The 46,696-nt window shown below is 71.8% G+C and carries 43 protein-coding genes (1 of these 43 cut by a window edge); 21 read left to right on the top strand and 22 right to left on the bottom strand.

The window, feature by feature from the left end:
- Positions 1 to 723: 723 nt before the first annotated feature.
- The 4 genes from ACYQ77_RS18650 to ACYQ77_RS18635 are packed head-to-tail and all read right to left on the bottom strand — an operon-like array spanning position 724 to position 4,134.
- Positions 724 to 1,173, bottom strand: a complete 450-nt coding sequence (locus ACYQ77_RS18650) for an SRPBCC family protein (protein ID WP_459712950.1) — start codon at positions 1,171 to 1,173, stop codon at positions 724 to 726.
- On the bottom strand, positions 1,170 to 1,946 hold the full coding sequence (locus tag ACYQ77_RS18645) for an SDR family oxidoreductase (RefSeq protein ID WP_459712949.1): 777 nt from the start codon (positions 1,944 to 1,946) through the stop codon (positions 1,170 to 1,172). Before ACYQ77_RS18645 ends, ACYQ77_RS18650 begins: the two co-directional genes overlap by 4 nt.
- The gene (locus ACYQ77_RS18640; protein WP_459712947.1) at positions 1,943 to 3,070 is read right to left on the bottom strand and encodes a sulfotransferase family protein; all 1,128 of its coding nucleotides are present in this window, start codon (positions 3,068 to 3,070) and stop codon (positions 1,943 to 1,945) included. The genes ACYQ77_RS18645 and ACYQ77_RS18640 overlap by 4 nt, the downstream gene beginning before the upstream one ends.
- Positions 3,067 to 4,134: a DUF1214 domain-containing protein gene (locus ACYQ77_RS18635; RefSeq protein ID WP_459712946.1), complete on the bottom strand. Its 1,068-nt coding sequence runs from the start codon at positions 4,132 to 4,134 to the stop codon at positions 3,067 to 3,069. The genes ACYQ77_RS18640 and ACYQ77_RS18635 overlap by 4 nt, the downstream gene beginning before the upstream one ends.
- Positions 4,135 to 4,221: 87 nt before the next feature.
- Between ACYQ77_RS18635 and ACYQ77_RS18630 the strand changes: the two genes are divergently transcribed.
- Positions 4,222 to 5,343: an acyltransferase family protein gene (locus ACYQ77_RS18630; RefSeq protein WP_459712944.1), complete on the top strand. Its 1,122-nt coding sequence runs from the start codon at positions 4,222 to 4,224 to the stop codon at positions 5,341 to 5,343.
- Here ACYQ77_RS18630 and ACYQ77_RS18625 read toward each other — a convergent pair whose 3' ends face one another.
- Positions 5,344 to 6,105: a phosphotransferase gene (locus ACYQ77_RS18625; protein WP_459712942.1), complete on the bottom strand. Its 762-nt coding sequence runs from the start codon at positions 6,103 to 6,105 to the stop codon at positions 5,344 to 5,346. It lies immediately after the preceding gene.
- Between the two features lie 87 nt (positions 6,106 to 6,192).
- Here ACYQ77_RS18625 and ACYQ77_RS18620 point away from each other — a divergent pair, with 87 nt between their 5' ends.
- Positions 6,193 to 7,185, top strand: a complete 993-nt coding sequence (locus ACYQ77_RS18620; protein ID WP_459712940.1) for a hypothetical protein — start codon at positions 6,193 to 6,195, stop codon at positions 7,183 to 7,185.
- A gap of 2 nt (positions 7,186 to 7,187) precedes the next feature.
- Here the strand turns inward: ACYQ77_RS18620 and ACYQ77_RS18615 are convergent, their stop codons facing one another.
- The 3 genes from ACYQ77_RS18615 to ACYQ77_RS18605 form a co-directional block, all read right to left on the bottom strand.
- Positions 7,188 to 8,225, bottom strand: coding sequence for an SPFH domain-containing protein (locus tag ACYQ77_RS18615; protein WP_459712938.1), 1,038 nt, complete (start codon positions 8,223 to 8,225; stop codon positions 7,188 to 7,190).
- Between the two features lie 2 nt (positions 8,226 to 8,227).
- Positions 8,228 to 8,659: an NfeD family protein gene (locus tag ACYQ77_RS18610; protein ID WP_459712936.1), complete on the bottom strand. Its 432-nt coding sequence runs from the start codon at positions 8,657 to 8,659 to the stop codon at positions 8,228 to 8,230.
- 76 nt (positions 8,660 to 8,735) lie between these two features.
- Complete coding sequence (locus tag ACYQ77_RS18605; RefSeq protein WP_459712935.1) at positions 8,736 to 9,554, bottom strand: hypothetical protein; 819 nt, start codon at positions 9,552 to 9,554, stop codon at positions 8,736 to 8,738.
- A 106-nt stretch (positions 9,555 to 9,660) separates the two neighbouring features.
- Here ACYQ77_RS18605 and ACYQ77_RS18600 point away from each other — a divergent pair, with 106 nt between their 5' ends.
- A complete protein-coding gene (locus ACYQ77_RS18600) occupies positions 9,661 to 10,914 on the top strand; it encodes a cation:proton antiporter (protein ID WP_459712933.1) in 1,254 nt (417 codons plus the stop codon).
- A gap of 90 nt (positions 10,915 to 11,004) precedes the next feature.
- Here the strand turns inward: ACYQ77_RS18600 and ACYQ77_RS18595 are convergent, their stop codons facing one another.
- A complete protein-coding gene (locus ACYQ77_RS18595) occupies positions 11,005 to 12,216 on the bottom strand; it encodes an ROK family transcriptional regulator (RefSeq protein ID WP_459712931.1) in 1,212 nt (403 codons plus the stop codon).
- 108 nt (positions 12,217 to 12,324) lie between these two features.
- Here ACYQ77_RS18595 and ACYQ77_RS18590 point away from each other — a divergent pair, with 108 nt between their 5' ends.
- The 6 genes from ACYQ77_RS18590 to ACYQ77_RS18565 all read left to right on the top strand — a co-directional run bounded on the left by ACYQ77_RS18590 (position 12,325) and on the right by ACYQ77_RS18565 (position 24,053).
- Positions 12,325 to 13,824, top strand: coding sequence for a sugar ABC transporter ATP-binding protein (locus ACYQ77_RS18590; protein ID WP_459712929.1), 1,500 nt, complete (start codon positions 12,325 to 12,327; stop codon positions 13,822 to 13,824).
- Complete coding sequence (locus ACYQ77_RS18585) at positions 13,821 to 14,885, top strand: ABC transporter permease (RefSeq protein WP_459712926.1); 1,065 nt, start codon at positions 13,821 to 13,823, stop codon at positions 14,883 to 14,885. The genes ACYQ77_RS18590 and ACYQ77_RS18585 overlap by 4 nt, the downstream gene beginning before the upstream one ends.
- On the top strand, positions 14,882 to 15,886 hold the full coding sequence (locus ACYQ77_RS18580) for an ABC transporter permease (protein WP_459712924.1): 1,005 nt from the start codon (positions 14,882 to 14,884) through the stop codon (positions 15,884 to 15,886). The genes ACYQ77_RS18585 and ACYQ77_RS18580 overlap by 4 nt, the downstream gene beginning before the upstream one ends.
- A 12-nt stretch (positions 15,887 to 15,898) precedes the next feature.
- A complete protein-coding gene (locus ACYQ77_RS18575; protein WP_459712923.1) occupies positions 15,899 to 17,101 on the top strand; it encodes a substrate-binding domain-containing protein in 1,203 nt (400 codons plus the stop codon).
- 11 nt (positions 17,102 to 17,112) lie between these two features.
- Positions 17,113 to 17,967 carry a sugar phosphate isomerase/epimerase family protein gene (locus ACYQ77_RS18570; protein WP_459712921.1) on the top strand — a complete coding sequence of 285 codons (855 nt, stop codon included), beginning with the start codon at positions 17,113 to 17,115 and terminating at the stop codon, positions 17,965 to 17,967.
- A gap of 83 nt (positions 17,968 to 18,050) precedes the next feature.
- On the top strand, positions 18,051 to 24,053 hold the full coding sequence (locus ACYQ77_RS18565; protein WP_459712919.1) for a ThuA domain-containing protein: 6,003 nt from the start codon (positions 18,051 to 18,053) through the stop codon (positions 24,051 to 24,053).
- 1,231 nt (positions 24,054 to 25,284) lie between these two features.
- Here ACYQ77_RS18565 and ACYQ77_RS18560 read toward each other — a convergent pair.
- The 5 genes from ACYQ77_RS18560 to ACYQ77_RS18540 all read right to left on the bottom strand — a co-directional run bounded on the left by ACYQ77_RS18560 (position 25,285) and on the right by ACYQ77_RS18540 (position 28,969).
- Positions 25,285 to 25,653, bottom strand: coding sequence for a hypothetical protein (locus ACYQ77_RS18560; protein WP_459712917.1), 369 nt, complete (start codon positions 25,651 to 25,653; stop codon positions 25,285 to 25,287).
- Positions 25,654 to 25,751: 98 nt separating this feature from the next.
- On the bottom strand, positions 25,752 to 26,861 hold the full coding sequence (locus tag ACYQ77_RS18555; protein WP_459712915.1) for an epoxide hydrolase family protein: 1,110 nt from the start codon (positions 26,859 to 26,861) through the stop codon (positions 25,752 to 25,754).
- A 60-nt stretch (positions 26,862 to 26,921) separates the two neighbouring features.
- Complete coding sequence (locus ACYQ77_RS18550) at positions 26,922 to 27,734, bottom strand: class I SAM-dependent methyltransferase (protein WP_459712913.1); 813 nt, start codon at positions 27,732 to 27,734, stop codon at positions 26,922 to 26,924.
- A 9-nt stretch (positions 27,735 to 27,743) separates the two neighbouring features.
- Positions 27,744 to 28,199, bottom strand: a complete 456-nt coding sequence (locus tag ACYQ77_RS18545) for a GbsR/MarR family transcriptional regulator (protein ID WP_459712911.1) — start codon at positions 28,197 to 28,199, stop codon at positions 27,744 to 27,746.
- Positions 28,200 to 28,288: 89 nt separating this feature from the next.
- Positions 28,289 to 28,969: a GntR family transcriptional regulator gene (locus ACYQ77_RS18540; RefSeq protein ID WP_459712909.1), complete on the bottom strand. Its 681-nt coding sequence runs from the start codon at positions 28,967 to 28,969 to the stop codon at positions 28,289 to 28,291.
- A 94-nt stretch (positions 28,970 to 29,063) separates the two neighbouring features.
- Here ACYQ77_RS18540 and ACYQ77_RS18535 point away from each other — a divergent pair, with 94 nt between their 5' ends.
- The 9 genes from ACYQ77_RS18535 (at position 29,064) to ACYQ77_RS18495 (ending at position 36,696) form a co-directional block, all read left to right on the top strand.
- Entirely contained in the window at positions 29,064 to 29,840 is a 777-nt protein-coding gene (locus tag ACYQ77_RS18535) for an FAD binding domain-containing protein (protein WP_459712908.1), read from the top strand.
- Complete coding sequence (locus ACYQ77_RS18530; protein ID WP_459712906.1) at positions 29,840 to 30,316, top strand: (2Fe-2S)-binding protein; 477 nt, start codon at positions 29,840 to 29,842, stop codon at positions 30,314 to 30,316. Before ACYQ77_RS18535 ends, ACYQ77_RS18530 begins: the two co-directional genes overlap by 1 nt.
- Positions 30,313 to 31,695: a xanthine dehydrogenase family protein molybdopterin-binding subunit gene (locus tag ACYQ77_RS18525; RefSeq protein WP_459712904.1), complete on the top strand. Its 1,383-nt coding sequence runs from the start codon at positions 30,313 to 30,315 to the stop codon at positions 31,693 to 31,695. The genes ACYQ77_RS18530 and ACYQ77_RS18525 overlap by 4 nt, the downstream gene beginning before the upstream one ends.
- The gene (locus ACYQ77_RS18520; RefSeq protein ID WP_459712902.1) at positions 31,692 to 32,699 is read left to right on the top strand and encodes a xanthine dehydrogenase family protein molybdopterin-binding subunit; all 1,008 of its coding nucleotides are present in this window, start codon (positions 31,692 to 31,694) and stop codon (positions 32,697 to 32,699) included. Before ACYQ77_RS18525 ends, ACYQ77_RS18520 begins: the two co-directional genes overlap by 4 nt.
- A complete protein-coding gene (locus tag ACYQ77_RS18515; protein WP_459712972.1) occupies positions 32,692 to 33,531 on the top strand; it encodes an AAA family ATPase in 840 nt (279 codons plus the stop codon). The genes ACYQ77_RS18520 and ACYQ77_RS18515 overlap by 8 nt, the downstream gene beginning before the upstream one ends.
- Complete coding sequence (locus ACYQ77_RS18510; protein ID WP_459712900.1) at positions 33,528 to 34,589, top strand: vWA domain-containing protein; 1,062 nt, start codon at positions 33,528 to 33,530, stop codon at positions 34,587 to 34,589. Before ACYQ77_RS18515 ends, ACYQ77_RS18510 begins: the two co-directional genes overlap by 4 nt.
- On the top strand, positions 34,580 to 35,461 hold the full coding sequence (locus ACYQ77_RS18505; protein ID WP_459712898.1) for an amidohydrolase family protein: 882 nt from the start codon (positions 34,580 to 34,582) through the stop codon (positions 35,459 to 35,461). Before ACYQ77_RS18510 ends, ACYQ77_RS18505 begins: the two co-directional genes overlap by 10 nt.
- A 13-nt stretch (positions 35,462 to 35,474) precedes the next feature.
- A complete protein-coding gene (locus ACYQ77_RS18500; RefSeq protein ID WP_459712896.1) occupies positions 35,475 to 35,747 on the top strand; it encodes a YciI family protein in 273 nt (90 codons plus the stop codon).
- Positions 35,748 to 35,823: 76 nt separating this feature from the next.
- Entirely contained in the window at positions 35,824 to 36,696 is an 873-nt protein-coding gene (locus tag ACYQ77_RS18495) for a cellulose-binding protein (RefSeq protein WP_459712894.1), read from the top strand.
- A gap of 907 nt (positions 36,697 to 37,603) precedes the next feature.
- On the opposite strand, the gene ACYQ77_RS18490 is transcribed toward ACYQ77_RS18495, so the two are convergent.
- Positions 37,604 to 37,996, bottom strand: coding sequence for a DUF5709 domain-containing protein (locus ACYQ77_RS18490; RefSeq protein ID WP_459712891.1), 393 nt, complete (start codon positions 37,994 to 37,996; stop codon positions 37,604 to 37,606).
- Positions 37,997 to 38,014: 18 nt separating this feature from the next.
- Positions 38,015 to 39,892 carry a Na+/H+ antiporter gene (locus tag ACYQ77_RS18485; RefSeq protein WP_459712889.1) on the bottom strand — a complete coding sequence of 626 codons (1,878 nt, stop codon included), beginning with the start codon at positions 39,890 to 39,892 and terminating at the stop codon, positions 38,015 to 38,017.
- A 109-nt stretch (positions 39,893 to 40,001) separates the two neighbouring features.
- On the opposite strand from ACYQ77_RS18485, the gene ACYQ77_RS18480 reads away from it, so the two are divergent.
- The gene (locus ACYQ77_RS18480; protein ID WP_459712886.1) at positions 40,002 to 40,478 is read left to right on the top strand and encodes a DUF4383 domain-containing protein; all 477 of its coding nucleotides are present in this window, start codon (positions 40,002 to 40,004) and stop codon (positions 40,476 to 40,478) included.
- A gap of 3 nt (positions 40,479 to 40,481) precedes the next feature.
- On the opposite strand, the gene ACYQ77_RS18475 is transcribed toward ACYQ77_RS18480, so the two are convergent.
- Positions 40,482 to 41,075, bottom strand: a complete 594-nt coding sequence (locus ACYQ77_RS18475; RefSeq protein ID WP_459712885.1) for a C39 family peptidase — start codon at positions 41,073 to 41,075, stop codon at positions 40,482 to 40,484.
- A 164-nt stretch (positions 41,076 to 41,239) separates the two neighbouring features.
- Between ACYQ77_RS18475 and ACYQ77_RS18470 the strand changes: the two genes are divergently transcribed.
- Positions 41,240 to 42,196 (top strand): helix-turn-helix transcriptional regulator, encoded by a 957-nt coding sequence (locus ACYQ77_RS18470; protein WP_459712883.1) that lies wholly within the window; start codon positions 41,240 to 41,242, stop codon positions 42,194 to 42,196.
- Positions 42,197 to 42,302: 106 nt separating this feature from the next.
- Here the strand turns inward: ACYQ77_RS18470 and ACYQ77_RS18465 are convergent, their stop codons facing one another.
- From ACYQ77_RS18465 to ACYQ77_RS18450, 4 genes are all read right to left on the bottom strand, one after another.
- A complete protein-coding gene (locus tag ACYQ77_RS18465; protein ID WP_459712882.1) occupies positions 42,303 to 43,862 on the bottom strand; it encodes an MFS transporter in 1,560 nt (519 codons plus the stop codon).
- Between the two features lie 630 nt (positions 43,863 to 44,492).
- Complete coding sequence (locus tag ACYQ77_RS18460) at positions 44,493 to 44,672, bottom strand: hypothetical protein (RefSeq protein ID WP_459712880.1); 180 nt, start codon at positions 44,670 to 44,672, stop codon at positions 44,493 to 44,495.
- Between the two features lie 103 nt (positions 44,673 to 44,775).
- Positions 44,776 to 45,345 (bottom strand): hypothetical protein, encoded by a 570-nt coding sequence (locus ACYQ77_RS18455; protein WP_459712879.1) that lies wholly within the window; start codon positions 45,343 to 45,345, stop codon positions 44,776 to 44,778.
- A 24-nt stretch (positions 45,346 to 45,369) separates the two neighbouring features.
- Positions 45,370 to 45,492, bottom strand: coding sequence for a hypothetical protein (locus tag ACYQ77_RS18450; RefSeq protein WP_459712877.1), 123 nt, complete (start codon positions 45,490 to 45,492; stop codon positions 45,370 to 45,372).
- Between the two features lie 358 nt (positions 45,493 to 45,850).
- Between ACYQ77_RS18450 and ACYQ77_RS18445 the strand changes: the two genes are divergently transcribed.
- Positions 45,851 to 46,615, top strand: coding sequence for a class I SAM-dependent methyltransferase (locus ACYQ77_RS18445; protein WP_459712875.1), 765 nt, complete (start codon positions 45,851 to 45,853; stop codon positions 46,613 to 46,615).
- Between the two features lie 38 nt (positions 46,616 to 46,653).
- Here ACYQ77_RS18445 and ACYQ77_RS18440 read toward each other — a convergent pair whose 3' ends face one another.
- A protein-coding gene (locus ACYQ77_RS18440) for a DUF4097 family beta strand repeat-containing protein (protein WP_459712873.1) crosses the window boundary here: on the bottom strand, positions 46,654 to 46,696 show its 3' portion. The gene runs 785 nt beyond the window's last position; 43 of the gene's 828 nt are visible here — the last part of the coding sequence; the start codon falls outside the window, past its right edge; it ends in the stop codon at positions 46,654 to 46,656.

Here is a 46,696-nt window from a genome sequence, read left to right as displayed (position 1 = left end):
CGCTATCCGCGCCCTCAAACGCCACCTCTCCGACGTCATCTACCGGGCATTGAAAGCCGACCACCAGCACCAACACCACCATGCTGCCGCGGCTTGACATAGAAGCTTCTTCGGCGTCCGGCTTCGCCGGATTGCTGCGCAACCCTTGACCCGCGAGCCTCCGCCACCCTAAGCCAGGCCCTCACGGGCAGGCTGACGCCTGCCCGCCTCTCTGCCCGCCGCCACCACCGAACCAATACCGGGGGTATCCCGTTCGTTCGGCTTCTCCACGGGATAGGTGTTGGCGCCTACGGCTTCGCCGCCCTCCACTCGGCCGGGCTTCGGCGCCTTCGGCGCAGGGCGGCTTTGCCGCCGTTCGCTCGGGTGGGGTTTGGCGCCTTTCGGCGCCGGGTGGCTTTGCCGCCGTTCGCTCGGGTGGGTGTTGGCGCCTTCGGTGCCGGGCGGCTTTGCCGCCGTTCGCTCGGGTGGGTGTTGGCGCCTTCGGCGCCGGGCGGCTTTGCCGCCGTTCGCTCGGGTGGGGTTTGGCGCCTTTCGGCGCCGGGTGGCTTTGCCGCCGTTCGCTCGGGTGGGGTTTGGCGCCTTCGGTGCCGGGTGGCTTTGCCGCCGTTCGCTCGGGTGGGTGTTGGCGCCTTCGGCGCCGGGCGGCTTCGCCGCCCTCCGATCGGCCGGACGGCTTCGCCGCCGTTGTCACGGGGTGGCTTCCCCAAGTGAGGAACGGGTCCTTCAGTGCGGTAGCGCTTCCACCCGGGCCTTGAGGGCTTCGGCTACCGCGTCGAAGCCTGCCTTCACCCAGTCGCCCGTCAGCTCCATGACCTTGTCCGCGTACGTGCCGCTGATCGTGTCCGTGGTGTGGTAGGTGCAGCGGTCCGCGGTGACCGGGGTGATCCACTGGTCGCGCACCGCGAAGATGCCCGGCATCTCCGCGGCCGTGTCGTAGCGCAGGTGGTGTGGTGGGTCCACCACGCGCACCCACTCGCGGTTGACGAACGTTCCTGCCGAGCCGTCCGGGTTCGGCAGTGTCAGGTCGATCGGGCCGCCGATCTCCAGTGTGCTCTCCACCGCGATCGTGTACGGGTTCCACTGTGGATAGTGTGCGAAGTCGGTCAGTACGGCCCACACGGCCGTCGCTGGTGCGGCGATCTCCACCGTCACCGAGGTGATGACGTGGCTCACGACGGCATGTGCTCCCCGCCGTTCACGTCCAGCACCGCGCCCGTCACCTCGGATGCCAGGCTGGACAACAGGAACAGGACCGCTCCCGCGCACGCCTCGTCCGGCGGGATCCGGCCCAGGGGGTTGCGTGCCGCGATCTCGTCGTACACGTCCTGTTCCGTCACGCCGCGTTGTCGCGCTGTCATCGTCAGGTAGAAGCGGACGCCCGGACCGTCCAGCCAGCCCAGCACCGCCTGGTTGACGCGGATCCCCCTGTCACCCAGTTCCAGGGCCAGGTACTGCGACGCGCACCCCATGGCCGCCTTCGCCACCGCGTAGCCGCCTTCGCCGCGCATGGGTTTGCGGGTGGACATCGTGCCCACGTTGACGATCGAGCCGCCGTCCCTCATGTGGGGGACCGCCGCGCGGGTCATGGCCAGTGCGCCGTGCAGGATGATGTCCACCGACCGGCGCAGCTGCTTGTCCGGGGTGGCCAGCAGGTCGTGGAAACCCGGGTGCGAGTACGCCGAGTTCACCAGGCCCGTCACCCGGCCGAACCGCTCCACCGCGGTGCCGACCACCCGCGCCACGTCCTCGGGCTTCCGCACGTCGCACGGCACCGCAACGGCCTCGCCGCCCGCCTCCGCGACCTCCTTCGACACCTGGTCCATCACCTGCGCCGACCGGGCCGCCATCACGACCTTCGCGCCCTCCGCCGCCGCGCGGGCCGCGAGTTTCGCGCCCAGCCCCGCGCCCACGCCCGACACGATGACGACCTCGCCGTCGAGGATCATGTTCCCACCTCCTCGTAGAACGCGAAGTCCCGTGCCAGCCCGTCCTCGGTCAGCCCGAAGTCCACCGGCGTGTACGTGTGCTTCCCGTGCCGCTGCGCGCGGTTGCGCGCCACGTACGCCGCGAACGCCCCGGGGTCGACCGGCAACCCCAACTCCGCCGTCACCCGCACCGCCTCCGCGACCGGGTCGGCCACCACGTCCGCGAACCGCACGTCCACGAACCGGTCCGGGGTCTCCCGCCGCACCTCGGTGAACTCCCGCAGCGTCCGCGCGAACCTCGCCGACCAGTACCGGCCGATCTCCACCGGGTCCACCTCGTCGCTGTACTGGCCGGTCATCGACACGACCATCGACGCGTACGACGGCACCGCCGACACCGGCGAGCGGTGTGTCATGACGATCCGGCAGCCGGGGAACTCCGCGAGCACCGTGCGCACGGCGGTGAGGTGGTGCGGCGACTTCAGCACCCACGGCAGACCCCTGCGTGCCGGGTTCTGCCACTGCAGCACCTGCAGCCACTCGCGCAACTCCCGGTACGCGGGCGCCTGGTCGAACCCGCGCAACCACGTCCCGTACGACGGCACCCGGTAGAACGAATCGAAGCTCATCGACGTGAACGTGCGGTCGAGCAGGATCACGTCCTCCTCCGGCCCGTCCCACTCGATCGTGTGGATGTCGCCGAAATCGGGTGACATCCGCAGGAACAGCTCCGCGCGTTCCCGTGCTCGCTGCTTCCGCTGCGCGGCGTCCCGGCCCTCGCCGGGGAACGGCAGCGGGTACGACGTCTCCCACGACAGCGTCGACGTCACGTGCCGCGACGCGGCGAGGAGCCGGTGCAGCAGCGTCGACCCCGTGCGCGGCAGCCCGCAGATCTCGGCGGCGACCGTCACCTGCTCGTCGCGCACCTCGGGGTGGTCCCGCTGCAACTGCCGCAGCCGCAGCCGGTCCGCCAGCAGCGCGACGAGGCGGCGGTGGGTGAGGGTGTGCCCCAGCTCCGACAGGCGGGCTTCCTCGTTCAGCGCGCTGACCAGCACCGACAGCGGTTCGGTGAACCACTCGTCGCCGAAGTCGGTGAGGCCGGTCTTGTCCCGCGCCGAGGCGAGCAGGTCGTCGACAGCGATCATGCTTCCTCCAGGTCGACCACCCGGCACTCGGGGATCGGGTGGTGGTCGGCGCCCAGCCAGCGCAGCAGCGCGGTGCCGCTCGAGTGGCCGCACGTGTCGATCCAGTTGCCCCAGCCGGGATCGCGCGGCGCGACGACGATCGTGAGGCGGCCGTCGTCGAGGGTGGCGGTGTGCTTGTTGACGGTGATCCGCCGGTCGTGGTCCAGCGACTCCATCCACCAGTTGCCCAGCTGGAAGTTCCAGTACGGGCAGTCGGGGACGGCCGTCTCGATCACCCACGCCTGGCCGGGTTCGAGCGTCCAGTAGCCGTGCAGGTAGAAGATCTCCGGGTCGCCGCCCGCCCGCTGGAACATCTCCTGGCCGAAGTCCGGCAGCTCGTTCGGGCGCGTCATGAACAGCTCGGTCCAGCCCGCGAACGTGGCCGCCGTGCCGTGCACGGAGAGTGCCGCCCGGCGGAGTGCCTTCGCCAGGAAATCGGGTGACAGGTCACCCGGCCGGGCGGGGCCGCCGACGCGTTCGATCCGCCACCGGCCCGGCTCCTCGGTCGTGCGGTCCAGGTAGGTCTGGCGGACCACGAGCCCGGTCGAGTCGGGCGCCAGCGGTAACCAGTTCTTGTCGTGCGGGGTGGCGCTCGCGATGATCTCCACGGTGCCGTCGGGCTCGACGACGAGGTCGGCGCCGGACAGCTCGCCGGTGGAGGCCATCGTGCCGTCCTTGGCGTACCGGTTGGCTTTCGAGCCGATCGAGAAGTAGGCGATCGTGCCGCGGGTGCCGGTGATCCGGTACGTCCGGTCGCCGCGGATGTTCGCCGACAGGTACACGTTGTCCGGGTTGTCGGCGCCGATCTTCACGCGGTCGAGCTCGTGCAGGCGCGGGAAGTCCGGGTCCGCGTTCTCGACGGTGGCGTACAGCATCTCGCGCACCAGGCGGGTCAGGTACCGGTAGCCCTCCGCGCGGTCGAGCGGGGTGGCGGGTGCCTTCTCGCGCAGCACGACCTCGCCCGCCCGTGCCAGCGCGCGGCAGAAGTCGGTCCACGCCTGCCCGGAGAGGACCTCGTCGGCCATGCGCACCTCCGTGGATATAGAACACGTTCTACCAGAGGTGGCTGTTTCGGACAATGTTCAGAATGACGGCTGTCCTAGGCTGGCACCATGACCGGGCACCGGGTGTCGCAGGTGGACAACCTGCGCACGTTGATGGTGGCGTGGGTGATCGGCGCGCACGCCCTGATGGGCTACGCGGCCGTGGGTGGCTGGGCGTACGACGAGGTCAACGAGACCACGTTCACCCCGGGGTTCGAGCTCGTGCTGACGGTGCTGATCGGCCCGTCCGGCCTGTTCGTGATCGGCGCGTTCTTCTTCGTGTCCGGCCTGTTCACGCCGCCGTCGGCGGAACGGAAGGGCCGCCGCGCGTTCGCGGTGGACCGCCTCGTGCGGCTCGGCCTGCCGTGGGCGGTGTCGGCGCTGGTGGTGTGGCCGCTGTCGGTGTGGCTCGCGTACCGGGCGGCGGGCCGCGACGGCACGCCGTGGGGGCTGATCTTCCAGCGCTCGCCGGTGTTCGACTCCGGCGCGCTGTGGTTCGCGCTGGTGCTGCTCGTCTACTCGCTCGGGTACGCGCTGGTACCGCTGCGCCTCGGCGCCCCGAACGGCTACCACCTGGTGCTGGCGGCGGCCGGTATCGCCGCGGGCAGCTTCGTGACCAGGCTGGTGTTCCCGGCACGCAGCGGGCAGCCGGGCGACCTGCACCTGTGGCAGTGGCCGCAGTGCCTCGGCATGTTCCTGCTCGGCATCGCGGCCGCGCGCTCGTCGTGGGCGCGGGCGCTGCCCGAGCGCGTCCACCGCCGCAGCGGCGTGGTCGCCGGCCTGACGCTCGTCCTGGTGCCGGTCGCCGGGCTGGCGCTGGGCGTCACGGAGGTGGCGTCGGGCGTCGACGAGTTCCTCGGCGGCTGGCACTGGCAGGCGGCCGTGACTGCGGCGGTCGAGGGCGTGCTCGTGGTCTTCGGGTCGGTGTGGCTGCTGGGTCTCGCGCAGCGGCGGTTCACGTGGTCCGGGTCGCTGGCCACCGCGTGCGCGCGCGGCGCGTTCCCGGCGTTCGTGCTGCAGGGCCCGGTGCTGCTCCTGCTCGCGATCGCGTTGCGCCCGCTGGCACTCCCGGCCGAGGCCAAGGCGCCGCTGCTGGTGGTCCTCGCCCTGGCGACGTGCTTCTGGCTCGGGACCCTGCTGACCGCACGCAGCGCCCGTCCCGCGCCGGTGGCCCGTCCCGCCGAGTCCTGATCAGAGCAGGGACGCGCGTTCGGCGCGCAGCCAGGCCTGCTCGGCCCTCATCTCGGTCGCGTCGCCGCGGGTGAGGAACGTTGCCCACGGCTCGTCGCCATGGGGGCCGAGCCGTTCGATGCGTGCGGCCTCGCGTGACTGCAGGACGTCCAGCGCGGTCAGGACCGCTGCCGGGGCCGTCCCGTACGCCGCGCACAGGGCCGTGAGGCGGCTCTTCAGCGCGCCGGGCTCGATCTGTGCCCGGCGCTGCTGGTCGACGGGCCGCAGTGGCACGGCGTACCAGGCGAGCTGGGCGAGGTCGTCGACGACGTGACCGGGGGCCGCGAAGTCCCAGTCGATGAAGCCGGCCAGCCGGTCGCCGTCCCAGATGGAGTTCCACGGGCCGAGGTCGCCGTGCCGGACGACCATGCCGGGCCGCCACTCCTCGACCTGGCCGCGCCACCGCGCGCCTGCCGGCGGGCGGAAGTCGCGGACGGCGTCGTGGTAGTCGCGCAGCCACGTTCCCAGTTCGACGATGCCATCGGTGGACCGCAGGATCGGCGGCCACGGCGAGAACGCGGGCTCGCCGTGCAGCAGCGACAGCACCTCGTCGGTGCCGTCCGTGCCGAGGACGCGTGGTGCGCGGGTGAAGCCGGCCGACTCCAGGTGCGCCAGCAGGGCGTGCACCGCGGGCGTCCACTCGCCGACGGGCCTGTGGATCGTGTCGCCGATCCGGCGCACGGTGGTCACGCTGCCCTTGTCGGTGGCGCCGTCCTCGATCACCCGGGCAGCGTAGGTCAGCGCGGCCGGGGGCGCGGATGTGGCAGGATCGGCGTGTCCGAAAGGTGTCATCTGGGGGGATGTGGACGCATGGCGGGCTTGGCGCGCGCAACGCTGCTGGTGGCCGCGATCGCGGTGCTCGGAGGGTGCACCGGCGGCACGGCCGGGACGGCGGACGGAGTGCTCGGCGACCTCGCCACGATCGACCCGTGCAGCCTCACCGATCCCGGCGTGTTCGCCGGGTTCGGCGCCGCCGAGTTCGGGCCGCCGGAGTCGCTGGGCTACTGCACGGTCGTCGTGACACCGGGCGCCTCGGGCGCGGACTCCTTCCGGCGCCAGGCGGCCGAGGAGGTCACCATCATGGTCGGCGACGTGCTCCGGCCGTCCGACGACATCCCGTTCCTGCCGACCGACAAGCTCGAGGACGTCGGCGACGGGATGCACACCACCCGGCCGAAGGACGTCGACGTCTCCTGCCGGCAGACACTGGTGTTCGCCGAGGACGACCTCGCGCTCAGCGTCCGCAGCCGCATGAGCCCGACCGCGGCACCGGCCCCCACCTGCGACATGGTCGCCGCGGGCATGGCCAAGCTCGTCGAGGTGGTCACGGCCGGACGGGTCGGCCACCGCGCACCGGCGCCGGACTCGCTGGTGTCGCTCGACCCGTGCGACCTCGTCGCCGACGAGACGGTCACCGCGTTGCCGGGCTTCGCCGGGGCGCGGCGTGTGGCGAGCCTCGACCGTCACCAGTGCGTCTGGCGCGATCCGGCCGACGCGAGCGCACCGCGTGCCAAGGTGACCTTCGGCGTCGACGGACCACCCGAGTCCCGGCACACGCCCGGTGTCGACGTCGGCCCCGTCGCGGACAGGCCGATGGTCGTCACCCGTTTCGGCCGCACCTGCACCGTCGAGACGCGGCACATCCCGTTCGAGGACGCCGGGGGCGCGCCCGGTTTCGTCGAGTCGGTGGCGGTGGACGTCGAGACACCAGGCGGGTTCGACGAGTCCGCCGCCGACGACGAGGTCTGCGCGGGAGCGCGTGCGGTCGCCGAGGCCCTGTGGCCCCGGCTGCCCCGCGCCTGACCTCAGCCTTGCCGGTCCGAGTTGCTCGTCGTGGGTGGGACGGGCTGTGCGTCCGCCGCGTCCGCGACGGCCTCCGCGGCCGCCGACGCGGCGCGGGCGGCGTCGGCCGCGGCCTCCTCGACCACCTCGGCCGTCTGTTCCGCCCGCGTGGCAGGCGACTTCGGCAACGCCTCCGTGAACGCCTTCGACACCCCCGACAACGCCGACGTGACCTCGCTCGGGATCACGAAGAACGTGTTGTTGGGCCCCTGCGCGAGCTGCGGCAGCGTCTGGAGGTACTGGTACGCCAGCAACTTCGGGTCCGGGTCGTTGCGGTGCACCGCCTGGAACACGGCCTCGATCGCCTTCGCCTCGCCCTCCGCCTTGAGGATCCTGGCGGTGCGGTTGCCTTCCGCGCGCAGGACCGCCGCCTGCTTGTCGCCTTCCGCGGTCAGGATCTGGGACTGCCGCTGACCTTCCGCGCCGAGGATCGCCGCGCGCTTGTCGCGTTCGGCGCGCATCTGCTTCTCCATGGCGTCCTTGATGGTCTTCGGCGGGTCGATCGCCTTGATCTCCACGCGGTTCACGCGGATGCCCCACCGGCCGGTCGCGTCGTCGAGCACGCCGCGGAGCTGGCTGTTGATCGTGTCCCGGGACGTGAGCGTCTTCTCCAGGTCCATCGAGCCGACCACGTTCCGCAGCGTCGTGACCGTCAGCTGTTCGACCGCCTGCAGGTAACTCGCGATCTCGTACGCGGCCGCGCGCGGGTCGGTGATCTGGAAGTACAGCACCGTGTCGATCTCGACCACCAGGTTGTCCTCGGTGATCACCGGCTGCGGGCGGAACGACACCACCTGCTCGCGGAGGTCCAGTGCGGGGTACACGCGGTCGACGAACGGGATCACGAAGTTCAGGCCCGGTGTGAGCGTGCGGCTGTACCTGCCGAGGCGCTCCACGTTGCGCGCCCTGGCCTGCGGCACGATCCGGACCGCGCGGAACACGGTGAACACCACCAGCAGGACCACCAGGATGGTCACGACCAGTGCGGCGGAGATGTCCATGTTCACTCCATGGGGTAGACGTAGGCCGTGGTGCCGCTGATGCGCATCACGTTGACCGCCGCGCCTTCGGGGATGACGGTGACGTCGTCGAAGGTCCGCGCCGACCACTCCTCGCCGTCGATGCGGACGAGGCCGTCGCGGTCGCTCACCTCGCGGAGCACGAAGGCGCGCTTGCCGACGAGCGCGTCGACACCGAACCGTTCCAGCTGCGGCCGGCTCATGTGCCGCAACGCGATCGGCCGCACCAGGAGCACCCCGAGCGTCGCGGCGGCCGCGAACGCGACGAGCTGGAACACGAGCGGCAAACCGAGCGCGGCGATCACCGCGGGCACCGCGGCGGCGGCGCCGAGCACGCCGAGCGCGGCGGTGAGGGTGAAGATCTCCGCGACGCCGAACACCACCGCGACGACCAGCCAGATCAGCCACAGCTCCATGCGGCCTCCCAGTGCGCGGCGGACATTACCTGCCGACCAGACTTCCCGGCGCACCTGTCACCCACAGTAGCACCGGCTAGCCGGACAGGGTGGCGCCTTCGGGTACGTCGTCGGCGGCGACGGTGAACGTGGTCAGGTAGTGCTCCGGCACCTCGCAGGTCACCACCACCTCGGGGTCGACGGGTTCCGCCGTGACGTGGTCGGGTCCGAGCACGAGGACCACGTCGTCCACCTGGCAGCCCTCGACCACGAACGCGAACGCCCGCTCGCCCTCCCGCACCGGCATGCCCAGCGCCTCGGTCACCTCGGCGGCGTGACCGGGGCGGGCGGCGAGCACCCCGGCCCGCAGCGCGCCGAGCGCGGCGGTGCCGAACTCGGCGGGCGGCACGGGGTCGAACCGCCCGGTGCCCAGCGGCACGACGTCGACGAGCGTGCCGGGACCGGCCGGGTCGAGCAGCGGTTCGCCGTTGACGGTGCGGACGCCCTCGACCGCGCCGGCGGGCACCGCGAGGTACGCGGCCGCGCCGATGTGCCGCACGCACTCCGCCCGGTCCACGCCGCCGACGAACAGGAACCGCAGGTCGTCGCCCGCGCGGGACACCTCGACGCCCTCCGGCACGCGGCAGCCCGTGTTGCCGGTGACCGCGAGGTAGGCGGAACCGGGCGGGGCCTCGCCGGTGACCTCGTCGAAGTCCGCGCCGTCCGCGCCCCGGCCGTACCAGGAGGCGAACGCGGTGAGGTCGATGGGCCCGTCGCTCAGCGCGGCGAACCGCCCCGGCGCCCAGCCGTCCGCGTCCATCGCGAGCACCGTCACCTCGACCGGCTGCTCGCGATCACCCCGCGGTGCGGCGGGCGCCGCGCACCCCGCAAGCACGCACAGCACGACCAGGCCCATGGCTTTCATGCGAGGTCGGACGGGGCGTGGTGCGCGCGGGTTCCGTTTGCGCTGATCGGCACCGGGTACGACTGGCGGGGCGCTGATCAGTTTTGTGGAGGGGCACGTGGCGGACACCGCATCGGTCGTCTACGTGGCGGCCGGCGCGGCGACGCTCGCCGCCGCGCTGCTCCCGCGGCTGCTCGGCCGTGCCCCGGTGTCGATGCCGATGGTGTTCCTGGCGGTGGGGGCGTGCGCGTTCGCCGTGTTCGGGCCGCTGCCCGCGCCCGACCCGCGCGAGCACGGGGCGGTCACCCTCCACCTGGCCGAGCTGTGCGTGATCATCTCGCTGATGGGCGCCGGGCTGGCGCTCGGCAGACCCGTCGGCCTGCGGCGGTGGGGGACGACGTGGCGGCTGCTGGGGATCACGATGCCGCTCACCATCGTGGCGGTCGCCGTCCTCGGGTGGGCCGTCCTCGGCCTCGGCGCCGCGGCCGCGCTGCTGATCGCCGCCGCCGTCGCGCCCACCGACCCGGTGCTGGCGACCGAGGTGCAGGTCGCGGAGCCGACGGAGGACCCGGAGGGCGACGAGGACGAGGTGCGGTTCTCGCTCACCTCGGAGGCGGGCCTCAACGACGGCCTCGCGTTCCCGTTCACCTACGCGGCGGTCGCGGTCAGCGTCGCCGGCCTCGCCCCGGGCGGCTGGCTCGGGCACTGGCTGGCGGTCGACGTGGCGTGGCGCCTGGCCGCGGGGGTACTCGTCGGGCTGGCCGCGGGGTGGTTGCTGCGCAAGCTGTTCTTCGCGGCGCCGTCGGAACGGTTCCGGCTCGCCGAGCACGCGGAGGGGTTCGTCGCGCTGGCGGCCACGTTCCTCGCGTACGGGGCCGCGGAGGTGGTCGAGGGGTACGGCTTCGTCGCGGTGTTCGTGTGCGCACTGACGATCCGGGCAGGCGAGCGGTCGCACGGGTACCACCGCGTGCTGCACCAGTACGTGGAACAGGTCGAGCGGATGCTGACCGTGGTGGTGATCTTCCTGCTGGGCGGGGCGGCGGCGACGGGGTTGCTCGCCGGGACGTCGTGGCGGGAGGTGCTGGTCGCCGTGCTCGTGCTGGTGGTCGTGCGCCCGCTGGCGAGCGTGGCCGCGCTGGCGGGGAGTTCCGCGGGCCCCCGCGAACGGGCGGCGATCGCGGTGTTCGGGGTGCGCGGCGTGGGGTCGGTGTTCTACGTGGCCTACGGGCTGCAGGCGGGCGACTTCGCGGCCGCGGACCAGGTGTGGCGGGTGGTCGCCCTGGTGATCATCGGCTCGATCGTGCTGCACGGCATCAGCGCGACGCCGGTGATGCGGCGACTGGACCGCATCCGCGACGGCGGGGTCGCGTGACGCGGTGCGGTTCCTTTCGGGACGGCTGGCCTCGGGGATGGCAGGCAGCCACGGACACCAGTCCTTGCCAAACCGGCCCCGTGCCGGGAGCTAGCGAACCTGGCCCTCGCTGAAGATGTGGGTTTCCACCTGTGCCGGGGAGAGGGCGTGGTCGATGACCATGACGGCCGCGCCGATGATGCCTGCCCGGTCGCCCGTGCGGGACTGCACGATGCGCAGGTCCTGCGTCGCCAGGGGCAGGGAGCGGCGGTAGACGACCTCGCGGACGCCCGCGATCAGGTGCTCGCCCGCCTGTGACAGCGACCCGCCGATGACGATGATCGACGGGTTGAACAGGCTGACCGCCGCCGCGAGGACCTCGCCGATGTCGCGGCCCGCCTGCCGGACCAGGTGCAGTGCCTCGACCGAGCCGCCCCGGGCGAGGGCCACCACGTCCTGGCTGGACTTCGCGGGCAGGCCCTGCTCGGTGAGCCTGGCCGCGATCGCCGCGCCGCTCGCCACCGCCTCCAGGCAACCGGTGTTGCCGCACCGGCACACGATGTCCGCGCCGTGCGGCAGCTGCAGGTGCCCCATGTCGCCCGCCGCGCCCTGGGCGCCGCGGTGCAGGCGGCCGTGGCTGATCAGGCCGCTGCCGATGCCGGTCGCGACCTTCACGAACATCATGTGCTCCGCGGCCGGCCACTGCGTGAAGTGCTCGCCCAGCGCCATGATGTTCACGTCGTTGTCGACCAGCGCCACGACGCCGAGGTGCTCGGTCAGGTAACCCTGCACGTCGAAGTTGTCCCAGCCCGGCATGATCGGCGGGTTCACCGGCCTGCCCGACGAGTGCTCGACCGGCCCCGGGAGGCCGATCCCGACGCCCAGCAGGTCCTTCCGCGTCCTGCCGATCTCGGCGAGCAGGTCGTGCGACCTGGCGACCACCCATTCGAGGACGGGTTCCGGCCCCAGCGCCACGTCGAGGTCGTCGCGGTGTTCGGCGCAGATCGCGCCCGCCAGGTCGGTGATCGCCATGCGGGCGTGCGTCGCGCCGATGTCCGCGGACAGGACCACGCGCGCCGCCGGGTTGAACGCGAACTGGGTCGGCGGGCGGCCACCCGTCGACGTGGCCTCGCCGACCGGCACCACGAAGTTCGCGCCGAGCAGCGCCTCCACCCGTTGCGTGATCGTCGAGCGGGCGAGCCCGGTGATGGCCGCCAGCTCGGAGCGGGTGCGTGGTCTGCCGTCCCGCATGAGCCGCAGCAGTGCGCCAGCGCCCCCGGCGACACCGTCCGCGACGCCGTTCGTGACCGGGCCTTCCACCATCTGTCCAGTGAAACACACCATAGTTCCGTTGGCCTCCGAAACATACCTTGGCAACGGAATCGCAACTTTTGATTGTTAAGCGTCAAAAGTCGGGTTAGGTTCACCGGCATGGCAGTGGCGCCGCTCACAGAGACCGTGTTGCGGATGCGAGGCATCCAGAAGTCGTTCCTCGGCGTGCGGGTGCTCCACGGCGTCGACCTGGAGCTGCGTGCGGGCGAGGTGCACGCGCTCATGGGGGAGAACGGCGCGGGCAAGTCCACGTTGATGAAGGTCCTCGCCGGGGTCTACCAGGCAGAAGAGGGCACGATCGAGCTCGACGGACGTGAGGTCTCCTTCACCCACCCGCTGCAGGCGCAGCAGGCCGGCGTGTCCACCGTGTTCCAGGAGTTCAACCTGCTGCCGGAGCGCACGGTCGCGGAGAACGTGTTCCTCGGCCGCGAACCGCGCAGGCGCGGGATGGTCGACGCGGACCGCATGAACGCCGACACCCGGGCCCTGCTCGACGACCTCGGCCTGTCCTCGATCAGCCCGCAGCGGCCGGTCCGGACGCTGTCGGTCGCCGGGCAGCAGATCGTCGAGATCGTGAAGGCGCTGTCCTACGACGCGCGGATCATCTCCATGGACGAGCCGACCGCCGCGCTCGCGGACGAGGAGGTCGAGCTGCTGTACGGGCTCGTCCGCACGCTGCGGGAGCGCGGGGTGGCGATCCTGTACGTCTCCCACCGGCTCAAGGAGATCTTCGACCTCTCCGACCGGGTCACCGTGCTCAAGGACGGCGCACTCGTGGACACCGTGCCGACCGGGGACATCACGCCCGACGAGCTGGTCCGCAAGATGGTCGGCCGCCCCATCACGAGCTTCTTCCCGGAGAAGGCGCCCGGCACCGAGATCGGCGACGTCCGGCTGCGGATCGCCGGGGGCGGCAACGAACAGCTCGACGGCATCGACCTCGAGGTGCGGGCCGGCGAGATCGTCGCGCTGGCCGGGTTGCAGGGCAGCGGCCGCACGGAGATCGCGCACGCGTTGTTCGGCGTCGCCAGGTTCACCCGCGGTGTGGTCGAGGTGGACGGCAAACCCGTCTCGCCGCGGTCGGCCAGGCAGGCGGTGCGGGCCGGGCTCGCGCTGGTGACCGAGGACCGCAAGGCCGAGGGCCTGGCGCTCAACCAGTCGGTGGCGGCGAACGCGCGGCTGGTGCTGGACGCGGTGCTGCCGCGGCAGTCCGCCCGTCGCGCGAAGCGGGTGCCCGGGATCCTGTCGTCGCTGGAACTCGTGTCGCGCGGCGCCGACCAGGAGGTCCGGTTCCTCTCCGGTGGCAACCAGCAGAAGGTCGTGCTGGCCAAGTGGCTCGCGACCGACCCGGCCGTGATGGTGCTCGACGAACCAACGCGCGGCATCGACGTCGGCGCGAAGCAGAAGGTGTACCAGCTGATGCGCGAGCTGTCCGCGCGCGGCGTCGCGATCCTGATGATCTCGTCGGAACTGCAGGAGGTCATCGGCATGGCCGACCGGGTCGTGGTGCTGCGGGACGGCCGGATCGCGGGCGAGCTGCCCGCGGGCGCGGACGAGGAGGCGGTCATGCGGGTCGCGACGGGCCAGGTGCCGGCATGACCACTGTGGACAGACAACGGCTCCGGCGGCTGGGCAGCACGGAACTGGTGTACGTGGCGCTGCTCGGCGTGCTGGTGGTCGGCGCGGTGCTGGTGGCCGTCGACGGCAGCAACCTGTTCGGCACGGCCAACCTCGTCGACATGCTGACCCGGTCGAGCCTGCTGGGCTTCGTCGCGCTGGGGCAGACGTTCGTGATCCTGTGCGGGTCGCTGGACCTCTCGGTCGGCTACGTCATGGCCCTCTGCAGCCTGATCGGCGCGACGACCATGGCGGGCGACCCCGCGAAGGTGCCGCTGGGCATCGCGGCCGCGCTCGTGGTGGCGGCGGGGATCGGGCTGCTGAACGGGCTGATCGTGTCGGTGCTGAAGGTGAACCCGTTCATCGCGACCCTCGGCGTCGGCCTGATCGTCAAGGGCTACCTGGACACCAACTACAAGGGCCCGGCGGGTGCGGTGCCCGCGTCGTTCCAGCAGTTCGGGTACAGCCGGATCGGGTTCCTGCCGGTGTCGACCGCGGTGATGCTCGTGGCGGTGGTGCTGGGGATCCTGTACCTGCGCCGCAGCCGCACCGGCTACCACATGTTCGCGGTCGGCGGCAGCCAGGAGGTGGCGCGCCTGTCGGGCATCCGGACCGGCCGCGTCGTGGTGACCGCGCACGTGCTGTGCGCGGTGGCCGCGGGGGTCGCGGGCCTGCTGATCGCGGCGCGGTTCGGCACGGGCAGCGCGCTGGTCTACGGCTCCGGCTACGACCTGGACTCGATCGCGGCGGTCGTGCTCGGCGGGACGCTGCTGATGGGTGGCCGGGGCAGCATCGCGGGCACGCTCGGCGGCGTCCTGATCCTGGCGGTGCTCGACACGGTGTTCAACCTCCTCGAGGTCGACCCGTTCTTCAAGGACGTGCTCCGCGGCGTGGTCATCATCGCGGCGGTCGCCATCTACGCGCGGCGCCAGATCGACCGGCGGGCGAGCAGACCCAGGTTCGGCCCGGACGGGAACGGCGGCCCGCCACGGGATCCGGTCCCGGACGAACCGGTGCCCGCGGGACAGGGGGTGGACCGATGACGACCACCGCTCCCCGGAAGCCGAAGCCGGGTGTCGCCGTGGCGGCGCGGCTCTTCGGTGGCGGCAGTGCCACCGTGTTCGCGCTGCTGGTGCTCGTCTTCGTGGTGATCCTGTTCCTCAACCCGAGCTTCTTCGAGCCGCCGTCGCTGATGGCGTTCGCGAAGAAGGCGGCGCCGCTCGTCGTGCTGGCGGTCGGCCAGTACATCGTGATCGTGTGCGGGGAGCTGGACCTGTCCGTCGGCTCGCTGGTCGGCGCGCAGGTCGTGATCGCCGCCGCGGTGATCGACGGGCGGGAGGGCATGACCCTGCCCGTGCTGCTGCTCATGGTCGCGTTCGGTGTCCTGGTCGGGCTCGTCAACGGGCTCGTGGTCACCGTCCTCAAGGTGCACTCGCTGATCGCGACCCTGGGCATGATGCTCGTCCTCTACGGCGCGATCCGCCTCTGGACGGGTGGCGCGCCGACCGGTGCGCTGTCCGACGGCTTCCGGGAGGTCGGCCGCGGGGGGATCGACATGCCGGTGCTGCGGCAGCTGCCGTGGGCGTTGCTGGTGGCCGTCGCGGTGGTGGTCGTCGTGGCGGTGATGATGCGGAAACCCTTCGGCCGCACGCTGATCGCGGCCGGGGACAACGAGAAGGCGGCGGCGTTCGCCGGTGTCCGCGTGTGGTGGGTGCGCACGATCGCGTTCGTGCTGTCGAGCGTGCTGGCCACGCTCGCGGGGGTGCTCATCGGCGGGTACGCGGGCGTCACCGCACAGGTCGGCGAGGGCCTGGAGTTCACCGCGATCACCGCGGTGGTCCTCGGCGGCGTGGTGCTCGGCGGCGGCCGCGGCACCGTACTGGCCGCGATGGGCGGCGCACTGACCCTCGAAGCACTGTTCACCCTGTTCACCCAGCTGGGCCTGCCGTCGACCATCCGGCCGACGTGCCAGGGCCTGATCATCATCGCGGCCGTCGCGTGGGCCGCACGGGAGCGGCGCAAGCCGTTCGTTCCCCAGTCCTAGAAGGAGACACCGATGCGGAGAACGCGTGCCATCGTCGCCGGACTAGCCGCCGCGGCGCTCACGCTCACCGCCTGCACCACCGACTCCCCGACCGAGCAGGCGCCCGGCGGCGGCGGTGAGACGGAGCAGGAGCAGTCCTCGGACGGCGAGTGGTTCGTGCAGGCCGAGTACGACAAGCAGCTCGCCCAGCGCGACAAGGAACCGACGGGGCCCGCCGACCAGCCGTGGCTGCAGGCGATCGAACCGGAGATGGTCGACACCGCGAAGTACAAGCAGGACGGCAAGACGCTGTGCTTCTCCAACGCGTCGGTGTCCAACCCGTGGCGCGTCACCGGCTGGATCACCATGCAGCAGCAGGTGGACGTGCTCAAGAAGGCGGGCGAGATCAGCGACTTCCGCGTCTCCGACGCCGCCGACGACGACAACCAGCAGATCTCCGACATCCAGGCGTTCGTGGACGCCGGTGACTGCAACGCGATCATCATCTCGCCGTCCACCACCGCGACCCTCACCCCGGCCGTCGAGGCCGCGTGCGAGAGCGGCGTGCCGGTGATCGTGTTCGACCGCGGGGTGAACACCGACTGCATGGTCACGTTCATCCACCCGATCGGCGGCTACGCCTACGGCGCGGACGCGGCGGAGTTCCTCGTGGACAAGCTGGAGCCGGGCTCGAAGGTGCTCGCGCTGCGGATCCTGCCCGGAGTGGACGTGCTCGAGCACCGCTGGGCCGCCGCGCAGAAGATCTTCGGCGACAGCGACCTCGAGGTGCTCGGCGACGAGTTCACCGGCGGCGACGGCGCGAAGATCAAGGACATCGTCACCCAGTACCTGCAGCGCGGGGACGTCGATGGCATCTGGATGGACGCCGGTGACGGCGCCGTCGCGGCCGTCGAGGCGTTCGAGGACGCGGGCAAGGACTACCCGGTGATGGCGGGCGAGGACGAGCTGTCGTTCATGCGCAAGTGGAAGGACACCGGCATGACCGCGATCGCGCCGGTCTACTCGAACTTCCAGTGGCGCACGCCGATCCTGGCCGCGGTCAAGATCTGGAAGGGCGAGCAGGTGCCGAAGGAGTGGGTGCTGCCGCAGGAGCCGATCACCGACGCCGACCGCGACGACTTCCTCGAGCGCAACAAGGACATGCCGGCCCTGCACTACGCCAAGTTCGGCGGTGAGGACCTGCCCGGCTTCCCGAACGCGTGGAAAGATCGCTGAGGACCGCCTCGATGACCAAGCACGCCCTCGGCGTCAACACGTGGGTGTGGACGTCCCCGCTCACCGACGCCGCGCTGGCTGACCTGGCACCGAGGATCTCGGCCTGGGGGTTCGACGTGGTCGAGCTCCCGGTCGAGAACCCCGGTGACTGGGACCCGGCGCGCGCCAAGGCGCTCCTCGACGACCTCGGGCTCGCCGCCTCGGTCGTGCTGGTGATGGGTGAGGGGCGGGAGCTGGTGGCGGCCGACGCCACCACCGTGCTGTCCACCCAGGACTACCTCCGCCACGTGGTCGACGTGGCGGCGGTGGTCGGCGCGCCGGCCGTCTCGGGTCCCGCGTACGCGTCGGTCGGCCGCACCTGGCGGATGTCCGGCGAGGAACGGCGGACCCGGTACGCGGAGCTGCGCGACGGGCTCGCCCCGGTCGCCGAGCACGCGGCCGCGGCGGGTGTGCGGATCGGCGTGGAACCGTTGAACCGCTACGAGACCAGCCTGGTCAACACGGTCGACCAGGCGCTCGCCGCGCTCGACGGCCTGCCGGACACGGTCGGGATCGCGCTCGACATCTACCACATGAACATCGAGGAGACCGACGTCGCGGCGGCGGTCCGCCGGGCGGGGCCGCGGCTGGTGCACGTCCAGGTGTGCGCCAACGACCGCGGCGCGCCCGGGGCGGACCACCTGGACTGGCAGGGTTTCCTCGCCGCGCTCGACGACGTGGGCTACCGGGGGCCGCTCGTGATCGAGTCGTTCACGGCGGAGAACGCGACCATCGCGACCGCCGCGTCGGTGTGGCGCCCGCTGGCCCGCACGCAGGACGCGATCGCGACCGACGGCCTGGCGTTCCTGAGGAAGGTGATGCCCTAGGCAGGATCTCCCCGACGGCGCCGGCACGCCGCGCGGGTCATGACACGTCGAACACGTCTCTCAGTGGAGAGGGCACCACGCTCATGAACCTACGCAGATCCATGGCCGTCGCCGTCGCGGGCGCCATGGCCATCTCCATGCTCGGCGCGGCGCCCGCCGCCGCCCACCCGGGCGAGCACGGCGACGCACACGTGCTGATCTTCACCAAGACCACCCAGTTCCGCCACACGGAGGCCATCGAGCAGGGCGTGCCCGTGCTCACGCAGGCCTTCGCGGACGCGGGCATCACCTCCGAGCACACCGAGGACTCCTCGGTGTTCAACGACGAGTCGCTGTCGCACTTCGACGCGCTCGTCATGTTCCAGGCCTCCGGCGACCCGTGGAACGCCGAGGAGAAGGCCGCCTTGGAACGTTACATGCAGGGCGGCGGCGGCATCGTCGCGATCCACAACGCGACCGACATGCGCGGCAACTACGCGTGGTGGGACACCATGATCGGCGCGCTCATGCCCGGTCACGCCGCCACCGGCACCAGCCCCGGCCTCCCCGGCACCGTCCGGGTGGAGGACCGCACGCACCCGTCGACCAAGCACCTGCCGCTGCGCTGGAACCGCGCCGACGAGTGGTACAACTTCTCGGCGAACGTCCGCGGCGAGGCCCACGTGCTGGCCACCATGGACGAGTCGACCTACGAGCCGGGCTCCAACGGGATGGGGTACGACCACCCGATCTCGTGGTGCAAACCGTACGACGGCGGCCGCGCGTGGATGACCGGCATGGGCCACTTCGGCGCGCACTACACGCAGGAAACCGGGCTGGTGCAACACATCCTGGGCGGCGTGAAGTGGGCGGCTGGCCTGGAGGCGGGTGACTGCGGCGGCACCGTGTGGGACCAGTTCGAACGCGTCCCGCTGGACCAGAACACCAGCGCCCCGTACGCGATCGACGTCGCACCCGATGGAAGGGTGTTCTTCACCGAGCTGGTCCGCGGCCAGATCCGCGTGTATGACCCGGAAGCGCGGACCACGTCGACCGCGATCACCATCCCGGTGTACTCCGGTGGTGAGGACGGCCTGCTCGGCATCGCGCTCGACCCGGCCTTCGCCGACAACGGCTGGCTGTACGTCTACTACTCGCCCGCGAGCGGCGACGACACGAACCCGGCGAACTTCGTCAACCGGTTGTCCCGCTTCACGGTCGGCGCCGGTTCGCAGATCGACCCGGCGTCGGAGAAGGTCCTCCTCGAGGTGCCCGCGCGGCGCCTGCCCGACGAGCCCGGTCACACCGGCGGCGGTCTGGACTTCGGTCCCGACGGCACGCTGTACCTGGGTGTCGGCGACGACGTGAACCCGCACTCCGAACCGTCCGGCGGCTACGCGCCGCTGTCCGAACGGGACGGCACGTTCCACGACGCGCGCGCCACCTCCGCCAACACCAACGACCTGCGCGGCAAGGTGCTGCGGATCAAGCCGGAGGCGGACGGCACGTACACCATCCCGGCGGGCAACATGTTCCCGCCGGGCACGGAGAAGACCCGGCCCGAGATCTACGCGATGGGCTTCCGCAACCCGTTCCGGTTCGCGATCGACCCGAAGACCGGCGCGCTCGGCGTGGCCGACTACGCACCGGACAACGGCGCCGACAACCTCGCCAACCGCGGGCCGGCGGGCATCGTGGAGTGGAACCTCATCACCGAGCCCGGCTTCTACGGCTGGCCGCTGTGCATGGGCGACAACGAGCCGTTCCGGGACGTCGACTACCGGACCAACCCGGTGACGGTCGGCGCGTTCTTCGACTGCGCCAACCCGGTGAACGACTCGATCCGCAACACGGGCCTGGTGAACCTGCCGCCCGCCAAGCCCGCGCAGATGTGGTACGGCTACCAGCGGTCGTCCGTGCCGGAGGTCATCCCGGCGGGCGGCGGCCTCGCGCCGATGGGCGGCCCGTTCTACGACTACGATCCCGACCTCCAGTCGGACACCAAGTTCCCGTCCTCCTACGACGGCAAGGCGTTCTTCTACGAGTGGTCGCGGAACAAGATGTACTCGATCATCCCGACCGCGGACGGCACGGGTGTCGAGAAGGTCAACCCGTTCCTGCCGGACACGCAGTTCCTCGCGCCGATCGACTCGAAGTTCGGGACCGACGGCTCGATGTACGTGCTCGACTGGGGCGGCGGCTTCGGCCGCGACAACCCGAACTCGGGGCTGTACCGGATCGACTACGTGTCCGGTTCCCGGTCCCCGACGGCGAAGGCGACCGCGACACCGGACTCCGGGCACGCGCCGCTGGCCGTGACGTTCGACGGCGAGTCGAGCACGGACCCGGAGAACGAGGCGCTCACGTACGCGTGGGACTTCACCGGCGACGGCACGACCGACTCGACCGAGGCGTCCCCGTCGTTCACCTACACGGAGAACGGCGTGTACAGCGCCCGGCTCACGGTCACGGACCCGGCGGGCAAGACCGGCACCACCACGGTGCCGATCACGGTCGGCAACACCAGACCGGAGGTGGGGTTCACCCTGCCGCCGACCGGGTCGTTCTTCGACTTCGGGGACGAGATCAGCTGGGACCTCGACGTCACCGACGCCGAGGACACCACGATCGACGACGCGGACGTGGTGATCCAGCCCGCGCTCGGCCACGACGAGCACGCCCACCCCGGTGAGCCGCTGCACGGCAGGACGGGTTCGGTCGTGACGTCGCTCGGCGGCGGCCACGGCGAGGGCATGAACGTCTTCTACGCGATCGACGGCCGCTACACCGACGCCGGCGGCGCGGGCGGCATCCCGGCGCTCACCGGGTCGGACACCACGCTGCTGTTCCCGAAGCAGCGGGAGGCGGAGTTCTTCGACCGGTCCGAGCGGGTCACGGTCGGCCCGTCGCGGGACATCGAGGGCCACGGCGACGCGATCACCGGCCAGAACGGCGCGTGGGCGGCCTACGACCCGGTCAACCTGCGTGACGTGGACGCGCTGGTGGTGCGGGCGTCGGCGAACGCGGCGGGCACGGTCGAGCTGCGCCGCGGCGCACCGGACGGTCCGCTGCTCGGCACCGCACCGGTGCCGGCGACCGGCCCGACGTCCTATGTGGACGTCCCGGTGGCGGTCGACGACCCCGGCGAGTCGTTCACGCTGTACGCGGTGTTCCCGGGTGCGGGCGAGCGGCGGGTCAACTTCATCGAGGCCGACGGCAAGGGCGCGTCACCGACGTCCAAGCCGAAGGTCGCGGTGACGTCGCCGACCCCGGAGGCCGACCTGGAGCCGGGCGCGATCACGGTCCGCGCGTCGGCGACCGACGCGGAGAACACGATCACGAAGGTCGAGTTCTTCGTCGACGGCCAGTCGATCGGCGCCGCCACCTCGGCGCCGTACCAGGTCACGTGGAACGCCGACCGGGAGGCGCGGTACAAGCTGACCGCGGTCGCCACCAACGACAAGGGCGCGTCGACGACGTCCCGCATCGTCCAGGTGGAGGTCGGTGACCTGTACGGCGACTGGCAGACGTACAGCAACGTCACCGCCACGTTCGACCGGCCGGACACGGACACGTGGATCGTGAACGCGGGCGGCGCGAACATGTGGCAGGGCACCGACGAGTACGGCTCGGTGTACCTGCCGGGCGCGGCGGGCACCGAGTGGACCGCCACGGTGAAGATCGAGCGGCAGGGCAACTCGGCCGGCTCGGCGAAGGCCGGGATCATCGTCCGCAACGACGTCACCCGTCCCGGGGTGTCACCGGGGTACGCGATGCTGGCGATGCGGCCCTCCGGCGGGTTCGAGTGGCTGCGCGACACCGACGGCAACGGCCAGCTCGACGCGAGCACCGGCGCCGGCTCGACGTCGTACCCGGCGTGGGTGCGGCTGGTGCGCGACGGCAACTCGTACACGGCGTACTGGAGCAAGGACGGCGAGAACTTCACCGCCGTCGGCGACCCGGTCACGCTGGCGGGCGCCGGCTCGGTCCAGGACGTCGGCCTGGCGGTGACCGCGCACAACGCGGCCGCCACCAGCGAGGTCGAGTTCTCCGGCTGGACCCTTTCCGACGAGGCGTGGACCCCGGGCAGCGGCCCGGAGCCCGAGCCGGGGCCGACCTGCCTGGTGCGGGGCACGGACGCGTTCGACGGCGACTCGCTCGACCGCACCCGGTGGTCCACCGTCCGGAACGGACAGGACCTGCCGGTGCGGCTGGCGGACGGCAAGCTGGTGCTGCCCGTGACGAACGGCGACATCAACGAGGCGGCCGGGGGCCCGATCAGCTACGTGGGCCAGGCGGTGCGGCCGGGTGCGTGGACGGCGTCGACGACGGTGTCGCTCGCGCACACCCGCGAGTGGCAGCACGCCGGGATGCTGGTGCACGGCAGCGACGACGACTACGTCAAGCTGGCGTTCACCCGCAACAACTCCGGCGGCAGGCTGCTGGAGTTCCAGACGGAGGCCGACGGTTCCCGGACGTGGCACGCCAACGTCACGCTGCCCGCCGACTTCCCGGCCACGGTCCACTTGCGACTGGCCAGCGACGGCACCAGGCTCACCGCGGCGTACTCGGCCAACGGTGAGAACTGGACGGCACTGGCGGGTTCGGCGGCGCTGATCGAGAACGCGACGATCGGCCTGATGGCGGCGGGTGACACCGGTGCCCACAGCGTCGACGCCGTGTTCGACCACTTCACGGTCACGCCGGACACCGAGGACACGGGTGAACGCGACGCCGCCGACGAGTTCGACGGCACCGCGATCGACGGGTGCCGGTGGCGGAACGTGGTGCGCTACGACTCGTCGAAGGTGTCGGTGACCGGTGGTCAGCTGAAGATCCAGACCCAGCCGGGCGACATCAACGGCGCGGCCAACGAGGGCCCGCGCAACTTCGTCCTCCAGAAGGTCCCGGCCGGCGACTGGACGGTGGAGACGAAGGTGACGCCGTCGATGTTGCACCGCTGGCAGCTGGCGGGCCTGCTCGTGTACGGCGACGACGACAACTACGTGAAGTTCGACGTGGTCGCGCAGAACGCGAGCGGCACCGCGCCCGAGCTGCACGCGGAGCTGGTGAGCGAGAAGGGCGGCCAGTTCGGCAACGGCGGCAACCGCAACATCGACATCGCGAACACGTCCGAGAGCGGCTGGTTCTTCCTCCGGCTGACGAAGACCGGTACGACGTACGCGGCGGAGATCAGCGACGGCGGCGTCAACTGGACGTCACTGGGCAGCCCGGTGACGAACGACGCGGAACTCACGGCGGTGGGCCTGATGGCGATCGGCCCGCAGCAGACGGCCCCGGTCACGGTCGGGTTCGACTACTTCCGCGTGGGCACCCCGGACCGCACCGCCCCGGCGGTGACGGTCGAGACGTCGGAACCGGACGGCCAGAACGGCTGGCACCGCACCCCGGCCACGGTGACGGCGACGGCCACCGACGACCGGGCGGGCGAGGTCCAGGTGTCCTACCGGGCGGGCGACGGTGAGTGGATCCCGTACACGGCACCGGTGGTGCTGGCGACGGACGGAACCCACGCACTGCAGTTCCGCGCGACGGACGCCGCGGGCAACGTGTCACCGGTCGTCCCGGCGCTGGCGATGGTCGACAGGACGGCACCGGAGGTCTCGGTGACGGGCGTCGAGTCCGCGGGCAAGTACGACGTGGGCACGGCGCTGTCCCTGGCCACGGCGGCCGACGACCCGGCGTCGGGCGTCGCGTCGGTGCTGGTCGAACTGGACGGCAAGCGAGTCCAGACACCACTGCGGGTGACCCCGGTCGCGGGCGAGCACGAACTGCGCGTGGTGGCCGCCGACGAGGCAGGCAACGCGACGGAGGTGAAGGTCCCGTTCACGGTGACGGTCACGTGGGACACGGCGGCTGACCTGCTGGTCAGGTACCGGGCGGAGGGCAAGGTGGGGCTGGCGGCGTACGTGCAGCTGTACGTCCACCTGGCCACCGCGGAACACCTGGCACGAGCCGGCCTCGCCCGGCAGGCGGTGCAGGCACTGGACCGCTTCACCACGGTGGCGAACACGGTCCGGGACGTGGCGGTCCGGGAGCAGCTCGTCGCGATGGCCGCGGCACTGCGGGCACCACTGACCGTGTGACAGCCGGGGACCGGTGCCGGCCGGTCCCCACCCCGGTGCTGGAGCCCGTCGGGTGCTCCAGCACCGGGCCCCACCTCGGTGAAGGGGTCCTTCCTGGCGCTGGGCGCGAGGAAGGACCCCTTCATCAACGGGGAAGCCACTCCGTGGCAGGGCGGCGAAGCCGCCCTGCGCCGAAGGCGCTAAGCCCACCTGAGCGGAGGGCGGCGAAACCGTGCGGTGCGGAAAGGTGCCAAGACCCGCCCGGTGGTAAGGGCGGCGATGCCGCTCTGCGCCGAAGGCGCTAAAGCCCATCCGGGCGGAGGGCGGCGAAGCTGCCCGGTGCCGAAGGCGCCAAAGCCCGGCCGAGCGAGGGGCGGCGAAGCCGCCCGGCGCCGAAAGGCGCCAAAGCCCACTCGACCGAAGGGCGGCGAAACCGTCCGGCGCGGAAAGGTGCCAAGACCCGCCCGGTGGTAAGGGCCGCGCGGCGCTCTGCGCCAAAGGCGCTAAAGCCCAGCCGAGCGGAGGCGGCGAAGCCGCCTGGCGCCGAAAGGCGCCAACACCTATCCCGTGGAGGAGCCGAACTTGCGGGATACCCCCGGAAGAGGTTCGGTGGTGGCGGCGGGCAGAGAGGCGGGCAGGCGTCAGCCTGCCCGTTAGGGCCTGTCTTAGGGTGGCGGAGGCTCGCGGGTCAAGGGTTGCGCAGCAATCCGGCGAAGCCGGACGCCGAAGGCGCCCTTGACGCGTGAGTGCGCCGCCCGCACAATCCGCCGCCACCACCGAACACCACGGAACGCAAACCCCGGAACGGAAACCCCGGAACGGAAACCCCGGAACGGAAACCCCGGAACGGAAACCCCGGAACGGAAACCCCGGAACGGAAAACCCGGAACGGAAAACCCGGAACGGAAAACCCGGAACGGAAACCCCGGGACCCGGCCCAAGCCGCACCGCACACGCACCCCGAACCACAGCAGCGCAAACGCCAACCCCAACCAGAGGCCAGCAAGATCAACCCCGGCCTCCGGCCCCCGACATCCAGCCTAGAGCCGACCACCGACAGAACCAGCTGACAAGACCCGAGTCATCCACAGCCCGCGGCCTCCGCCCCCGAAACCCAGCGTACCGAGCACCACCGACAACGAGGACCGACAAGACCCGAGTTGTCCACAGGCCTCGGCCTCCGGCCCCCGAACTCCAACCTGGAGCCCACCACCGACAAAGCAGGCAGCTCATCCACAGCCGCCCGGCAAGCTCAGCGCCAGCGCCCGGAGTCCACGTACTCCAGATCCAACGCCACGTCGTCCGCGAGCCGGATCGCGACGGTGGCCGCGGTGATCACACAGTTGACCGCCGACTCGGGCACCCCGCGCGCGGCGTACCCGAAAGCCTCCCGCAGCTGAGCGAGCACAGCCGCCACCGCCCCCTGCGGCGAGGCGCTCGCGACGGCGGCCAGCCGGTCGTAGAACGGCGCCACTTCGGCGAACAACTCGGCCAGTGCCTCGTTGACGTCCGCGAGGTCGAGACTGCTGAGCAACAGCTTCCGCTGCGCGGTCTGCACCGCCTGCCGCAACACCGGGGTCGGGTCGCGGCGTTGGGTGACAGGTTTTTCGGTATCAGTCACGGAATGTGATCCTACGCTGCACATGCAATTTGCAGAAGGCATATGCACGTGCATCACTCGGACGGCGGGTACCCCGCAGCACGTCTCTACTCCCGGTGTCAACCGAAGAACGCCCGCAGGTCGGCCGCGAGGTCGGCCGGGGCCTCCATCGCCGGGAAGTGCTTGCCGTGCTTGAACTCCGTCCAGTGCGCGTCCGGCGGCGCGGGCACCAGCCTGCGCACGGTCTCGTCCGCCCCGAACACCGCGAAGCCCTGCGGCACGGCGGCCTGCGCGCCCCACTCCGACGAGTGCGCCTGCTCGTACAGCGTGTGCGCCGCCGACGCGCCCGAGCCGGTGAACCAGTACAGGCCCACGTTGGTGAGCAGCTGGTCCCGGTCGATCGGCAGGTCCGTCCACTCGGCGAACTTCTCCGCGATCCACGCGAGCTGCAGCAGCGGCGAGTCGACGAGCCCGTACCCGATGGTCTGCGGCCGCGTGTTCTGGATCGCGAGGTACCCCGACCCGTCGCGGGTGAACGCGTCCATCCGCGACCGGATCAGCGCGTCGACCGGGTCGTCCGGGTCGAGGCGGTCGGCCATGCCGGGCAGGAAGGTGGCGACGTTCGCCGCGGTCAGCGGGTCGGTCACCACGTGCACCCCGATGACGTGCTCGCCGTCGAGCCCCGCGACCAGGCCGGACACGCCACCGCCGACGTCGCCACCGTGCACGCCGTACCGGTCGTAGCCCAGCCGCGCCATCAGCTCGATCCAGGCACGCGCGGTCCGCGCCATCGTCCAGCCGGTGCCGGAGAGCGGCGTCGAGAACGCGTACCCCGGCAGCGACGGCGCCACGACGTGGAACGCCTGCCCCTCCTCGGGGTGCACCAGCGGCTCGATCAGGTGCAGGAACTCGGCCACCGAGCTGGGGAAACCGTGCGTGATCAGCAACGGCTTCGCGTCCGGCCGCGGCGAGCGGACGTGCAGGAAGTGGATGCGCTGGCCGTCGATCTCGGTCGTGAACTGCGGGAACTCGTTGAGCCGCGCCTCCTGCGCACGCCAGTCGAACCCGGTGCGCCAGTGGTCGGCGAGGTCGCGCAGCTCGGCGAGCGGGACGCCCCGGGAGCGGCCGACGCCGGGCAGCTCGCCGGGCCAGCGCGCGGTCGTGAGCCGGTCGTGCAGGTGGTCGATGTCGGCCTGGGGGATGTCGATGCGGAAAGGCTCGATGCTCATGGGGACGACGTTATGAGCCATTGCGGAAAGTTCGGTTCCGCGATGGCCGGCGATCGTCGGTCAGAACCGGTAGCGGAGCACGCGGGTGCCTTGGCGGACCAGCGCGGCGCTGTGGCTCATGAGCCGGGTGGCCGCGCGCAGTGGCTGGGGGAAGGCGGCGACTTCCGGGGCGCGGGTGAGCAGTTGCTCCTCGACCATGGTCAGCCCGGCGCCCCAGGTCTCGGGCTCGTGCGGGTCGTCGAAGCCCTGGGCCGCGGTGATGCCGATGGCCTTGATCGTCGGGTGGTACTTCATCGACCATGCGGCGAAACGGGTGTAGCCGTTGATGGCTAGCTCGCCGGTGTCGAAGTGCGCGGTCAGCTCCCGGGTCATCCGCTGGAAGGTGTCGCCAGGCAGGAACGGCAGCAGGCCCTCGGCGACGATCATGGCCGGCCGGTCGCGGGGCAGCGGGTCGAGCCAGCCCGGCGTGGTCAGATCGGCGCCGACGCGCAGTGACCGGTCGGGGAGGAACCGGGGCCGCAGGTCGACGACGTCGGGGAAGTCGACGTCGTACCAGTCGACGCCCGCGGGCGGGTCACAGCGGAGGACGCGGGTGTCGAGTCCGCAGCCGAGGTCGAGCACGACGGCGTCGGGGTGGCCGGCGACGAACGCCCGGACCGCGTCGTCGAGCTTCCTGGCTCGCAGGGCGGTGCCGCAGACGAGGCTGGGCTTGACCTTGAGCTTGGCGAAGTCGTAGTCGATCGTGCCGGCGATCGCCGCGGAGTGGGTGTCGCCGAGGATCGGGTGGGGGAGCGCGGCGTCCAGCGCCCTCGCGTAGAGGGTGAGCAGCAAGGTTTCCCGGAGCGGGTCCAGGTCCAGTCGCGTGCGTTGCACGAGGAGTCCTCACGTTGTGGGGGGATTGCGGGCAGCGATGTCACGCAGCCAGGTCAGGGACTGCTGGGCGGCGCGGATGCGTGCGGTGTGCGGCCCTCTGCCGCCCGCGAGTCTCACGCCCTCTTCCGCGATGTCGCCGAACGCGCCGAGGCTGTCGAGCTTGCGCTGGATCACCTTGTGCCAGGCGTCGTCCTCGATGCGGTAGTAGGTGGTGCGGTCACCGGGTACGCGCACCTTGCGGACCAGCCCGATGGCGGCGAGGAACCGCATGTTCGAGGTCAGGGAGGCGCGGCTGGCCTGGATCGTCTCGGCGATCCGGCCTGCGGAGCGCTCGGGCGGGTCGCAGATCATCAGCAGGCCGAGGATGCGCCCGGTGATCGGCGGGAGCCCCCATTCCTCCACGCAGAACGTGGCCACCCGTTCGACCCACCGCAGCACCTCGTCCTGGTTGTCCTGCCTGGACACAGCCCTCCTCCGCCATGCGAGACGTTGCTAGTCATTTCAGTCTCGACTGAAATGACTGGTCATGTCAAGCCGCAGGGCGACCGCGGCGGCTACCGGGCCGCGTGGTTCGAGGGGCGGGCGCGACCGTGCGCGTCGTGGGGGAGGTCCGCGTAGTGCCACTGGTGGTCGCGGGTCAGCCGGCACGCGGCCGCGAGGTCGCCGGATTCCAGGACCCGCAACAGTTCCGCGTGCTCCTCCGCCACCTCGGCGAGCGTTGGCTCGACCGCCAGCAGGGTCACGGCCGTGCGGGCCTCGATCTGCAGCGCCTCCCACGCGCCCTTCAGCAACTCGTTGCCCGACGCGTCGATGACGTGGCGGTGGAACGACACGCTCGCCGACCCCACCGCCTGCACGTCGCCCCGTTCCGCGGCCTCGCGCATGGCCGCCACGTCCGCGTGCAGTGCCTCGAACGGCACCGTGCCCGCCGGCAGCGCCAGCCGTGTCGCGGCCTCCTCCAGCGCGGCGCGCACGACGTAGCTCTCCTTGAGCGTCTGCTGGATGAAGTGCCGGACGAACGTGCCGCGGCGCGGTCTCGTCTCGACCATGCCGATCGCTTCCAGCTCGCGCAGCGCCTCGCGCACCGGGGCCTGGCTCGTGCCGTAGTCCTCCGCGATCCGCGTCTCCACCAGCCGCTCGCCCGGCGCCAGCTCGCCCGACACGATGCGCGTCACCAGCGCGTCGCGGATCTGCCTGCCCAGTGTCGCCCGGGGGAGCGGCTTCGTGTCGGTCATGGCGGTCCTCGGGGGTCTTGACGGGTCTCGCGGGCCAACCGTACCGTCTCACGCAGATTATCAATTATCGATAATCGTCTGAAGGGGAGGTGCTGTGCTGGCGAAGGTTCACCTGCCGTCCTCGGCGTCCGAGGCCGCGGGCCTGCTCGACGACGGTGGCTGGCTGATCGGCGGTGGCACGCTGGTCATGCCCCGCGTGAACACCGGCGCCGTGCCGGTCGACGCGCTGATCTCGCTGCGGCACGCCGGCCTGGACGGCATCCGGGTCGCCGGCGACACCGCCGAGGTCGGGGCGGCCGTGACGCTGGCGCGGCTCGCCGAACTCGACGTCCTCCGGCCGGTGGTCCGGTCGATCGCGTCGCCGCCGGTGCGCAACCTCGCGACCGTCGGCGGCAACCTCTTCGCCGCGCAGCCGCACGGTGACCTGGCCGTGGCGCTCCTCGCGCTCGACGCCCGCCTCGACGTGCTCAGCACCGCCGGGATCCGCAGCGCCGCCGTCGGCGAACCCGTGGCCGCCAACGAGGTCGTGACGGCCGTCCACTTCGCACTGCCGAAGGTGTGGCGGTACCGGAAAGCCATGCGGCGCAAGCACAACTCGGCGTCGATCGTCACCGTGGCCGCCGCGCTGGAGATCGACGACGGGGTCGTCACACACGCCAGGATCGCGCTCGGCGGGGTCGCGCCGACGCCGGTCCGGGCCCGCGCCGCCGAACAGGAACTCGTCGGCAAACCCCTGGCGGCGGCCGCCGAGGCCGCCGCGCGGGCCGCCCACGAGGGCACCGCCCCGTTCGACGACGCCTACGCCTCCGCCTGGTACCGCGCCCGCGTCCTGCCCGTCCACGTCCGCCGCGCCCTCCTGGAGGAAGACTGATGGCCTCGAAGATCGTCACCCTCCGGGTCAACGACCGCGAGGAGGAGTTCCTCGCGCGGCCCGGCACCACGCTGCTGGGTGCGCTGCGGGACACGCTCGGCCTCACCGCCGCCAAGCGCGGCTGCGCGCAGGGCGCCTGCGGGTCGTGCACGGTCCTGCTCGACGAGAAACCCGTGCCGTCCTGCCTCGTGCCGGTCGAGACCGTGGACGGCGCCGCCGTCCGCACCCTCGAGGGGGTCGCGCCGACCGGTGACCTCGACGAGGTGCAGCAGGCGTTCCTCGACGACTTCGCGACGCAGTGCGGGTTCTGCACCCCGGGGATGATCATGACCGCCGAGGCGCTGCTCGCCGAGAACCCCGACCCGACGCGTGCCGAGGTGGTCGAGGCGATCAGCGGCAACGTGTGCCGCTGCACCGGCTACGAGCCGATCGTCACCGCGATCCTCGACGCCGCGAGCCGCCGGAGGACCGCGTGAACTACCGCCTGAGCCCCATCGACCACGGCTACTTCGGCGCCGACCACGAAGCCGACGACTTCACCGTCATCGGCTCGGTCGTCACCCGCTCGGACGCCCTCGGCCACGTCACCGGCCGCACGGAGTTCTTCGAGGACGTCCGCCCGAACGGCCTGCTGCACCTCAAGATGCACAGGTCGACCCGTCACCACGCCCGGCTCGCGGGTGTCGATTCGTCCGCCGCGCTCGCGGTGCCGGGCGTGGTGCGGGTCCTCACCGGCGCCGACATCCCGAACAACCTGTACACGCCGCTGAAGCTCATCCAGGTCGAGCCCGACGACGAGCCGATCCTGGCCGTGGACAAGGTGCGCTACCTCGGCGAGCCGATCGTCGCCGTGGTCGCCGAGACCGAGGCCGCGGCACTCGCCGGCGCCGCCGCGGTGAAGGTCGACTACGTGGACCTGCCGCCCGTGCTCGACGTCGAGGAGGCGCTGGCCGAAGGCGCGCCGATCGTCAACGAGTACCACGGCAACAACTACTTCACCTACGAGGGCCACCACTGCCGCCGCGTGCGCCTCGGCGACGTCGACAAGGGGTTCGCCGAGGCCGACCACGTCTTCGAGTGGCGCTACCAGTCCTCGCCGATCGAGCAGGCGCCGGTCGAGACCACCGGCTGCACGGTCGTGCCGCAGCCGGACGGGCGGCTGCGCATCCACTCCGACACGCAGGCCTGCTTCTTCACCCTCGACAACACCGCGCTGATCCTCGAAAGCGAGTTCAACAAGCTGCGGATCGTCGGCGGCACCGTCGGCGGCGGGTTCGGCGGCAAGGTCGACGTGGTGGTCGAGCCGGTCGCGTGCGTGGCCGCCATGGCGACGGGCAGGCCGGTGAAGTTCGTCTACGGCCGCCACGAGGAGATGCAGGTGTCCTCGCCCCGCGCGGCCGAGCGGATCTACATCAAGGACGGCGTGACGAACGACGGCCGGATCGTCGCACGCCAGGTCACCGCCTACGTCGACGCGGGCGCCTACTCCCGCCACACCCCGTACGGCACGACGAAGGCCGCCGCGCACTTCCCCGGCCCGTACACGATCCCGAACGTCCGGATCGACTGCCACTGCGTGTTCACCAACCGCACCCCGTCCAGCGCCATGCGCGGGTTCGGCGTCACCATCGCCGACTTCGCGCTGGAGTCCCAGATGGACCGGATCGCCCGCGAACTCGGCATGGACCCGTTGCGGCTGCGGCTGAAGAACGCCTACCGGGACGGCGACATGAAGGCCCACCGCAAGCGCGCCGAGGGCACCGCGCTGATCGAGGTCATGCAGAAGGCCGCGGAACTGGTCGGCCACGAGCTGCCGGAGGAGTACCGCCGGATGTCGTCCCTGGAGCCCCGATGACCAAGCTGCGTGGCCGCGGGTACGCGGCGGTCAACTACCCGACCGGCATGAACCTCGGCGGCGACCCGTCCCAGGCGCTGATCCACGCCACCACCACGGGCACGTTCGTGATCTCGCTGTCGTCGGTGGACCTCGGGCAGGGCCTGAAGACCGTGGTCGCGCAGTGCGCGGCGGAGACCCTGGGCCTGCCGTTCGAGAACGTGCTGGTCGACACGGCCGACACCGACACCGGCCCGCACTGCATGGGCACGTTCGCGAGCCGCGGCACCCACCGCATCGGCAACGCGGTGATCATGGCCGCGGCCGAGGCCCGCGCGGTCATGCTGGACGTGGCGGCCGAGGAGCTGGAGGTCGACGCGGCCGACCTGGAGACCGACGGCACCGGCTACATCCAGGTCAAGGGCGCCGAGTCGAAGCGGATCCACATCACCGACCTGGCGCTCGCGTCGCACTTCAAGCACGGCCGCACGATCTCCGGCCGCGGCGTGTTCATGAAGGAGAAGAGCGAGGTCGTGCCGGAGACCGGCGAGATGGACCCGGACTCCTGCCAGGCGCACGCGTGCACGGTCGCCGAGGTCGAGGTGGACGACGAGACCGGGGTCGTCGAGGTGCTGCGCATGTACAGCGTCTACGAGATCGGCCGCGCGCTGCACCCGGCCATGGCGACCCAGCAGGTCGAGGGCGGCGCGTGGATGGGCATGTCGCACGCGTTGTTCGAGGCCACCGAGCCGTACTACCCGGTCCGCGACCACGGCCCGGTCGACTTCAGCGAGTACCTGATGCCGGCCGCGGGCGACATCCCCGAGCAGGTCAGCGTGCTGCTGGAACGCCCGGCCCCGAACGGCCCGTACGGGGCGAAGGGCATCGGCGAGATGACCGCCAACGCACCCATCCCCGCCATCGCCAACGCGATCTTCGACGCGTGCGGGGTGCGGCTCGACCACATGCCGTTCACCCCGGAGCGGGTCCTGCGCGGCCTGGACGCCTTGCGTGCCGATGGATGAGGCCACGCTCGCGGCACGGCTGCGCGAGGAGCGGTACTTCGCCGACGACGGTCTCCTGACGGCCGTCTACCTGGCGCTGACCCTCGGGCGGCCGCTGCTGCTCGAGGGCGAGCCCGGCGTCGGGAAGACCGAGGTCGCGGCCGTGCTGTCGCGCGTGCTGGACCGCGAGCTGGTGCGGCTGCAGTGCTACGAGGGTCTCGACGCCGGGCAGGCCCTGTACGAGTGGAACTACCCGCGGCAGCTGCTCGCGCTGAAGGGCGGGGACGTCGGCGACGTCGGCGACGTCTATGCCGAGGAGTTCCTGCTGGCCAGGCCGCTGCTGCGGGCGCTGCGGACCCCGTCGGTGCTGCTGGTCGACGAGGTCGACCGGGCGGACAGCGAGTTCGAGGCGTTCCTGCTGGAGTTCCTGGCCGACTACCGCATCACCATCCCCGAGCTCGGCACGGTCGACGCGGGGGTGCCGCCGGTCGTCGTGCTCACCTCCAACCGCACCCGCGAGCTGCACGACGCGCTCAAGCGGCGCTGCCTCTACCACTGGATCCCGTTCCCCGAACCGGACCGCGAGCAGGCGATCGTGCGCGCGCACGTCCCCTCGATCGAGGAGGACGCCGCGGCGTCGCTGGTGCGGGCCGTGTCCGGGGTGCGGCGCCTCGACCTGCTGAAACGTCCCGGCATCGCGGAGTCCGTTGAGTGGGCGCGCGGCGCGGTGACGCTGTCGTCCGACGGCGACCCGTGGCCGGTCGCGCTGCGCAGGGCGCTCGGGCTGCTGGTCAAGGACGCCGAGGACGTCGCCGTCGTCCACGAGCACCTCGACGAGCTGATCGCGCCGTGACCGGGCACCTGCGCGGCTTCCTCCACGACCTGCGGGCCGCGGGCCTCGCGGTGCCGGTGCCCAAGCAGCGGGACTTCCTGCGGGCGGTGGCGTCGGTGCCGCCGCGCGATCCCGGTCACCTGTACTGGATCGCGCACACCACGCTGGTGTCCTCGGTCGCCGACACCGACGTGTTCGACCCGGTCTTCGCCCGCTGGTTCGGTTCGGGCGACGTGCTCGCGGTCGAGGCGGAGGAACCCGGCGAGGAGGACCGGGGCGGCGGCGCGGACGACGGCCCGCCACCCGACCAGGCGACCCGGGAGGGCGACGGCGCCGAGGCGAGCTGGGCGAGCGTGGACCGGCAGGCACGCGTCGGCGACGACGATCTGGCCAGGGTGGCACGGGTGCTGCCGAGAGCCATCCCGACTATCCGGTCCCGGCGCCGCAGGCCCGCCCGCCGCGGCGACCGGCTCGACCTGCGGCGCGTGCACCGCGAGGCGTGGCGCACCGGCGGCGAGGTCGTGCGGCTGCGGTGGCGCGCACACCCGAGGCGGCAGCGGCCCGTGCTGGTGCTGATCGACGTGTCGGGGTCGATGAAGCAGCACAGCGGCGCCTACCTGCGGTTCGCGCACGCGGTCGTGGCCTGCTGCGACCGCGCCGAGGTGTTCACGTTCGGCACCCGGCTCACCCACGTCACCCCGGCGCTGCGGGCCAGGGACACGGCCGCGGCGATCGCCCGCCTCGTGCGGGACGCCGAGGGCGGCACCAGGATCGGCCCGTCGCTGCTGGCGTTCCTCGCCAACCCGCGCCACCTGCGGATGGCGCGCGGCGCGCTGGTGCTCGTCCTGTCCGACGGGCTCGAACGCGGCGACTGCGAGCCGTTCGTCCGCGCGGTCCGCAGGCTCGCGCTGCTGTCCCACCGGCTCGTCTGGTGGTCGCCGCTCGCGCGCGACCCCGGGTACCGGCCGCTCACCCGCGGCATGGCCGCCGTGGCGCCCCACCTCGACGTGCTCGCGGGCGTCGACGACCTGCGCACGGCGTACGAGCAGCTTCTCGAAGGAGAGAACGCATGGACATAGTCGACGCGCACCACCACGTCTGGCGCACGAAGGACATGCCGTGGCTGTCCGGGCCGATGGTGCCCAGGATCTTCGGCCCGTACGAGCCGATCAAACGCGACTACCTGATCGACGAGTACATCGCCGACGCCACCTCGGCCGGCATCGGCCAGTCCGTGTACGTGCAGGCCAACTGGCCGCTCGACCAGGTCCTCGCCGAGGTCCGGTGGCTCGCGGAGCTGCACGAGCGGACCGGCTGGCCGAGCGCCGTGGTCGGGTCCGCTGACCTGTTCAGCCCCGACGCCGTCGACGTGATGAAGCAGCAGGCGGCGCTGCCGGTCGTGCGCGGCACCCGGCTGCAGCTGCACTGGCACGAGAACGAGGAGTTCCGGTTCGCGTCCGCGCCCGACCGGATGAAGGACCCGGTGCTGCGCCGCAACATCGCCGCGCTGGAGGAACTGGGCTGGGTGTTCGAGCTGCAGGTGTTCCCCGGGCAGATGGCCGACGCGGCGGACCTCGTCGCCGCCATCCCGGACGTGACGTTCGTGCTCGTGCACGCCGGCATGCTCACCGACCGCGCCCCGGACACCGTGGCCGAGTGGCGGGACGGCATGGCACGCCTGGCGCAGCTGCCGAACGTGGTCGTGAAGCTGACCGGGCAGGGCACGTTCACCCGGTCGCTGGACCGGGACCTCATCGCGTTCGTCGCGGCGGAGACGCTCGGCTGGTTCGGCCCGGACCGCGCGATGTTCGGCACGAACTTCCCCGTCGAGAAGCTGTGGACGTCGATGCCGCCGCTCGTCGCCGCCTGGCGCGACGCGCTGGCCCACCTGCCCGCGGCCGACCAGGCCGCGATCTTCGCCGGGACCGCCCGGCGGGTGTACGCACTGTAGAAGGAGAAAACCGGTGGCTCTGTTCCTGCTGACCTACGGCTACAACGAGACCGACCTGCGCGCCCAGCGGCGCGACGACCACGTCGCGTACCTGAACAAGTTGCGCGAGGACGGTGCGCTCGTGGCCGCCGGCCCGTACGAGGACGGCTCGGGCGGCGCGATCCTGCTGAACGCGGAAGACGTTGCGGCGGCGGAGAAAATCGTCGCGGGCGACCCGTACACCCAGCTCGACGTGACCAGGGACCGTTTCCTGCGCGGGTGGAAGGTCACCGTCGGCGCGGTGTGATCCATCGCCGGGAACCGACGGCGCCGCGTGTTCGTAGTACCAGTGAGAGCGGACTGCGAAAGGACGGTGAGCGCACGTGTCGGCCCTGGACACCCGCGACGAGTTGGTGCCGCTGCACACTGACTTCGACGTGGTGTGGCGTGGATATGAACGTGGCCAGGTGGCGGCCTATGTCGAACGGGTGGAGGAGGAACTGCGCCTCCTCGCCGTCGACCGGGACGCGGCCACCCGGCGAGCCGACGCGCTGGCGGCCCAGCTGGAGGCCGCCCGCGCGGAAATCCAGGAGCTGCACGGAAAACTCGATCGCGCGGCCCGCACCCCGGCGGACCCGGCGGCACTCACCGACCGCATGCGGCGCATGGTGGAACTCGCGCGCGCGGAGGCCGACGAGATCGTCACCCGTGCCCGCGCCACCGCCGAGCAGACCCGCGTGACCGCCGAGGAGTCGGCGGCCCGCCTGCACCGGCGCGCCGAGTACCTCGTCGAGGAGGCGGACCGGCGCAGGCGTGACGTGGACACCGAACACCGCGACCTGGTGGCCCGGCTCGAACAGCAGTCGAGGGACGCGGAACGCCGGCGCCGCGAGCTGGACGAACAGGCGGCGGCCCTGCGAGACCAGATCCAGACCGACTTCGAGCTGGCCATGAAGGCCCGGCGCGAGGAGGAGATGCGCGCACTGTCCGAGCAGCGCGCGACGGCCACCGCGGAGGCGGAACGTTTGGTCCGGGACGCGACCGCGGAGGCGGACCGGCTGGTACGGGAGGCGACCGAACGGGCAGACCGGCTGGTGACACAGGCGAGGGAACAGGTGCTGCGCTTGCGCGACCAGCGGGACCGGATCGCGGAACGCCTGCGGGCGGCGGGGGAGACGCTCGCGAAGGCGGGGCCGTTGCTGGCGCCGCTGCCGGAGGAGAAACCGGAGGTGTCCGCCGCGTCCCGAGCTGCTTAGCGAGGGACTGACCTGGGCCGCTCCGGGCTGGTGCCCCAGCGGGAGGCGGCCCGGCCCGCCGTTGTGGGGGTGCTCGCCTTGGGGCAGGTTTGTGGGTATGCATCCGCGGCGTTTGGGCGGCCCGGGCGCTGCGCGCCCGGGCCGCGCCGCGGGCGTGCCTACGCTCTGCTGTCGGGGTGGACGCGGTCCGGTTCGGGATTCGGTTGCGGGTTCGGAGGCCGGGCGCTGCGCGCCCGGCCCGCTACGCGGTTGGAAGGCACCCGTAGGTCGAGGTGTGGCCGTTCGGGGTGAGTTCTTTCCTTCGGATGCGGGGTTGGGTAGTGAGGCCCGGCGCTGCGTGCCCGGCCCTCGTAGCAGGCGGAAGCCTGCGCTCTGCGGCTGGTAGGCACCCGTGGGTGGAACGCGGCCGTTGGGGTGAGTTCTTCCTTCGGCTGCGGGGTCAGGTAGTGAGGTCGGGCGCTGCGCGCCCAGCCCGCGCCGCGGGCGCAAGCCTGCGGTCTGTTCTTGGAAGGCATCCCGTTGGCCGAAGCGCGGCCGTCCGGGGTTTCGAATGCCAAGTTCGGGCAGCGGCCCGAGCGCTGCGCGCCCGGCCCGCGTTGCGGGCGCGAGCCCGCGCTCAGGTCTCGCTGAGCCCCCATGGGTCAACCAGCGCCCGCTGCGCGCTCCTGCCCGTTGCGTGGGCTGCGCTGCGCGCTTCCGCCCGTTGCGTGGGCTGCGCTGCGCGCTTCCGCCCGTTGCGTGGGCTGCGCTGCGCGCTTCCGCCCGTTGCGTGGGCTGCGCTGCGCGCTTCCGCCCGTTGCGCGGGCTGCGCTGCGCGCTTCCGCCCGTTGCGCGGGCTGCGCTGCGCGCTTCCGCCCGTTGCGCGGACTGCGCTGCGCGCTTCCGCCCACCGCACGCCCGCCCCGCCTCACTCGTCGTCGCGGATCACGTGTACCGCCGCTTCCTCCGAGGAGGCCGCCGCGCCGTCGATGCCGACGTCGCGTGCGTAGAGGTACGCGTCGATGTCCGGGTCGACGCCCTCGTCGTCGGCGACCAGGCGGCCGGAGCGTTCGACGCCGACCTCGTCGTCGTACAGTTCGCCGTCGGTGTCGGTGGTGTCGCCGAGGCCGTCTCCCTCATCGTCCTTCACCTCGGGCAGTTCGCGCGACAGGCGGGCCTCGAGGGCCTCGTGCTCGGTGGAGAAGTCCGACGGCTTCTCCGCCGGCGAGTACCCCTCGTCGAGCACGTCGCGCACGCCCCGGTCGATGAGCGTGTCCTCCGGCTCGAGCAGGTCGGACTCGCTGTCGATGTCGTCTCTCATCGCTTCCTCCGCACCCCGTCAGCCGAGCTGACTGTCCACATAGCACCACCGCCACGTCTCACCCGGCTCGAAGCTGCGCATCACCGGGTGCCGCGTGTCGTGGAAGTGCCGCGCCGCGTGCTTGCGCGGCGACGAGTCGCAGCACGCGACGTTGCCGCACTTCAGGCACATCCGCAGATGCACCCACGTGGTGCCCTCCGCCACGCACGCGGCGCAGACGTCGGTGGCGCTCGGTCGCACCTCCCGCCACGGGTGGGCCAGGTGCTTGCACGAACCCGCGGTGGCCGCCGGGGTGGCCAGCTCGCGGTCGGACTCGACCCGCGCGTCGTCGTCGCGGTCCAGCATCGACTCCTCGATGTCGAGCCGCTCCAGGATCCTGCGCAGCACGACGTCGTCGGCCTGACCGCTGTCGCGGGCCTTCAGCGCCTGCTCGCGCTCGGTGTTCAGCAACTCGATCCGCAGCCTGCGGTAGGCGTCGCTGGGCGTCTCGACCAGCGTGCTCTGCCTGCCGAGCTGCTCCCACGCCGAGTCGGTGCGGTCCCGCAGCCGGTCCCGGAGCCGTTCGATGACCTCCGGCGGGTCGTCGGGCGTGCGGATCTCCTCGAGCCGTTCGAGCGCGACCTTGCCCATGTCGTTGAGCACGGCCGCCTCCTGCAGCGCGTCCTCCGCCGGGTCGGGCGGGGGCAGCCGCAACTTGCGGACCAGGGCGGGCAGCGTCATGCCCTGCAGCACGAGCGTGCCCGCCACCACCACGAACGCGGCGAGCACCAGCACCGCGCGCTGGGGCGTGTCGGCGGGCAGGACGAACGCGGCGGCCAGCGTCACCACGCCCCGCATCCCGGCCCACGCGATCACCGCCGAGTACCCCCACGGCCACGCGTGCCCGCGCTTGCCGCGGACCTTCCGCACGACGCGTTTCATCGTGCCGATGCCGAGCAGCCACAGGACGCGGGTGACGATCGTCGCGCCGAGCACCGCGGCGCAGATGCCCGCGATGGCGGCGCCGGACAGGCTGCTGTCGGCGACCTCCTCGCCGATCCCGCGCAGCTGCAGCCCGATCAGCAGGAACACGGTGTTCTCCAGCAGGAACTGGATGGTCTGCCAGTTCAGCTTGCTGGACAGGCGCGCCTGCCCGGACAGGATGGTCGGCGACTTGTGGCCGAGGATGATGCCGCTCGCCACCACCGCGAGCACCCCGGACCCGTGCACCACCTCGGCCAGCAGGTAGGCGATGAACGGCACCGCGAACGACAGCACGGTGTCGGTCTCCAGGTCCTGGAGCCGGTTGCGCAGGTAGGAGGCCGCGACGCCGACCAGGAGGCCGGCGACCCCGCCGCCGACCGCGGCGAGCACGAAGTCCAGGCCGACCTGCCAGAGCGTGACGGACCCGGCGATGGCCGCGATCGCCGTGCGCAGCGCGACCAGCGCCGCCGCGTCGTTGAACAGGCTCTCGCCCTCGAGCAGCCGGACCAGCTTGCGCGGCATGCCGACGCGCCGCGCCACCGCGCTGGCCGCCACCGCGTCGGGCGGCGCGACGACCGCGCCGAGCGCGATGCCCGCCGCCAGCGGCAGGCCGGGCACCACGGCCCACGCGACCAGCCCGACGCCCAGCGCCGTGAACACCACGAGCCCCACCGACAGCAGCGCGATCGGGCCGCGCAACCGCCGGTAGTCCAGCAGCGACGTCTGGATGGCCGCCGAGTACAGCAGCGGCGGCAGCAGCCCGACCAGGACCAGCTCGGCCGACAGGTGGTATTCGGGAACGCCGGGGATGTAGGACGCGACGACGCCCACGCCGATCAGGCACAGGGGTGCCGACCAGTCCAGCCTGCGCGCGACGGTCGTGACGACGAGGACCGCCACGACGAGCGCCACTATCTCTGCCGCGATGTGCACGCGACCATCATCACCCGGCCCTGACGCGGGCGAGCGACGTGCTCCCCGTCAGTGTGGCCGAACGCGCAGCTCGCCGTTTGGGCCTCCGCGTGCCGGGTAGGCCGGTCCCATGCCACGTCAGCAGCAGATGGGTGAGACCACCACTCCGCTCGGCGCGCCCGAGCCGGGCAGGCTCGCGTCGGCGGCCGCCGGGGCGGTGTTCCTGCTGGTCGGCGTGCTCGGTTTCCTGCCGTGGGCCACCACCGGCCACGACGGGATGACGTTCGCGGGCCACGAGTCGACCGCCGAGCTGTTCGGCGTGTTCCAGGTGTCGGTCCTGCACAACCTGCTGCACGTCGCGTTCGGCGTGGCCGGGCTGGCGCTCGCCACCAGCGCGCGCGGCGCCCGCGTGTTCCTGGTCGGCGGCGGGCTGGTCTACGTCGCGCTGTTCGCGTACGGGCTGGTGGTGGCCCGCGACGCGGACGTCGTGCCGGTCAACGCGGCCGACAACTGGCTGCACCTGGGCCTGGCGGTGGGCCTGCTGGCGCTGGCCTTCCTGGCCGGGACACCGCGCAGGCCCACCAACACGCCCATCCACGCACCCTGACGGTCAGGCGCTGTAGCCCTTCGGCGGGATGAGCGTCGCCAGCTGGTTGAACGTGAGCCAGTAGATCTGGTTGCCGCTGAACGACGCCGGGTCGGCGATCAGCACGGTCATGTTGGCGTCGTTGTAGCCGATGACCGTGAAGTAGTGGTAGATCGTCTGGTTGGGCGGGTAGCCGGGCGGCTGGTTGCCGGGCGGCGCGACGATGTTCGCCACGATCGGGTAGTTGTTGTCGATGTTCAGCACGATGTCCCGCCACAGCAGGTCGCGCTGCGCCTGCGTCGGCGGGTCGTTCGGCATCTCCTTGGTCTCGTACCAGCCGACGTAACCCGACAGCACGCGGGTGACCTGGCCGATCCAGTCGGTGCCGCCGGTGTGCGTGCCCAGCTCGGCGGCGAGCGACGCCTGGCTGCGGTAGATGCCGCGGGCCGACAGCGCGATCCTGGTGGCGGCCGGGCCGCACCAGTAGCCGGTCTCCTGGACCTGGTAGTCGACCCGCAGCACGTGCTCGCCTTGGACGTGCACGTCGGCGGCGGCCGTGACGGGGACGGTGAACATGGTGGCCGCGAGTGCCGCCATGACGAGTGCGATCCTGCGCATGGGGATCTCCTTCGACAGGCAGGGTCGGCCGATCTGTGAAGAATCAACCAACTGTCTGGGATTTCCGTTGCTCACCGATCGTGACAGCGTGATGCGATCATTGCCAACACCTGTCCACTGGCTCACGTGCGACATAGCGCAACTGAGCCACGCCGGAGGTGCCCGTGTTCGACGTGCTGGACCCCGAGCGCGACCAGGGTCGCGTCTACCGGGCGCTCGCCGCCCACCACCTGTCCGATGTGGACGCGATCGCGGCGGCGACCGGACTGTCCACCGCGGACGCGGCGCGGGTGCTGGGGGAGCTGGCCGACCTCGGCGCGGCCGCGTGCACGGACGACGGGTGGGTGGCGAGACCGCCGGTGCGGCTGATGTCGGAGGTGCTGCGCGCCGAGGAGGCCCGCAGGACCGCGCTGTGGCGGGCCGGTGCCGAGCTGGACGAGCTGTACCAGGCGGGGCGGCTGGCCGCGAGCCCCACCACGGACGTGGAACCGGTCGCGGACATCGGCGAGCTGTTCGCGCTCACCGAGCGGGTGCAGGAGCGGGCGCGGGAACGGATCCGCTGGCTCGACCGCCCGCCCTACCGCAGCACGCCGGACCGGTTCGCGGCGCAGGAGTCGTTGCAGGCCAGGCGCATGGCGGACGGCGTGGCCTACCGGACGCTGTACCACCAGGCCGTGTACGACGACACGAACCTGTTCGCGAGCATGACCCGCATGATCGAGGCGGGGGAGGACGCCCGGGTGCTCGCCGACCTGCCGGTGAAGCTCCTCATCGCTGACGACCACACCGCGCTGCTGGTGCCGGAACCGGCGCGGGCGGGCGTGGCGGGTTCGCTGCTCGTGCACACGTCCGGCCTGCTCAACGCGCTCTGCGGGCTGTTCGAGACATTGTGGACACTCGGCGTGCCGGTGACGGCGGCCGAGCCGTCCGTGCGGCTGTCCGAACGGGACCGCACGATCATCACGCTGATGGCCGCCGGGCTGACCGACGAGGCGATCGCCCGGCGGCTGCAACTGTCCCGGCGGACGGTGGTCCGCCGGATCACCGCGCTGCTCGACCGGCTGGGCGCCACCACCCGCTTCCAGGCCGGCGTACAAGCCGCGAACCGAGGCTGGCTCTGACACCTCGCGAGTCACGCTCTCGCACATACCGAGTTGGTGGTTTCGTGCAGATCGACCTGCACGAAACCACCAACTCGGGGTGCCTGCGAGCGTGACTCGCGAGGTGTCAGGCGACCAGGGCGGGCTCCGGTGCCGCCTCGGGCGTCGTCTCGGGCCGCGGGGTGCCGGACTTGCGCAGGACGATCATGCCGATCACCGCGAACGCCACCACGACGATCCCGCCGATCGTCGCGACCGTGTGCAGGCCGCTGGTGAACGCCTCGCGTGCCGAGTCGAGCAGCTCCGCGGCGGCCCGCTGGTCCATACCGGCGGCCGCGGTGGTGGCGCCGGCCAGGCTCTCGCTCGCCTCGGCGGCGGGGCCGGCAGGCAGGTTCGCGGGCAGGGTCAGCCCGTCGCGGTACACGGCGGTGCCGATGCTGCCGAACAACGCGATGCCCATGGCGATGCCGAACTCGCCGGTGGTCTCCGACATGGCGGACGCGGCCCCGGCGCGGCGGGCGGGCACCGACCCGATGACCATCTCGGTGCACAGGACGCCCTGCGGCCCCATCCCGAACGACGCGATCGACATGCCGAGCACGACCAGCACGACCCCGTCGACCCCGGCCTGCGTGAACAGCACGAACCCACCGGCGGCGACGATCATCCCGAAGCCGAGCACGAACTCGGGCCGGACGCGGCGGGCCAGCCGCGGCGCGATCAGCGACCCGGCGACCACGGCCAGCGCCTGCGGCACCAGCACCGCGCCGGCCTCGACCGCCGACAGCCCGGCGACGAGCTGCAGGTACTGGCTGACCAGCAGGAACACGCCACCCATGATCAGCGCGCCGACGGACATGATGCTCAGCGCGGCCGTGAACTTCCGGTTCCGGAACAGGCTCAGATCCAGCATCGGGTCGGCCAGCGCCCGCTGCCGCCGCACGAACGCGACACCGACGGCCAGCCCGGCACCCAGCACCAGCAGCGTGCCGGCGGACACCCCGTCCTTGGCGAACTCCTTCAGCGCGAACACGACGGGCAGGACGGCACCGAGCGAGAGGACGACGCTGACGAGGTCCAGGCGGCCTGCCTGCTCGTCGCGGTACTCGGGCAGCAGCTTGGGGGCGGTGGCGAGCAGCAGCAGCATGACCGGCACCGCGAGCAGGAAGACAGCACCCCACCAGGCGATTTCCAGCAGGAGACCACCGACGAGCGGGCCGATCACCATGCCACCCATGAAGCAGCTCATCCAGACGGCGATCGCCACCCCGCGCTGACGCGCGTCGGTGAACATGTTGCTGATCAGCGCGAGGGTCGACGGCATGAGCGTGGCCCCGGCGATCCCGAGCACGGCCCGCGCCGCGATCAGCATTTCCGGACTGGTGGAGAACGCCGCGAGGATCGACGCCAGCCCGAACGCGCTGCCGCCGAACATCAACAGCTTCCGCCGCCCGATCCGGTCACCGAGCGTGCCCATGGTGACCAGGAACCCGGCGACCATGAACCCGTAGATGTCGATGATCCACAGCAGCTCGGTGCTGCTGGGCCGCAGATCAGCGGCGAGGTGCGGCACCGCGAGGTGCAACACGCTCATGTCCAGCGAGAGCAGCAACGTCGGCAGCGCGAGCACCGCCAGCCCGATCCACTCCCGCCGCCCCGCCAGTGTGGTGGTGCCCGTGTCGTTCATGATCCCTGCTCCGTGTCCTTCGTGGTGGCTTCTCACCAACACGTCGAACCTGGGAACGCGATCTCGACATCAGGCCCGGATCTTTTTCGGACGAGTTTCGCCGGGCGGGGCTGGGTGGTGTGTGTGGGCAGGTCAGCGGCGGTTGGGGGCGAGCAGCGCCCGCACTCAGGAGGCGCCTGCAGCCAAGCGACGCCTGCATCCAAGCGGCGCCTGCTCCCAGGCAGCGTCCGCACCCAGCGGCGCCTGCACCCAAGTAGCGCCCGCACTCAAGCGGCGCCTGCACTCAGGCGGCGTCCGCACCCAGCGGCGCCTGCATTCAGGCAGCGCTCGCACCCAGCGGCGCCTGCATTCAGGCAGCGCTCGCACCCAAGCGATGCCCGCTCCCAGGCAGCGCCCGCTCCCAGACAGCGCCCGCACTCAAGCGGGCCAGCGCCTCAAGCAGTGCCCGCACTCAAACAGGCCAGCACCTCAAGCAGTGCCCGCACCGAAGCGGGCAGCGCCTCAAGCAGCGCAAACGCCAACCCTAGCCAAGGTCGGCAAGATCAACCGCGGCCTCCGGCCCCCCGGAATCCAGCCTACAAGCCACCACCGACAAAACCGGGCGAACCATCCACAGCCCGGCGGAACCCGTCAGTCGGTACCCCGGACGATGACGGTGTCCTCGTCCTGCGGATCGGCCACCGGCGCCTGGTCCTCGACGGGAGTGACCTGCCAGCGCACGGAACGACCGCCGATCGTCGTCGGTTTGCGTTGTTGTTCGCGTTCCCATCCGATGCCGGGGCATGCTGCCCGGAACTGGTTTCTGCGCACAGTGCTCTCCTGTCCGTGCGGTACAACACCGAAGTGTCCGGAGGGTAGGCAGCTTCGCACGAGATATGCCGGTGAATCACTCGAAATTCGCTGAGTGACCAGCTCATTCCGGTAACGCGCGCCCTCGCGTCTCCGGGCAGAACGGCACCACCAGCATGCCGGCCACGTAGATGAGGCCCAGCACCGTCGCGGCCGTGCTGTAGCCGCCGAACGTCGCGATGATCGTGCCCGCCAGGAGCGGGCCGAGGAACGCGGCGAACCGCGCCGCTTTGAACACCACTCGGAACCGAGCGTGACCCCCGTCAGCAGCCGCAGCACCAGGAACGACTCCCAGTTCCACGCGAACGCGGACAGCCCGGTGAAGATCGAGTACAGCGTGATCGACAGCAGCAGCACGCGCCTGCGCCCGAGGTAGTCCGCCGACGACACCGCCGACGATCCCGCCCACACCCCACCCGAGCAGCGTCATCGCGTCCGCGCCGCCGAACCACAGCCCGATCGCGAACGCGGCGGCGGCCTCCAGCAGCGCGGCGCGCTCCGGGCCACCGCCGTCGACCGGCGTGCACCCCAGGTCGGTGACCAGCGGCCGCATGGTCGCCACGTCGCCGGCCGGCCCGCACAGCGGCACGGACAGGGTCCGCCCGCCGAAGGTCCGCGACGGCAGCCGCCACACGCTCTCGTGGCAGGTTGAACCCCTTCACCACGGCCAGATCCGGGCGTACGGGTGGCCGACGCCGAAACCGGGCGTCACCTCGTTCGTGCAGTCGACCACCGTCGCGCCCGGCGGCACGTGCGCCAGCACCTCCACCGCGGCGGGCACCGCCAGCACCACGGCCGGTCCGAACTTTCCCCAGCCTCCGCAAGGGAAACCGGTCCCCGCCGCCCGCCGGTCAGCACCTCGTGCCCCTCGCCATGTTGCCTGTGCCCAAGATCCCGATTCGCATCCGTCCTCCTTCTGTTAGGAAGGACGGTGGAAGCGCTGATGCCTACCGATCGGTGAGTGACATGGAGTTCCTGGCCGACTGCCGTGCCCGCATGGCACTGGACCTGCTCGCCACACGTGGCACGGGGTGGTGCTGTGGGCGTTGCGGCACGGGCCCGAGCGGCTGCCCGGCCTCCTCGAAGCGCTGGGCGCAACACCACGGTGACGCGGTGATGGCCGCGCAGGGGCGTGTGCCGTGACCGTCGACTTCGGACCCACCGCCGCCGACTACGCCCGCTACCGGGCCGGGTTCCCGCCCGAGTTCTTCGACCGCCTCACCGCGCTCGGCGTCGGCCTGCCCGGTCAGCGGATCGCCGACCTCGGCACCGGCACGGGCGTGCTGGCGCGGGAGCTCGCGGCCGCCGGGTGCGTGGTGACCGGCGTGGACGTCGCGCCGGAACTGCTCGACCAGGCCCGCGCGCTGGACGCGGAAGCGGGCGTCGACGTGGCCTACCGGGTGGCGCCCGCGGAGAACACGGGCCTGCCGGCCGGGGCGTGGGACGTGGTCACGGCCGCGCACTGCTGGCACTGGTTCGACGCGCCACGCGCGGCCGAGGAGGTGCGCAGGCTGCTGGTGCCGGGCGGCACGGTCGTGCTGTGCAGCCGCGACTACGTGCTCGCGCCGGGCAACGTGTGCGCGGCGAGCGAGGAGCTGGTCCTCGAGTACAACCCGGGCTGGCCGATGGCGGGCAGCCCGGGCACGCACGAGGAGTGGGCGGCGGACCTCACCGGCTTCACCGGGTTGCGGACGTTCACGTTCGACGTCGACGTCCCGTACACGCACGAGGCGTGGCGCGGCCGGATGCGCAGCTCGAACGGCGTCGGCGCCAGCCTCCCCGCCGACCGGGTGGCGGCGTTCGACGAGGACCTGGCACGGGTGCTGCGCGAGCGGTTCCCGGCCGACCCGATGCCGGTGCCGCACCGCGTGTTCGCGATGGTGGCGCAGACGCCGGAAGACTGACCGCGGCGGCGCCGGGGTGCGCCACCGCGGTCAGCCGGTCACACGGCCGCGGGCTGGATGACGATGTCGTCGCGCCGGGTG

Source organism: Actinophytocola sp. KF-1, assembly GCF_054661535.1.
This window is presented reverse-complemented; position numbering and strand designations above follow the sequence as displayed.

Coding starts and splice junctions, on each gene's coding strand:
- ACYQ77_RS18590 (WP_459712929.1), top strand. CDS start 12,325: ATGGCAGTGGCGCCGCTCACAGAGACCGTGTTGCGGATGCGAGGCATC.
- ACYQ77_RS18465 (WP_459712882.1), bottom strand. CDS start 43,862: ATGAACGACACGGGCACCACCACACTGGCGGGGCGGCGGGAGTGGATC.
- ACYQ77_RS18605 (WP_459712935.1), bottom strand. CDS start 9,554: ATGGGCCTGGTCGTGCTGTGCGTGCTTGCGGGGTGCGCGGCGCCCGCC.
- ACYQ77_RS18580 (WP_459712924.1), top strand. CDS start 14,882: ATGACGACCACCGCTCCCCGGAAGCCGAAGCCGGGTGTCGCCGTGGCG.
- ACYQ77_RS18645 (WP_459712949.1), bottom strand. CDS start 1,946: ATGATCCTCGACGGCGAGGTCGTCATCGTGTCGGGCGTGGGCGCGGGG.
- ACYQ77_RS18505 (WP_459712898.1), top strand. CDS start 34,580: ATGGACATAGTCGACGCGCACCACCACGTCTGGCGCACGAAGGACATG.
- ACYQ77_RS18610 (WP_459712936.1), bottom strand. CDS start 8,659: ATGGAGCTGTGGCTGATCTGGCTGGTCGTCGCGGTGGTGTTCGGCGTC.
- ACYQ77_RS18520 (WP_459712902.1), top strand. CDS start 31,692: ATGACCAAGCTGCGTGGCCGCGGGTACGCGGCGGTCAACTACCCGACC.
- ACYQ77_RS18575 (WP_459712923.1), top strand. CDS start 15,899: ATGCGGAGAACGCGTGCCATCGTCGCCGGACTAGCCGCCGCGGCGCTC.
- ACYQ77_RS18640 (WP_459712947.1), bottom strand. CDS start 3,070: ATGATCGCTGTCGACGACCTGCTCGCCTCGGCGCGGGACAAGACCGGC.
- ACYQ77_RS18490 (WP_459712891.1), bottom strand. CDS start 37,996: ATGAGAGACGACATCGACAGCGAGTCCGACCTGCTCGAGCCGGAGGAC.
- ACYQ77_RS18615 (WP_459712938.1), bottom strand. CDS start 8,225: ATGGACATCTCCGCCGCACTGGTCGTGACCATCCTGGTGGTCCTGCTG.
- ACYQ77_RS18595 (WP_459712931.1), bottom strand. CDS start 12,216: ATGGTGGAAGGCCCGGTCACGAACGGCGTCGCGGACGGTGTCGCCGGG.
- ACYQ77_RS18585 (WP_459712926.1), top strand. CDS start 13,821: ATGACCACTGTGGACAGACAACGGCTCCGGCGGCTGGGCAGCACGGAA.
- ACYQ77_RS18630 (WP_459712944.1), top strand. CDS start 4,222: ATGACCGGGCACCGGGTGTCGCAGGTGGACAACCTGCGCACGTTGATG.
- ACYQ77_RS18515 (WP_459712972.1), top strand. CDS start 32,692: ATGGATGAGGCCACGCTCGCGGCACGGCTGCGCGAGGAGCGGTACTTC.
- ACYQ77_RS18530 (WP_459712906.1), top strand. CDS start 29,840: ATGGCCTCGAAGATCGTCACCCTCCGGGTCAACGACCGCGAGGAGGAG.
- ACYQ77_RS18565 (WP_459712919.1), top strand. CDS start 18,051: ATGAACCTACGCAGATCCATGGCCGTCGCCGTCGCGGGCGCCATGGCC.
- ACYQ77_RS18555 (WP_459712915.1), bottom strand. CDS start 26,861: ATGAGCATCGAGCCTTTCCGCATCGACATCCCCCAGGCCGACATCGAC.
- ACYQ77_RS18635 (WP_459712946.1), bottom strand. CDS start 4,134: ATGGCCGACGAGGTCCTCTCCGGGCAGGCGTGGACCGACTTCTGCCGC.
- ACYQ77_RS18540 (WP_459712909.1), bottom strand. CDS start 28,969: ATGACCGACACGAAGCCGCTCCCCCGGGCGACACTGGGCAGGCAGATC.
- ACYQ77_RS18475 (WP_459712885.1), bottom strand. CDS start 41,075: ATGCGCAGGATCGCACTCGTCATGGCGGCACTCGCGGCCACCATGTTC.
- ACYQ77_RS18480 (WP_459712886.1), top strand. CDS start 40,002: ATGCCACGTCAGCAGCAGATGGGTGAGACCACCACTCCGCTCGGCGCG.
- ACYQ77_RS18620 (WP_459712940.1), top strand. CDS start 6,193: ATGGCGGGCTTGGCGCGCGCAACGCTGCTGGTGGCCGCGATCGCGGTG.
- ACYQ77_RS18570 (WP_459712921.1), top strand. CDS start 17,113: ATGACCAAGCACGCCCTCGGCGTCAACACGTGGGTGTGGACGTCCCCG.